55 protein-coding genes (2 of these 55 cut by a window edge) are annotated in these 57,671 nt (G+C 64.3%); 9 read left to right on the forward strand and 46 right to left on the reverse strand.

Going from position 1 to position 57,671, the window contains the following annotated elements:
- The 8 genes from tsaB to glmS form a co-directional block, all read right to left on the reverse strand.
- Positions 1-20 carry the 5' portion of a tRNA (adenosine(37)-N6)-threonylcarbamoyltransferase complex dimerization subunit type 1 TsaB gene (gene tsaB / locus JDV76_RS00305; RefSeq protein WP_198734893.1) on the reverse strand. Its footprint begins 715 nt before the window's first position, so only the first 20 of its 735 coding nucleotides appear in the window; the start codon lies at positions 18-20; its stop codon lies beyond the left edge, outside the window.
- 1,017 nt (positions 21-1,037) lie between these two features.
- Positions 1,038-1,529: a tRNA (adenosine(37)-N6)-threonylcarbamoyltransferase complex ATPase subunit type 1 TsaE gene (gene tsaE / locus JDV76_RS00310; RefSeq protein WP_198734894.1), complete on the reverse strand. Its 492-nt coding sequence runs from the start codon at positions 1,527-1,529 to the stop codon at positions 1,038-1,040.
- Positions 1,530-1,566: 37 nt separating this feature from the next.
- Positions 1,567-2,679 (reverse strand): alanine racemase, encoded by a 1,113-nt coding sequence (gene alr / locus JDV76_RS00315; protein ID WP_198734895.1) that lies wholly within the window; start codon positions 2,677-2,679, stop codon positions 1,567-1,569.
- An 86-nt stretch (positions 2,680-2,765) separates the two neighbouring features.
- Positions 2,766-4,226 carry a bifunctional ADP-dependent NAD(P)H-hydrate dehydratase/NAD(P)H-hydrate epimerase gene (locus JDV76_RS00320; protein WP_198734896.1) on the reverse strand — a complete coding sequence of 487 codons (1,461 nt, stop codon included), beginning with the start codon at positions 4,224-4,226 and terminating at the stop codon, positions 2,766-2,768.
- A 105-nt stretch (positions 4,227-4,331) separates the two neighbouring features.
- On the reverse strand, positions 4,332-5,159 hold the full coding sequence (locus JDV76_RS00325; protein WP_198734897.1) for a hypothetical protein: 828 nt from the start codon (positions 5,157-5,159) through the stop codon (positions 4,332-4,334).
- A 220-nt stretch (positions 5,160-5,379) separates the two neighbouring features.
- Positions 5,380-6,033, reverse strand: coding sequence for a hypothetical protein (locus tag JDV76_RS00330; RefSeq protein WP_198734898.1), 654 nt, complete (start codon positions 6,031-6,033; stop codon positions 5,380-5,382).
- A gap of 167 nt (positions 6,034-6,200) precedes the next feature.
- Positions 6,201-7,406 (reverse strand): MFS transporter, encoded by a 1,206-nt coding sequence (locus JDV76_RS00335; RefSeq protein ID WP_198734899.1) that lies wholly within the window; start codon positions 7,404-7,406, stop codon positions 6,201-6,203.
- Positions 7,407-7,531: 125 nt separating this feature from the next.
- Positions 7,532-9,397 carry a glutamine--fructose-6-phosphate transaminase (isomerizing) gene (gene glmS / locus JDV76_RS00340; protein WP_198734900.1) on the reverse strand — a complete coding sequence of 622 codons (1,866 nt, stop codon included), beginning with the start codon at positions 9,395-9,397 and terminating at the stop codon, positions 7,532-7,534.
- Between the two features lie 163 nt (positions 9,398-9,560).
- Between glmS and JDV76_RS00345 the strand changes: the two genes are divergently transcribed.
- A complete protein-coding gene (locus JDV76_RS00345; protein ID WP_198734901.1) occupies positions 9,561-10,397 on the forward strand; it encodes a dienelactone hydrolase family protein in 837 nt (278 codons plus the stop codon).
- A 119-nt stretch (positions 10,398-10,516) separates the two neighbouring features.
- Here the strand turns inward: JDV76_RS00345 and JDV76_RS00350 are convergent, their stop codons facing one another.
- The 11 genes from JDV76_RS00350 to eccCa all read right to left on the reverse strand — a co-directional run bounded on the left by JDV76_RS00350 (position 10,517) and on the right by eccCa (position 22,008).
- Positions 10,517-11,026 (reverse strand): hypothetical protein, encoded by a 510-nt coding sequence (locus JDV76_RS00350; RefSeq protein ID WP_198734902.1) that lies wholly within the window; start codon positions 11,024-11,026, stop codon positions 10,517-10,519.
- Between the two features lie 253 nt (positions 11,027-11,279).
- The gene (locus JDV76_RS00355) at positions 11,280-11,555 is read right to left on the reverse strand and encodes a hypothetical protein (protein ID WP_198734903.1); all 276 of its coding nucleotides are present in this window, start codon (positions 11,553-11,555) and stop codon (positions 11,280-11,282) included.
- The gene (locus tag JDV76_RS00360; protein ID WP_198734904.1) at positions 11,552-12,739 is read right to left on the reverse strand and encodes a hypothetical protein; all 1,188 of its coding nucleotides are present in this window, start codon (positions 12,737-12,739) and stop codon (positions 11,552-11,554) included. Before JDV76_RS00360 ends, JDV76_RS00355 begins: the two co-directional genes overlap by 4 nt.
- Positions 12,736-13,077, reverse strand: a complete 342-nt coding sequence (locus tag JDV76_RS00365; RefSeq protein WP_198734905.1) for a hypothetical protein — start codon at positions 13,075-13,077, stop codon at positions 12,736-12,738. Before JDV76_RS00365 ends, JDV76_RS00360 begins: the two co-directional genes overlap by 4 nt.
- Positions 13,078-13,329: 252 nt before the next feature.
- Complete coding sequence (glmM, locus tag JDV76_RS00370; protein WP_198734906.1) at positions 13,330-14,673, reverse strand: phosphoglucosamine mutase; 1,344 nt, start codon at positions 14,671-14,673, stop codon at positions 13,330-13,332.
- A 240-nt stretch (positions 14,674-14,913) separates the two neighbouring features.
- Positions 14,914-15,459, reverse strand: coding sequence for a 30S ribosomal protein S9 (rpsI, locus tag JDV76_RS00375; RefSeq protein ID WP_198734907.1), 546 nt, complete (start codon positions 15,457-15,459; stop codon positions 14,914-14,916).
- Positions 15,456-15,899, reverse strand: coding sequence for a 50S ribosomal protein L13 (rplM, locus tag JDV76_RS00380; protein ID WP_198734908.1), 444 nt, complete (start codon positions 15,897-15,899; stop codon positions 15,456-15,458). Before rplM ends, rpsI begins: the two co-directional genes overlap by 4 nt.
- A 784-nt stretch (positions 15,900-16,683) precedes the next feature.
- Positions 16,684-16,974, reverse strand: a complete 291-nt coding sequence (locus JDV76_RS00385) for a WXG100 family type VII secretion target (protein WP_198734909.1) — start codon at positions 16,972-16,974, stop codon at positions 16,684-16,686.
- Positions 16,975-17,012: 38 nt separating this feature from the next.
- Positions 17,013-17,330: a WXG100 family type VII secretion target gene (locus JDV76_RS00390; RefSeq protein WP_198734910.1), complete on the reverse strand. Its 318-nt coding sequence runs from the start codon at positions 17,328-17,330 to the stop codon at positions 17,013-17,015.
- A gap of 206 nt (positions 17,331-17,536) precedes the next feature.
- The gene (locus JDV76_RS00395) at positions 17,537-18,553 is read right to left on the reverse strand and encodes a type VII secretion-associated protein (protein WP_198734911.1); all 1,017 of its coding nucleotides are present in this window, start codon (positions 18,551-18,553) and stop codon (positions 17,537-17,539) included.
- Positions 18,554-18,591: 38 nt separating this feature from the next.
- Positions 18,592-22,008 carry a type VII secretion protein EccCa gene (eccCa, locus tag JDV76_RS00400; RefSeq protein ID WP_418884416.1) on the reverse strand — a complete coding sequence of 1,139 codons (3,417 nt, stop codon included), beginning with the start codon at positions 22,006-22,008 and terminating at the stop codon, positions 18,592-18,594.
- A gap of 509 nt (positions 22,009-22,517) precedes the next feature.
- Here eccCa and eccD point away from each other — a divergent pair.
- Together eccD and JDV76_RS00410 are read left to right on the forward strand one after the other, a co-directional pair.
- Entirely contained in the window at positions 22,518-23,948 is a 1,431-nt protein-coding gene (gene eccD, locus JDV76_RS00405; RefSeq protein ID WP_198734912.1) for a type VII secretion integral membrane protein EccD, read from the forward strand.
- Between the two features lie 29 nt (positions 23,949-23,977).
- Entirely contained in the window at positions 23,978-25,177 is a 1,200-nt protein-coding gene (locus tag JDV76_RS00410) for a S8 family serine peptidase (protein ID WP_198734913.1), read from the forward strand.
- Here the strand turns inward: JDV76_RS00410 and eccB are convergent.
- The 27 genes from eccB to JDV76_RS00545 all read right to left on the reverse strand — a co-directional run bounded on the left by eccB (position 25,171) and on the right by JDV76_RS00545 (position 49,528).
- Positions 25,171-26,430 (reverse strand): type VII secretion protein EccB, encoded by a 1,260-nt coding sequence (gene eccB, locus JDV76_RS00415; protein WP_198734914.1) that lies wholly within the window; start codon positions 26,428-26,430, stop codon positions 25,171-25,173. The two genes, JDV76_RS00410 and eccB, sit on opposite strands and share 7 nt — an antisense overlap.
- Positions 26,431-26,643: 213 nt before the next feature.
- Entirely contained in the window at positions 26,644-29,232 is a 2,589-nt protein-coding gene (locus JDV76_RS00420; RefSeq protein WP_198734915.1) for a DUF6541 family protein, read from the reverse strand.
- A gap of 116 nt (positions 29,233-29,348) precedes the next feature.
- Entirely contained in the window at positions 29,349-30,353 is a 1,005-nt protein-coding gene (gene truA / locus JDV76_RS00425; RefSeq protein ID WP_248140709.1) for a tRNA pseudouridine(38-40) synthase TruA, read from the reverse strand.
- A 171-nt stretch (positions 30,354-30,524) separates the two neighbouring features.
- Complete coding sequence (gene rplQ, locus JDV76_RS00430) at positions 30,525-31,076, reverse strand: 50S ribosomal protein L17 (protein ID WP_198734916.1); 552 nt, start codon at positions 31,074-31,076, stop codon at positions 30,525-30,527.
- A gap of 94 nt (positions 31,077-31,170) precedes the next feature.
- Positions 31,171-32,187: a DNA-directed RNA polymerase subunit alpha gene (locus JDV76_RS00435; protein WP_198734917.1), complete on the reverse strand. Its 1,017-nt coding sequence runs from the start codon at positions 32,185-32,187 to the stop codon at positions 31,171-31,173.
- Positions 32,188-32,339: 152 nt separating this feature from the next.
- Positions 32,340-32,945 (reverse strand): 30S ribosomal protein S4, encoded by a 606-nt coding sequence (rpsD, locus tag JDV76_RS00440; RefSeq protein WP_198734918.1) that lies wholly within the window; start codon positions 32,943-32,945, stop codon positions 32,340-32,342.
- Positions 32,946-32,968: 23 nt separating this feature from the next.
- Positions 32,969-33,373, reverse strand: coding sequence for a 30S ribosomal protein S11 (gene rpsK / locus JDV76_RS00445; protein ID WP_198734919.1), 405 nt, complete (start codon positions 33,371-33,373; stop codon positions 32,969-32,971).
- Between the two features lie 3 nt (positions 33,374-33,376).
- The gene (gene rpsM / locus JDV76_RS00450; protein WP_198734920.1) at positions 33,377-33,745 is read right to left on the reverse strand and encodes a 30S ribosomal protein S13; all 369 of its coding nucleotides are present in this window, start codon (positions 33,743-33,745) and stop codon (positions 33,377-33,379) included.
- 222 nt (positions 33,746-33,967) lie between these two features.
- Entirely contained in the window at positions 33,968-34,189 is a 222-nt protein-coding gene (infA, locus tag JDV76_RS00455; protein WP_075724780.1) for a translation initiation factor IF-1, read from the reverse strand.
- 221 nt (positions 34,190-34,410) lie between these two features.
- The gene (locus JDV76_RS00460; RefSeq protein ID WP_410171056.1) at positions 34,411-35,130 is read right to left on the reverse strand and encodes a L,D-transpeptidase; all 720 of its coding nucleotides are present in this window, start codon (positions 35,128-35,130) and stop codon (positions 34,411-34,413) included.
- A gap of 63 nt (positions 35,131-35,193) precedes the next feature.
- The gene (gene map / locus JDV76_RS00465) at positions 35,194-35,988 is read right to left on the reverse strand and encodes a type I methionyl aminopeptidase (protein WP_198734922.1); all 795 of its coding nucleotides are present in this window, start codon (positions 35,986-35,988) and stop codon (positions 35,194-35,196) included.
- 152 nt (positions 35,989-36,140) lie between these two features.
- Positions 36,141-36,686 (reverse strand): adenylate kinase, encoded by a 546-nt coding sequence (locus JDV76_RS00470; RefSeq protein ID WP_198734923.1) that lies wholly within the window; start codon positions 36,684-36,686, stop codon positions 36,141-36,143.
- The gene (gene secY, locus JDV76_RS00475) at positions 36,683-38,002 is read right to left on the reverse strand and encodes a preprotein translocase subunit SecY (RefSeq protein ID WP_198734924.1); all 1,320 of its coding nucleotides are present in this window, start codon (positions 38,000-38,002) and stop codon (positions 36,683-36,685) included. The genes JDV76_RS00470 and secY overlap by 4 nt, the downstream gene beginning before the upstream one ends.
- A 307-nt stretch (positions 38,003-38,309) precedes the next feature.
- Complete coding sequence (locus JDV76_RS00480; RefSeq protein ID WP_198734925.1) at positions 38,310-39,113, reverse strand: TSUP family transporter; 804 nt, start codon at positions 39,111-39,113, stop codon at positions 38,310-38,312.
- A 291-nt stretch (positions 39,114-39,404) separates the two neighbouring features.
- A complete protein-coding gene (gene rplO / locus JDV76_RS00485; protein ID WP_198734926.1) occupies positions 39,405-39,857 on the reverse strand; it encodes a 50S ribosomal protein L15 in 453 nt (150 codons plus the stop codon).
- A gap of 8 nt (positions 39,858-39,865) precedes the next feature.
- Positions 39,866-40,051 (reverse strand): 50S ribosomal protein L30, encoded by a 186-nt coding sequence (gene rpmD / locus JDV76_RS00490; RefSeq protein WP_198734927.1) that lies wholly within the window; start codon positions 40,049-40,051, stop codon positions 39,866-39,868.
- 3 nt (positions 40,052-40,054) lie between these two features.
- The gene (gene rpsE, locus JDV76_RS00495; protein ID WP_198734928.1) at positions 40,055-40,702 is read right to left on the reverse strand and encodes a 30S ribosomal protein S5; all 648 of its coding nucleotides are present in this window, start codon (positions 40,700-40,702) and stop codon (positions 40,055-40,057) included.
- 40 nt (positions 40,703-40,742) lie between these two features.
- Positions 40,743-41,144, reverse strand: a complete 402-nt coding sequence (rplR, locus tag JDV76_RS00500) for a 50S ribosomal protein L18 (RefSeq protein ID WP_198734929.1) — start codon at positions 41,142-41,144, stop codon at positions 40,743-40,745.
- Complete coding sequence (rplF, locus tag JDV76_RS00505; protein WP_198734930.1) at positions 41,144-41,680, reverse strand: 50S ribosomal protein L6; 537 nt, start codon at positions 41,678-41,680, stop codon at positions 41,144-41,146. The genes rplR and rplF overlap by 1 nt, the downstream gene beginning before the upstream one ends.
- A 17-nt stretch (positions 41,681-41,697) precedes the next feature.
- Positions 41,698-42,096 carry a 30S ribosomal protein S8 gene (rpsH, locus tag JDV76_RS00510; protein WP_198734931.1) on the reverse strand — a complete coding sequence of 133 codons (399 nt, stop codon included), beginning with the start codon at positions 42,094-42,096 and terminating at the stop codon, positions 41,698-41,700.
- A gap of 363 nt (positions 42,097-42,459) precedes the next feature.
- Positions 42,460-43,686 (reverse strand): acid phosphatase, encoded by a 1,227-nt coding sequence (locus tag JDV76_RS00515; protein WP_198734932.1) that lies wholly within the window; start codon positions 43,684-43,686, stop codon positions 42,460-42,462.
- Positions 43,687-43,791: 105 nt separating this feature from the next.
- Entirely contained in the window at positions 43,792-44,616 is an 825-nt protein-coding gene (locus tag JDV76_RS00520; protein WP_198734933.1) for an ATP-binding cassette domain-containing protein, read from the reverse strand.
- The gene (locus JDV76_RS00525; protein WP_198734934.1) at positions 44,617-45,702 is read right to left on the reverse strand and encodes an ABC transporter permease; all 1,086 of its coding nucleotides are present in this window, start codon (positions 45,700-45,702) and stop codon (positions 44,617-44,619) included.
- Positions 45,699-46,640, reverse strand: a complete 942-nt coding sequence (locus JDV76_RS00530) for a sugar ABC transporter substrate-binding protein (RefSeq protein ID WP_232958739.1) — start codon at positions 46,638-46,640, stop codon at positions 45,699-45,701. The genes JDV76_RS00525 and JDV76_RS00530 overlap by 4 nt, the downstream gene beginning before the upstream one ends.
- Before the next feature lie 260 nt (positions 46,641-46,900).
- Entirely contained in the window at positions 46,901-47,413 is a 513-nt protein-coding gene (locus JDV76_RS00535; protein ID WP_198734935.1) for a helix-turn-helix domain-containing protein, read from the reverse strand.
- Complete coding sequence (locus JDV76_RS00540) at positions 47,410-48,537, reverse strand: serine hydrolase (protein WP_198734936.1); 1,128 nt, start codon at positions 48,535-48,537, stop codon at positions 47,410-47,412. The genes JDV76_RS00535 and JDV76_RS00540 overlap by 4 nt, the downstream gene beginning before the upstream one ends.
- Before the next feature lie 46 nt (positions 48,538-48,583).
- The gene (locus tag JDV76_RS00545; RefSeq protein WP_198734937.1) at positions 48,584-49,528 is read right to left on the reverse strand and encodes a methionyl-tRNA formyltransferase; all 945 of its coding nucleotides are present in this window, start codon (positions 49,526-49,528) and stop codon (positions 48,584-48,586) included.
- A 239-nt stretch (positions 49,529-49,767) separates the two neighbouring features.
- Here JDV76_RS00545 and JDV76_RS00550 point away from each other — a divergent pair, with 239 nt between their 5' ends.
- The 6 genes in view from JDV76_RS00550 to JDV76_RS00575 are tightly spaced (at most 54 nt apart) and all read left to right on the forward strand, a layout consistent with a single transcriptional unit that may run on beyond the window.
- Positions 49,768-50,508 (forward strand): SDR family oxidoreductase, encoded by a 741-nt coding sequence (locus tag JDV76_RS00550; protein WP_198734938.1) that lies wholly within the window; start codon positions 49,768-49,770, stop codon positions 50,506-50,508.
- A gap of 45 nt (positions 50,509-50,553) precedes the next feature.
- Positions 50,554-51,216, forward strand: coding sequence for an isochorismatase family protein (locus JDV76_RS00555; RefSeq protein WP_198734939.1), 663 nt, complete (start codon positions 50,554-50,556; stop codon positions 51,214-51,216).
- 2 nt (positions 51,217-51,218) lie between these two features.
- Positions 51,219-52,337, forward strand: coding sequence for an isochorismate synthase (locus JDV76_RS00560; protein ID WP_198734940.1), 1,119 nt, complete (start codon positions 51,219-51,221; stop codon positions 52,335-52,337).
- On the forward strand, positions 52,321-53,967 hold the full coding sequence (locus JDV76_RS00565; protein WP_198734941.1) for a (2,3-dihydroxybenzoyl)adenylate synthase: 1,647 nt from the start codon (positions 52,321-52,323) through the stop codon (positions 53,965-53,967). The genes JDV76_RS00560 and JDV76_RS00565 overlap by 17 nt, the downstream gene beginning before the upstream one ends.
- 3 nt (positions 53,968-53,970) lie before the next feature.
- Positions 53,971-54,201, forward strand: coding sequence for a phosphopantetheine-binding protein (locus JDV76_RS00570; protein WP_198734942.1), 231 nt, complete (start codon positions 53,971-53,973; stop codon positions 54,199-54,201).
- A 54-nt stretch (positions 54,202-54,255) separates the two neighbouring features.
- Positions 54,256-57,671: the 5' portion of a non-ribosomal peptide synthetase gene (locus JDV76_RS00575; protein ID WP_198734943.1), read on the forward strand. The gene runs 544 nt beyond the window's last position; only the first 3,416 of its 3,960 coding nucleotides appear in the window; it begins with the start codon at positions 54,256-54,258; the stop codon falls past the right edge of the window.

The raw sequence follows: 57,671 nt of genomic DNA on the forward strand, positions 1-57,671 counted from the left end.
TCGATGACGAGGATGCGCACGGGGGACACTGTAGTGGATGGATCGGCACAACCTATCGTGAGAAATCCGCGTGGTGGCCAGGTAGCTGGCACAACTTGCGGGCAATGACCGTGTTCACTAGATTGAGATACACAGAAGGTGAGGACAAGATCCCTCATCATGAGTGAAGAAAGTCCATGGAACCCAGAGCGTCCATGGGCTTTTTTCATCTTCCAGGGCGCCTACCGGCGACATCCTGAACTCGACTGATCCCGCTCACCCACTCTGCAACAGCAGGATCGATACTACGAACGAGTGCGAAGGCCTCTCGCATACGATCCCCCACGTCAATTCCCAGCAATGGTTCCATGTGGGAAACACGGTTCCGTAAATGATGAATGTGGACGACTCTCCAGTATGCCTTCTCCCCCTCTGGGTCAACCTCGTTGGGAAATGAGTTTTTCAGAGCGGCCTCCCACAGGAGTCGACGATTACTGTTATCCAGAGATGACCGGGAGGCTTGGGAATGGTGGTTGGGCAACAGGTCTTTCCACATTCCGAACATGACCTGCGCCAGGACATCATCGTGACTGACGGGAACTCCGTGACGGGGATGATCCACCGCCCGCCTACCAGCTTCTTTCTGCGCACGATTAAGCGCACTCTGCCGTTTACCAGCAGTTAGACCACGTAGCGGGGTGGCTGGCTCCTGAAGCAACCAACTCCCGCTCCTGCCGGTGCGCTTCACATTCCATGCCTGGAGTTCCCGATCCATAGCGTTGCGCAGGACCACTTCCGTGACACCGAGAACCTCGTGCACCGCCGCAGTCAGCTCCAGATTCCACCGGTAGAGACGCAACGCGTCTTTCTCGTTCCCACCGGTCTGAACAAGATACGGCTGCATGCGAGACCTATGCAGTGCATCAAAGATCTTCGCCCGGGTACGAGATTTCATGGCACTATATTTTCACGAATAGACTATTTGCTACCACCCTTTTCCGGAAATCCCACTTGCGTATCCGGATCCTCCCGGACTACTGCCACCGGTGGACCGGAAACTAACGTAGCCGCCACTCCACAATCCGTGCCTCCGACTCCGGGTCCTCCCGCACGGCCGTTTCCCGGTCGAAGGTGACCTCGAGCCAGGTGTCGGTGAGTTGTTCCACCAGCCCCCCGCCCCATTCGGCGACGATGACGGCGTCGTCGAGTTCGGTGTCCAGGTCGAGGGAGTCAAGAGCCCCGAGGGCATCGACCTCGGCGTCCGGGTCCTCCCCGAACAACCGGTAGGCGTCGACGTGGATGAGGTCGGGGCCTCCGGTGAGTGAGCGGTGCACGCGGGCGATGACGAACGTCGGGGACGTGACCCGGCCCTTTACCTTCATCCCCTCCGCCAGGCCCTGGGTGAAGGTCGTCTTGCCCGCGCCGAGCGGCCCGTCGAGAATCACCACATCCCCCGCTTCGAGCGCTGCGCCGAGTTCCGCAGCGAACGCGCGGGTGTCGGCGGCGGTCTCCAGCCGCGTGGTTCCGGTGGTCGGGAACGTGGACTTCATCGGTCTTCTCCCACTGTGTGCTGCATGAGGGATACGGTCACTGCCCCACGTACTCGCGGACCACGCGCCCGTGCGGGCGGCAGATGATCTCGTAGGGGATGGTGTCGAGGGCGCGTGCGAGATCGTAGGCGGTCATCTCACCCGAGGTACCGGGGCCGAAGATCACGGCTTCGTCTCCCATAGTGACCCCGTGCGGGTTCGATCCGAGATCGATAACGATCTGATCCATGCACACGACGCCGACCTGCGGGTACCGGTGTCCGTTGATGGTGACCTCTATTGTGCCGGCCAGACCGCGGGCGAGCCCATCCGCGTATCCCATGGACACGACGGCGAGTACGCCTTTGTGCCCGGCGCGCCAGGTGAGCCCGTAGGACACTCCTTCGCCTTTGTCGACCGGTTTCACGACGGTGACGGTCGCGGCGAGTGTCATCGCCGGGCGTAGTCCGTTGTCCCATCCCGCAACGGGTTCCAGGCCGTAGAGCGCCAGTCCCGGTCGTACCATGTCAAAACCGAGGTCATCCCGGGTCAGTACTGCCGGAGTGTTCGCCAGATGGTTGACGCTCGGATTGAGTCCGGTTTCCCGGGCGGCCGCGATGGCGTCTTTGAGGCGTTGTGCCTGGGCATTGTTCTCGGGGTTTCCGGGTTCGTCGGCGCACGCCAGGTGCGAGAATATCCCGGTGACGTTGACGGCATCGTGCGCGTCGGCGAGCAGCCCGAATACTCCGTTCCATTCGCATCGGGGTACTCCGGCGCGGTGGAGGCCGGTGTCGGCTTTGACGGTGACCCGGGCGGTACGCCCACACGCGCGGGCAGCGGCGACGACGGCGTGGGCTTGCTCCACGGAGCTGACGCCGAGGTCGATGCCGTCGGAGATCGCGGCCCGGAGGTCCTGCTCGGGCGTCCAGATCCAGGACAGTATCGGTTGCGTGATGCCTGCCGCCCGTAGTTCGTGTGCCTCGGCGAGGGTGGCCACACCAAATTGATCGGCGCCGTTAGCGGCGATGGTTTGTGCGACTTTCGCTGCGCCGTGGTTGTATCCGTCCGCTTTGACCACGGCCATCAACTGCGCCGCACCCGCACGCTTCTTGAGCAGTCTGGTGTTGTACGCGATGGCAGCGAGGTCGATACGGGCGGTGAGCAAGTTCATGGTTGTCCATTCTGCCACGCGGGAAACTGGCTCTCGCGTTCACGTAGCCCCACTTGTTGACGCCCGTCCGTGCCCGATGCTGCCCGTTATCTAATGGGATTCACTGCCATCCGGACAACACCCCGGACGGCGGCGGCGATACCGCTGGATGGGACGGGACCGCCGCAGGCCCGGGCCGCCTCTCCGTGGACCTTCGCCGCGAGCGCGACCATCTCTGGGTCGGCGCGGTGGGCGATGGCGGCACCAATGATACCGCTCAGTACGTCCCCGGAGCCGGGTGTGGCGGCCCAGGAGCATCCGGCGTCGACGAGGAAACACTTTTCGGCGGTGGCGACAACGGTGACCCGCCCTTTGAGCAGGACGCAGCAGTTCAGTTTCTCCGCTAGAGCTCGGGCGGCGGCGATTCGGTCGGACCCCGGGGCGGTACCGGTGAGGCGTTCGAACTCCCGATCGTGCGGGGTGAGCACGGTGAATACACCCCGGTGCCCGCGGGTGGTGATCATGTCGGCGAGCTCCGCGCGGGAGGAGACGAGGGTGAGTGCATCGGCGTCGAGAAGCACCGGTAGGTCGGTGGCGAGGAGGTCCGCGAGAATCGTGGCCTCATCCTCCCCGGTCCCGGTTCCGGGCCCCACCGCCCACGCCTGTACCCGGCCCGCTTCGGCGATCGTGGGTGTGCCGATGATCTCGGGGTGGGCGGTGATCACCGCGTCGTGGCAGCTTCCGGCGAAGCGAACCATCGGAGAGGTGGCGCGCAGGGCTCCGGTGGTGGCGAGCACCGCCGCCCCGGGGTACCTACCGGACCCGGCGTGGACGCCGACCACTCCCCCGGTGTACTTGTCCGAGGTACGACCGGGTCGCGGCCAGGCTGCGAGATCCCCGCGTTCGACGAGGCGGGCGTGCGGGGTGTGGTTCTCCAGTTCCCGGTCGATCCCGAGGCCGTGGCAGGTGACAGTTCCGCAGTGTTCCGCGCCGAACACGTGCACGGGTTTCAATGCCCCGAAGGTGACGGTGTGGGTGGCGGGGAGATGGTCGTCGTGGGCGTGCCCGGTCATCGGGTCGACACCGCTGGGGATGTCGACGGCGACGACGGTCGGACCAGTGTCGCAGCCGCGGATGATCCGGGCCGCGGCCGCACCGTGCCCCCGCAGACCACCGGATGCGCCGAGTCCGACGATCCCGTCAATGATGAGGTCGGCACCCCGAACGTCTCCGGCCGGTTGTTCCCCGGGGGCACGCCAGCGAGCGCAGGTTCCGAGAAATGCGGACGCCTCCCCGTGCAGTGTCGAGCCGACGGGCCACACGGTGACACCCGCACCACGGCGGGCGAGTTCGGCGGCGGCGAACAGCGCGTCACCGCCGTTTCCCCCGGAGCCTGCGAGGACCAGAACCTTCGCGCCGGCGGCACCTGGGCTTCGACGGCCGCGCAGGATACGGTCGCAGTCCACCGCCAGAGAGTGCGCCGCACGCCTCATGAGGCCCCCACCAAGTTTCTCCAGCAGCGGTCGCTCGGCGGCACGGACGGTGTCCGGGATGTGGACGGGGATCATGGTTTCATCTCCTGGAAGGTGACGGTGTGTACCAACGCATAAGAAATAGCTCCGTCAAAAGCCACCGGCGTCAATAGTAAGTCAAAGAAACTATCACCACGCAAATCACATCATAGAACAATCAACACCCCAAACACACTGAACAAGCAAGCCAAGTCCACCAACGCGATTGAAAGCATCACCATGACCGACCATATCCGGCCGCACAAAAGTCCTATCAGGAGGATTATCGAAACTCGGATAACCGACGGCGACAAACGGGTTACCATGGTCATCAACCACAATGGGATCGTCGTATCCTTCAAAGTGAAATTCAATATTGAATTTCACTTTCTTTCCAGATGGAACAATAACCAAAGCCTTATATGATGTTACCTCACTCGAACTAATTGAAGAACCATGGGAGCTCAAATATCTCTCCCCTGTAATCGAACCATTCTCTACTTCTAGAGCATTTCGATCGGGAGAGCCGAGATCAATTGCAAAATTAACCCTAGGAGAATCACCCTGTGGCGTAAAAAATGTCATAATTTTAGGAGAGAATTCCTCCGATTCGTTAATGACACTAGCCAGAATTTCTTTTACAACCACCGGATTTTTCGTTAACCCCTTCATTGAAAAATCTATCTCAATCATTGCGTCAACACCATCCCGCAAATCTGAGATTCGACCTGTTTGATTATATTTCCAGAATAAAGGACCGACTGGCTGTCCAATCGCGCTAGGAACATCATTGCCTGGCCACTCCATCAAAGAAGTATCCAAGTCACCGTCATTTTCTTGAATACCATCAAGCTGTTCTAGCGAAATAGAATCTTCACTATACCGAGAAAACCATTTATTTTGTTTTACGGCCACAACAGATGCAGGGCTAGTTGTTGAATCGACAATATCAACCACACGACGAGAGGTCGATTCCTGATAAGTCGCCATTAGTGGATGGAAAAAGAAGCTAAACAAGCCAATAATTGCAGCAACAATTACCCCAACAGCAATGCCTCCAAAATTTTCCCGAAACCAATTATTTGAGCTTTTAGAAAAAGAAATCTAGACCACCCCGTTTCTAACATAAGGACACCCTGACAAAAATGGCTAAATAAAGGCCAAACCAAGTTACGCGTGAAATAAACATAGATCTTCTGAAAGGCAGTTTTTAGTGCAGATTTTCTTCCTCCAATGCAGCCCTGTCGAGAGCAACATTCTCCAAACTTAGGACACCATCACGCACTTTAACCTCACCAACTAATGGAACACTTGGGCAGCAAGATGGATCTCCATCAAGATACCCATCCCAATAGACAGTTAACACTTCATCACTTATGTACATAGATTTAACCCCCCCCCGGCCGGCATCAATTTTGATCGCACTACCCGATCGGGAAATTCGATTTATACTCCTATCAATTTGTCCAATAAAATTATCCCTGTCAGTATATACCAAGATCGTCGAAGGCCACATGACAGTACCTGTCGCACAGGTGACATCTATTACGCCATCATCAATTCCATCACCATTCATATCACCAATGACCAAGTGTCCTCCTGTCTCTAAATTCTCGCCCGAATATGAGCCGACAATTCCCACATGGGCCCGCCCACCTAACATATGATCCAACTGCCCATCCACCATCTCGCCACCAGGATTCCCACAAAGAGGCGGAACCTCTGCACCTATTAAATCATCATAGCTAACAGGCCTAGCGGCACCTCTATCCTCAGAACCAATCCCCCCAGTCCTCAAATCAGAACAACCAGAAATAGAAAATAGCATAAAAAAGAATACGATTGCTAAATTTAGTTTCCGCAAACTTCCTCCTCAATATTTCCTGAATCGCTGATCAAAACGATCAATTTAAAATTGATCAAACAATAATCTATAGACCAGAGAGCTTCATGACGACACACTACTTTATCGACACTATACGACCATAGCAGCAGTGCTGTCACAGTTGGTGGATCATAAATACTCTTTCTTCAATTCCATCGCCGCTTCCGCGTAACGCGCGCCCCGGCGACGGCGAGTGCGCAGGCCGCGGCGACACCGACTCCGGCGACGAGCAGGATCGTTTCGCTCCCACCGGAGGTACCACCGGTGAACAAAGGCAGGGGGTGTTCGCCCACCTGTCCCCCGATGAATGCGCCGGAGGCGATGGCGATATTGAAGGCACCGGAGTTGAGGCCTGATCCGGCTTCGGCGTTATCTCCTGCGGCGCGGAGCACCCATGCCTGGGAGACCACGGAGATCGCGCCACCGAACAGCCCCCAGGCGAGCATCACCAGGCCTGCGGATAGCGACGAACCGACGAACAGAGCGAAGGCGAGCAGGGCAGCGACGACTCCGGCGGGGATGATGACGACGGTGGCGTTGAGGGAGCGTTTCATCAGGGGCCCGGCGAGGAAGTTTCCGGTGAGCCCGGCGATCCCGAAGATGAACAGTTGGGTGCTGATCCCGGTGACGGGTACCTCACCGAGGTCCTGGAGTAACGGTGAGGCGTAGGTGTAGGCGGTGAAGTGCGCGGTGACGAGGATGAGCGTGTAGGCCACTCCGAACTGGACGCCACGCAGGCGGGCGGTCGCCGCGATGTCTCCCAGGGCGACCGCAGTGGTGGTCGTGGCCGCTGGGACGAGCAGGATCAGGCCGACCGCGACAAGGAGGGCGGCACCCGCCACGACGAGGAATGCTTCTTGCCAGGAGGTCCTCTCCCCGAGCCAGGTCGCCAGGGGGACGCCGAGTACGATGGCGGCCGCCGCGCCGGAGAAAGCGACCGTGAGTGCTTTCGCGGCGTCCTCTTTCGCGGCAACGCGGACAACGGTGGCGCCGAGGAGCGCCCAGAACATGCCGAGCGCCACTCCGACGAGGATGCGGGAGGCGAGGAAGAGCGCTGGTGTGGGTGAGAGTGCCGAGAGCACTCCCGAGATCGCGTTCGCGGCCAGTGCCCCGGCGAGGATGAAGCGCCTATCAGTGCGCCCAACGAGTTTCGGGGCGAAGATCGCGACGATTCCCGCAAGGATCCCGGGGATGGTGACGCCCAGACCGATCGTGCCGTGGGAGGTGCCGAGGTCATCGGCGACGAGTGTGAGGACACCGATGGGCAGTTCTTCCATCGTGGTCATCACAAAGATTCCCAGACCCAGCATGACGATTCCCGCCCAGGGGGTGCGGTCGGCGGTGTCGGACAACGGTGTCGATTCCTTTCCTCGGTTGGGTCGCGCGCGAGTACGCCCCGCTACCACGAGGTGGCGCGGGGCGGGGTCGTGACGCCGGTGTGCGGAACCGTGGCGTCAACCGGTGACGAAGGGGGAGACTACTCCACGGTGACGGACTTCGCGAGGTTGCGGGGCTTGTCGATGTCGTCGTTGCCGCAGTGGCGGGCGATGTCGGCGGCGAGGAACTGGAGTGGCACGGTCGCGAGCAACGGCTGCATGATCGACGAGGACTCGGGAATGCGGATCAGCCAGTTCGCGAACGGCTCGACGGAGGTGTCCCCATCTTCGGCAATGACGATGGTCTTCGCCCCACGGGCACGGATCTCCTGGATGTTGGACACGATCTTGGAGTGCAGGACCTTCACACCGTTCGGGCTGGGGACGATCACCACCACGGGCAGGTCCTCCTCGATGAGCGCGATCGGGCCGTGCTTGAGTTCACCGGCTGGGAACCCTTCAGCGTGGATGTACGCCAGCTCCTTGAGCTTCAGGGCACCCTCGAGGGCGACGGGGAATCCGACGCCACGCCCGAGAAACAGCATGGTGCGGATCGCACCGAGGGTGTCAGCAATCTGCGCCACTTTCTCATCACAGCTCAGCAGTTTTTCAATCTTCGCGGGGATGGTCTCGAGGTCCTCCCAGATGTCCGTGATCTCGTCCGGGTACTTCGTGCCGCGAGCCTGGGCGAGGGCGAGGCCCACGATGTAGTTCGCGGCGACCTGCGCCAGGAAAGCCTTCGTGGAGGCGACACCGATCTCGGGCCCGGCGTGGGTGTAGAGCACGGCGTCGGATTCGCGGGGTATCTGCGCGCCGTTGGTGTTGCAGACGGCGAGGACCCTCGCGCCTTGCGCCTTGGCGTGACGCACGGCCTCGAGGGTGTCGGCGGTCTCCCCAGACTGGGATACCGCGATGACGAGGGTCCGCTTGTCCAGGATCGGGTCGCGGTAGCGGAACTCGCTGGCCACCTCGATCTCGACGGGGATGCGCACCCAGTGCTCGATGGCGTACTTGGCCAGCAGACCGGAGTGGTAGGCGGAACCGCAGGCGACGACGTACACCTTGTCCAGGTTGCGGAGGTCATCGTCGGTGAGGCCGTCCTCGTCGAGGCGGATACGCCCGTCGACGAAGTGCCCGGCGAGGGTGTCTCGCACGGCGGCGGGCTGCTCGTGGATCTCCTTGATCATGAAGGAGTCGTAGCCGCCCTTCTCCGCGGCGGCGAGGTCCCAGTCGATGGTGAAGGGGCGACCCTCGGCGGGGCTGCCGTCGAAGTTGAGGAGCTCGTAACCGTCGGAGTTGATCACGACGACGGTGTCCTGTCCGAGTTCCACCGCGTCGCGGGTGAATTCGATGAAGGCGGCGACGTCGGAGCCAAGGAAGGTCTCACCGTCACCGACACCGACGATTAGCGGGGTGGAGCGGCGTGCGGCGATGATCTCACCGGGGTGGTCGGCGTGGGTGAACAGCAGGGTGAACGCACCCTCGAGGCGGTTGAGCACGGCCAGCGCGCTGGCCCGGAAGTCCCCGGCGGTCTCCCCGTCGTTGTAGGCCCGGGCCAGCAGGTGTGCGGCGACTTCGGAGTCGGTGACCGATTTCATCTCGATGGCGTCACGTTCGAGCTCTTCACGGAGCGGGGCGAAGTTCTCGATGATTCCGTTGTGGACGATCGCTACCTTCCCATCGAAGGAGACGTGCGGGTGTGCGTTCTCGTCCGTGGGGCGACCGTGGGTGGCCCATCGGGTGTGACCGATGGCGGTGTGCCCGACGAGGTGATCACGCCCGGTCTCCGAGATCTTGTCCACCAAGTTCGCCAACTGTCCGGCACGCTTGACCGACTGGATGCCGCCATCATCACCGATGATCGCGATGCCCGAGGAATCGTAACCGCGGTACTCCATCCGACGCAGCGCTTCCAGGGCGATGTCGAGTCCCTGCTGTTTACCTACATATCCAACGATTCCACACATGTTGTCCACACTAGTGGACGACAGCATCCGGCAGGTTTCCCACACGCAACTGGAACAGCGTGTTCCTGACACGGTGCCACTGTCACGACGGGAGCGTCGACAGGAACGTTGTGGAGCAAATGGGGAGTGTGGTGATGCGCGACCGTGAACTATCCTGGGAGGCGTGGCTCAGAAACTGAAGAAGCAAATGTCCAAGCTGTCCCGGCGCGGTCCGCACCGGGTGATGGTCGGCGATCTCAATGTTGCGGGTCTTCCCGGCAAGCTCTACACCCCCGCAGAGGGGGACGGCGTGCCGGGTGTCGTGTTCGGCCATGACTGGCTGACCGGTGTGGACAAATACCACCGCACGCTCCGGCATCTCGCGAGCTGGGGCATCGCCGTGGCGGCACCTGCCACGGAATCCGGTGTTCTCCCGGACCACCGCGGGTTCGTCGCGGACATGGAGACCTGTCTTCAGATCCTCGCGGGTGTGAAACTGGGGGCCGGGAAGGTGACGGTCGCCCCAGGAAAACTCGGCCTGGCCGGGCACGGAATGGGGGCCGGCTGCGCGATCCTCGCGGCGGCGGACCGCTCAATCGTGCGTGCCGTCGGAGCGCTCTATCCCGCCGTGACGAGTCCGTCGTGTGTGGAGGCCGCGAAGGTGGTGTCAGCTCCCGGATTGGTCATCGGTTCCGGCCGTCCGTTCCTCATTGACGCCGGCAGCCCGGCGAAGGTCGCGGCGAGCTGGGGATGCGACGACGTGGTGTACCGCGTGATCGACAAGGGAACCCAGTTCGGTTTCCCGGAGCGTATTGCCACGAATCTCGCCATCGGTGTGGGATTACCGAGATTTTCCACCCAGGAGTCAGCCCGTGCGCTGCTGACCGGGTTCCTCCTCCACCAGCTGGGCCACGACAAGAACTACGCCGCGTTCTCCGATCCGGACGCCGACCCGGGTAAAGGTGTGACCGGCTATACCGCTGAGGAGCTAGCGGAGGACGCCGAGACCCCAGTCTCCTGATCGTCGAGCGATGCTCAGGGAAAGCCGTCGTCCCCTCCCGATACAGCACACAGCGTGGGCACGCCCAGCGTCCAACGGGAACAGCCACGTCCCGTCGACCTCGGTTCGGCGCGCTCCCGTCAGGAGGCGACAAAATAGAAGAAGAACATCACCATCGCCCCGAGCACCTTCAGTGCCTCGAGAATGAGTAGAGCGGCCATGACGATGGCGACCCCACGGACCCAGCTTCTGCGCCGCTCCCGTTTCAGATTCTCCCCCGGTGGAACTCCCCACTGCTTCACGACGACATCGTCCGCATTCACCCGGTACAAGGACGCAGCCGTCTCGCGGATCGCCCGCTCGTACACGTCAGGGTCGAGATACGTGCCCTCGCCCCTGGCGGCGAGCACCTCCTCCGCCAGGGGCGGAACCCCGTTCACTGTCGCGGCTTCCTGCGCGAGCTTGCCGAGGAGCTCGAGGAGCGAGCCCGCCCCTTTGACCGGCATCCTGGGGCCGTCCGGGTACTCCCTGTCCGGGATGCTGACCGTGTATTCGGAGAGCACACTGTCGAAGGTCTCGTCTAGCGGCATCGTCAGCCTTCCGTGGTAGTTGTGGTTGATCTGTCCGATGCACGGGGAGGTGGGCTGCACCCACCAGCATTGACAGCACTGCGTGTCTCCCGCAGCGTAGCAGTAGAGCTTCCTAGCACCAGGGCATGCCTTCCGGCACGCGGGCCACACGCACATTTCAGCCGGGTGGTTCGGGAACACGGCTCTTAGGGATCAACTCTCTCAAGAGCACCCGGCGCAGCCGCGACACCATCGTCGGGGGGGCATGCATCCACGGCTGCAGGCCCGAGCGCTCTGCAGGTTTCCCGGGCTCAAGCACCCGGTCACGGAGGTGTCAGTTCCATCCCCGGCGCAGCACGCCCTTTGTTGCAGCCCGTGGCCGGGGGGCAGCAACGGGAGCGGTCTTTTTCGCGGGATCCGGTCCTCGGGGGACACCGGTGCTCCGCATGCCGGGTGGCGGTTTCCCGTCCCGGTTCCTTTCCCGCGCTTTCTTCTCTGCGGCGTCACTCGCGGCTCTGTGCACTCGTTCGAGGGCTTTCTCGAACTCGGTGAGGCGTTGGATGGAGCGTTGTTCGAATCCAGCGATGAAGCGATCAAACTCGTCACTCACCACTGACCCGCCTTCCGCGCGGCTCCCGGTGTGCCTTTTCCTGATGGGTAACCGCCATCAAGTTTAGGTTCGGGGTCGGTCGCCGGTGCAGGTTCGGGAGACGAATCGAGACGTGGGGTCTCGTGCCCGGAAACCGATGCTTCAGGCTCGGGAAGCGGCTCACCGACGGGTGCTGTCGATTCGGGCGGCGGGGCAGGCTCCGGTAGCTTGTCGGCTTCGGTACTGGGGTCTCGGAAATCCGGCGGTTCCGTGACATCGGGACCCGCTTCACCGCAGGAGATGTGCTCCAGAGCGCCGTGGGCCACTCCGGCGATGAGTCCAGCACCGATCAGCGCGGTTCCAATACCGACCGCTCCGAGGATTCCGACGCACGGGAGTGGATCAATGCCAGATCCGGGAGCGTCGGACAGGACCGGTCCCGGCGATCCGGCGACCCCGTCCGGGCAGCTCCACCGGGGAACCCGGGCGGCGGAGTCGAATAGTTCTTCTGCCGCCGGGGTCAGGGGCGCCGGCGGTGCTTCCGCCACCGCAGCCTGACTTGTCATGAGGTGGTTGAGTCCCTCGCACATCGTTTCATCGCGGTCAACGCACAGTTCCCAGATCTCGCGGGCGCACTCGTCGACGAGTGTTGCCGCGGCACCGACGAGTTGGCGGAAGCAGTCCCAATCCTCATCGAGATACGCCTCATCGATCATGTGGGCCTGGGCCCTGATGGCCGACAGTGTCGCCCGGGCGGTCACTCCGGCGGCTTCTCCGGACATCCGGCACAGGGTCGCGTTCGCGGACATCGCCCGGGCGGCCTTGTATAGCACCTGTTCCTGCTGCATGCGGTGGTCACGACAATCCGCGACGACGGCCCCGAGCTGGTCTCCGATCAGCTTTCCGATTCCTTCGTCACCGAGTTCACTGATCACCTCAGCGAGTTGGTCGCCCACCGGGTCAGGCCCGGTGAGTCCACCGGCGGCTGCGGCAATGTTGAGGACTGCGGCGGGATCGAAGCTCCTGATGGTCCCGGTGGTCTCCGCAAGTTCCTCCGGCGTCACCTGCGGCCCGGTCCACGCTCCCCGGGCCGCTGAGCACAGCTCCTCCACCACAGTGCGGTAATCCTCCACCGCTCCGTCCAGCATGAGCAGGCCCGCATCAGCGTCATCTGCGTCCCTCGACCGCGACGGCGTGCCCTTCATCGCGCCAGCCTCCCCAGGTCCGAACTGAATTCCTCATCCTCTGATGTCAACTCGGAGATTTGTGCCAGCGCCGCAGCCACGGTGGCGCGAACCGACTCCAACCGGTGCGCCGTCGATGTGTGAAGGCGCACGAACTGACCGTCCAGTTCACCGGCGAAGTCCAGAAACCCGGTACCCAGGCTGTCCCCGACGGGTGCCGGAGCCATGGCGGCGTGTCGCTCCTGCTGCCGTTGGATCTCAGCAAGGAACCGTTCCAGGGCAGGCACGGCGTCGGAGCTGATACGGACGGATGCCGTGCCATCCGCTACCGGGTGACCGGGGTTGTGACCGTCATCCACGTTTGAACCTCTTCATCAGTGCCACGGGTGTCTCGCCGGGGTCGGCGATTACGGTGCCGGGTGTTTCCGGTCATCGTTCCTGTCCCTTGGACCGGGTCTCACATCGAAATGGTTCCACGTAGCGTTCACACGCGCCGGTCATTCGTCCGGCGGATCCGAAACCGCCGGATAACCTGCGTGAACATGCCAACCACCGGACTTTTCGGGGGTGTATCGGGGGGGCTGCGATGGGGTATCCGCGCGGCTATACCCTCAGATCTCAGCGACGACGGCGGCCAGTCTCCCGGCCACACGACGGGCGGTCTCGGCATCCGCGGCTTCTACCATGACCCGGTAAAGCTCCTCGGTGCCCGAAGGACGGAGCAACACCCGTCCGGTATCGCCGAGTTCCTTCTCCGCAACCTCGATTGCCTCGGTCACGCGGGGACTGGACGTGATCGCCCCTTTGTCCGACACCGGCACGTTGATGAGAACCTGAGGCAGGACCTTCATCGCGGCTGCGAGTTCCTTCAGGGACTTCCCGGTCTCCGCCATCCGGGCCATGAGAGCCAGCCCGGTGAGCGTACCGTCACCGGTCGTTCCGTTGTCGGGCAGGACGATGTGCCCGGATTGCTCTCCCCCGAGGGAGAAGCCACCCGAATTTAGATCGGCGAGAACATACCGGTCCCCCACCTTCGTCGTGCGGAGAATGATCCCTGCCTCCTCCATGGCGAGTTTGAGCCCGAGGTTGCTCATCACCGTGGCGACGAGCGTGTTTTTGCGCAGCTCGCCGTTCTCCTTCATCGCGATCGCAAGAATCGCCATGATCTGGTCGCCATCAACGACCGTGCCCTCGGCATCGACCGCGAGGCACCGGTCGGCGTCACCGTCGTGCGCGAGACCGATGTCCGCCCCGTGTTCGATGACCGCCTGCCGCACCTGGTCGATGTGGGTTGAACCGCATCCGTCATTGATGTTGTAGGAGTTCGGTGTGTCATGGATCGCAATGACCTCCGCGCCGGCGGCGCCGTAGGCTAGAGGTGTCACCTCGTGGGCGGCGCCGTTGGCGCAGTCGACGACGACCTTGATCCCGGACAGGTCGCGGGCCACGGCCTGGGACAGGTGCTGCAGATACCGTTCCTGCGCATCATGTGCCTCTTCGAGGACCCGACCAATGCCGTGGCCGGTCGGGCCACCCTCGGGTAGTTTCGCCATCACCGCCTCGATCTCATCCTCGACCTCATCGGCGAGTTTATGGCCACCCGCAGCAAAAAACTTGATCCCGTTGTCCGGCATCGGGTTGTGCGAGGCGGAGATCATCACGCCCATGTCGGCACCGTAGTCATCGGTGAGGAACGCGACCGCGGGGGTCGGCAGGACGCCGACACGCAGGACATCGACCCCCTGGCTGGCCATACCGGCGGCGAGAGCCGCGGCGAGCATCTCCCCAGAGACCCGGGGGTCCCGGCCGACGATGGCCATCGGACGGCGTTTGGATGTGCGATTCTCCTTGGTCAGGACGTGCGCCGCCGCAACCCCGAGGCGGAGAGCCAGGGGTGCTGTCAGAGCTTTGTTCGCCAATCCACGTACGCCGTCAGTTCCGAAGAGTCGAGTCATGTGTCCATTATGCCGGTATACCTCCCCGGGCGATGATCTGGGGTGATCGGCATCATCGGAGGCATCCGGACTCAGCACTGGACCAGTGCTGTCACCGTGTCCGAAGCAGCCGAGCACGGACCATCATCAGGGAATCAGTGGGTAAGTCCCGGAACGACGGAAACCGCCGACCCCACAGTGTGTAGGAACGGCGGCTTCTGCCTGTCCCGCAGGGTGTGCGGGTAACGGATCCGGAGTGGATCAGCGCTTCGAGTACTGCGGAGCGCGACGGGCCTTGTGCAGACCGGCCTTCTTACGCTCGACGGCACGGGCGTCACGGGTGAGGAATCCAGCCTTCTTCAGTGCATCCCGATCAGCCGGGTTGTAGTTGATGAGGGCACGGGCGATCGCCAGGCGGAAAGCACCAGCCTGGCCGGTGGGGCCGCCACCGCCGAGGTTGGCGTGGATGTCGAACTGACCCTCGCGGTCGATCAGGGCCAGGGGAGCCTTGATCAGCTGCTGGTGCAGCTTGTTCGGGAAGTAGTCCTCGAGCGAACGACCGTTGCAGAAGAACTGGCCGGAACCGGCGGTCATCCGGACGCGGACGATGGCGCGCTTACGACGACCGACGGTCTGGATCGGGTGATCCAGCTCAGCGGGTGCTACCGGGGTCTCCAGCTCGGATTCGGTCGCCTCGGGGGCGATCGCGTCACCGATCGTGGTGGTGAACTCCTCGGTCGCAGCCTGAGCGGCGGCGATGTCGGAGGCCTCGGCGGCCTGGGGCTCGTTGGTATTGTTCTCGGTCACTGGGCCACCTGCTTGATCTCGTAGGTCTCGGGCTTCTGGGCAGCGTACGGGTGCTCGGAGCCGGCGAAAACGCGCAGCTTCTTGACCGACGCACGGGTGAGCTTGGTGTGCGGCATCATGCCCTCGATCGCCTCGAAGACGACACGCTCGGGGTGCAGCTCCATGGAGCGACCCAGGGTCATGGTCTTCAGACCACCCGGGTAACCGGAGTGGCGGTAGCGGAACTCACGGTCACGCTTGTTAGAGGAGATGTGGACCTTGTCGGCGTTGATGACGATGACATAATCACCGCAGTCGACGTTCGGCGCGTAGAGCGGCTTGCCCTTGCCGCGCAGGAGATCGGCGACGTGCGTGGCCAGACGGCCGAGCACCACGTCGGTGGCGTCGACGACATACCACTTACGGGTGATGTCACCGCTTCTCGGGTGGTAAGTAGACAAAATAACTCCTTTGAAGAGCGTTGTGTCGAAATCTGCCGGCCACGAATCAACGTGCGGATGATCAGGTACGGCGGCCGGTGGAGACCCGCACTGATCCGCTGTCCCCCGAAGACCCTGGTCGCGTCCGTCCGGCGTGAACCGTTACGGATGTGGACGATGTCGGCGGGAGACTCCACACACAGACACATCAGCTTAGGGGATGGGCGGGAAAACTCCAACCCTGAGAAAACCGTGATCCACGGTGTCCGCACCATCCCCACCGACGGGAGACGGGGCACCGGGGCGCTGACGATGGACACCGACATCCGAAACCGGACGACGGCTAGGGATACGGTCATCGTCCACGGCCCCGACTCGTCACAGCCCACCGGGGACAAGCTCATGTTCCCGGCCGAACCAGAAACGGGCGAAGGGTCCATCCCAATTGTTGCCGTCATAGCGCTGGGGGACACTGACAGACGGGTGGGAAACGGACACCTCAACCCCGCGGCCGACCGGGAACGGAACTCCCTGCACACCGGACGGCCACAGGCAACGCGATACCGGTCCGGAGGTGTCCCCTCCGCCCCGATTCATCAGACGGGCGGATCAAGGAACGGGAACACCACCGGCGGCTATGATGGCCAACCGCGCAGCAGGGATGGAGCGGGATTGGGGATCCGGCGGACGGTGTGTGGTTGCACAGGAGTCACACCGGATCCGTTGGTCAGGTATTTAAAGTTTGAGTCTCAGTCTGTCTAACATCACCTCCACCGGTCGGATTGTTCTCACGGGAACACGGCCGTCAGCTCCAGCTGGCGGCCGCACGACGGTTGATGTCACTCATCCGGTCGTTCCCCTCACCCACCGTGCGCGCGATGGTGTCGAGAATGAGGTTGAGTTCGCTGGCCGCGTTATCCCATTTCTGCTGGGCGGCCCGGTACTCGACGGCCGAGTCACCCTCCCAGGTTTCCGCCATGGGGCGGATCTGGCGTTTGATTTCCTCCAGCTGCTGGCTAATTCGACCTGATGTCGCTCGGATATCTCCGACGACAGCGGCGATCTCACCGAACTGGTAACGGATGGTGGATTCCATACTGAGTTCCTTTACGTTGTGATTGTGGCGACACAGCCCTAAAGCTGCAGACCAGTGACGTCGGTACGGCGGAGGGCATCCGCGTTCTGCGCTTCGACGTTCTCAAAGGCACCGGCGTTACTCCGAAGATTCTCGGAGATGCTGCCCAGGGATTCTTGGAGCTTGACCGCGGCGGTGTTCCACCGACTCATGAGCTCATCGAACGACGCCTGTGCGGCGCCATCCCACGACCCACGGACCTGCTCAACCACTGAACGGAGTCGACCGAGTTCGTTTCGGATGTCATCGTTCGTGGCATCGACGTTGGCCGCGGCTTGTTTCATGACGGCTGCTTCGGTACGGAAGATCTGGCTCACTTCTAGCCTTTCTCGTTGCCTGAATGATCGGGATTGTGGACGATGCACTCCTATTGCAGGGACAGACACGTAACTGAGCGCCTGCGGGACATCTCCCGGATTCCGGACTCCGGGGAAAAAGCCCTCCGCTATCCGGTGCTCCGGTATGCGGATGCTGTTCTGCTCTTTCACTAAGGTGAGACCCGCTGCGGTAGCGGGAGGTTCCGTCATTCCTGGATTTTTTCCGGAGGAGCGTCTTTCCGCAGGACAACGCTGTTCACCGCCATCCGGCAGATTGCCCGCTGGGCGACGGTGGGAGCGGTACGGGTGTGACACCCGACGCTCAGCTGGTGATCCTCTTCGACCCAGGTGATCCAGTCGACGAACGATCCGTCCCCGGGGTCCTCCCGGTACGTCACCGCTTCCACTGCCGGTCTGAGCCCGGCGCGATCCGCTCGGTGCAGCACGGGGTCCGTTGCCACCCGCATCGCCACCTCCTCGAGAATCGTCTCCGGGGGAAGGCCCAGACCGGGATCCGCAGCCAGATGTATCCGGAGATCTGGATCCGGTCCCGTAGCCATGACATCACCCGTCGCCCCCGGGTTCAGGATGTATCCGTCGGGCATCGTCACGCTGATGTTTCCAGCATCCAGCACCACGCTCCCCGACGGTGTCTCTGGCGGTGTTTCCGGTGATTCAGATTCCTGCCGCGGGTGGGTCTCCTCCGTCAGGGTCGTGGAGGAGACCACTGCACTGGATTCAGGGGCCGTGGTCTCCTCCGGTCCGTCGCCTCCGTCGCCCAGACTCCACCAGGAGACGGCGACGACACCAAGCACAACGGCCACAACGGCGGCGTGAAAGAAGGTCGGGCGGAACGGCGCCCGATGACGGCTGCCGGACCGCGGTCTCCGAATCGTGAGCTCCCCTCTCAACTGTCCAGCGTGTCTCGTGTGTGCACCATCGGTGCCGCGGACGGATGGCTGCAGGTCCTCACGGTCGACCTCCGCTCCGTCAGCGAGCAGGACATCGGAGAGCAACTCGGCCGAATCCGGATCAGCCGCGACCACCGTGACCGGACACCTCACCCAATCTCCACCGATGAGTCCCTTTGCCTCGTCAACGACGGCATCGAGCCACTGGGGACTGTCATCCGGCACCAAGTCGTTCCGGAAGATCGTTTGTTGTCCGCCTTCGGTGTCCGTCAGTTCGAAAACGGTTGCGGTCGCCAGAATGGTGATGCGCATTGGGACATGGCCTTTCTGTCGGTTCGGTGGGCTCCGGGTCAGGGGTGGGCGATCTGGCAGATGCCGTGGATATTTCCGTGGGTCATCCAGGTTCCACGCCCCGGCGGCTGGGGGACCGGACGGATCCCGAGCAGCGGGCCCTCCTCACGGTCGGCGTCGAGCAGGAGCACAGCTGGAGACTGATCGCGAAGCTCCGCGATGAACGGGTCATACATCGCCCTAGACGCGCCTCCCGATTTCCGGACCAGGATCACGTGCAGTCCGATGTCCTGTGAGTGCGGGACCAGTGCCTTCAGGGGTGCCAGTACCCCATCGGGGAGAAGATCATGGTCATCGACGATCAGGAAGATGTCGGGCCCGGACCACCAGGATCTCGCCCTGAGTTGACTGGCGGTGACGTCACTTCCCGGAAGCCGTTCGTTGAGGGTGGCCACTGTGTCCGCCACGGCGGCCACAGTGGCGTCAGATGTGGCCGCGTACACCGCGAGCATCGATTCGTCGAGTGTCCCGAGATGTGTACGGCGGGGATCAACCACGACCATGCGGGCGGAATCCGGACCGAGGGCCGTGATCCCGGAGGCGATGGTCGACACCAGGGTGGATTTTCCGGATCCGCGTGAACCCAAGCACAGCAGGTGCCCGTCCGTGTCCGGATCCCACGCCAGGGGTTCCAGCCTCGGACCACCCACACCGAAAACGATTCCGTCAGCCGCGCCGTCCACGTGTCCCCCGGAGTGCAGCGCAGAAAGCGGAATGTCCCGCGGAAGCTCCCGGAGTCTCGGGACCGGCACAGATCCGGACTCCTGAGCCAGGCGGAGGACATGCGCGAGGTCCTGCGCACCGGAGTTGGCCGTGAGCATCGGCTCCCCTGTTCCAGTGATGCCGCGGCCGGGGAGCGCCGGAAGGTTCTCCTGGGCACGCCTGTCGATGAGGGAATCGAGGGGTTCGGTGAGTTTCAGCTCCATCCGGTGACTGATCAGGTCGCGGACCGCCGGACGAATTGAGGTCCATCGTTGCGTACTCACGACAAGGTGCACACGGCTTCCCGGACCTTCTGCGGCGATCCGGGCGAAACAGTCCCGGAGGTCCTCGGACACCTCGATGACCGACTGCCAACCATCGACGACCAGAAAGGTGTGGCGGTGTTCCCCACCATCGATCAGTCCGATCACCTCGTCGATGATGCGGCGCGTCTTCTCCGGCTCGCCTCTGCCCGCGCACCCGGCGACGTGTGGGAGCGCCCCCAGATCCCCGAGACTGCGCCCACCGTAGTCGAGAACGTAGAAACGAATATCCCCGGAATCATGCGTCGCCGCGAGGGAAAGCATGATACTGCGGAGCGTCGTCGATTTTCCCGTCTGAGGTCCGCCACAGACCGCCATATGGCTACCGGTTCCTGTGAACTCGACGAAGTAGGGGTCCTGACGTTGCTGGAACGGTCGATCAATGATCCCGATGGCGCAGCGTAGGAACCCCGGTTCACTCGGGCCGAGGTGTCTCCCCGGCAGTTCCGCGATCCGGTGGATCTCCCCCAGCCCGATTGACGTCGGCAGTGGGGGCAACCAGATCCGGTGGGCGGATGTTCCCTGCTCCTGCGCAGCGTCGACCGCTGCGGTGACCACGACGTCGAGAAGCGTCGGCCCGTTGTCCCGTGTCCCGGACAGCGCAACAGGCGCCTGAATGCCATTCCCGTTCACGTCCGACCAGGCGTCGAAGTGACAGACAACGGTTCCCATCCGCTGAGCCGGAAGCCCCGAGTGTGCCTCCACCGGAACCGGTGCAGAGACATAGGCTGCGCGGAACCGCGTCAACCGCTCCGCCTCCACCCGGAGATAGCCGGTACCGGGACGAGCTGGCAGAAAGTACGCATCCGGAACTCCCAGGACCTGCCGCGATTCAGCGGCGGAGAAGGTCTTCAACCCGATTCGGTACGACAGGTGAGATTCCAGCCCCCGGAGCCGTCCCTCATCCAATCGCTGACTGGCCAGAAGGAGGTGAACCTGCAGTGACCTGCCGAGGCGCCCAACCGCGGTGAACAAGTCCGCGAAATCGGGGTGCTGCCCGAGCAGCTCGGAGAACTCGTCGATGACGATGAGCAGCGCCGGAAGGGGATCCAGATCATCCCGATCCGCGACGGCGGCATTGTGGTCGGTAACATTGGCAAAACCCCCTGCACGACGCAGCAGTTCCTGCCGTCGATTCATCTCGCCGGAGATCGCATCGTGCATGCGCTCAACGAGGTGCGCCTCGTCCGAGAGGTTCGTGATCACCGCCGATGTGTGCGGCAGCCCCTCCAAGCCCAGGAATGTGGCCCCACCCTTGAAGTCCACGAGCACGAGGTTGAGTTCAGCTGGACTGTGGGTGGCCGCGAGCGCTACGACGAGCGTCCTGAGGAGCTCGGATTTACCGGATCCCGTCGCCCCGATGCACAGACCGTGCGGCCCCACTCCCCCGTGTGCCGGCTCCCGGATGTCCAGCACCACCGGCTTCCCGGTGTCGTCGACACCGATGGGCACCGCCAACGCGTCCGTTCCCCGCCTGTTCCAGAGTGCGTCACCGGTGAGCGCGGCCACTCCCCCGAACCCCAGAAGAGCAAGCAAGTCCGCACCGATCTCGGCACCGGCATCGGTCCGCGGTCGCCGGTATCCGGTCATGGACCGGGCCAGGGCCGTCATCTCTTCGGCGGTGAGAGTGTCAGCGATCCCCAGTTCCTCCCGACCGGCGTCGGAATCGACGCTGACGGAACCATCGACGTGCAGGAGCAGACCTTCTGCACGGGCGATCTCCCCCAGTTCCGTCCCGGGGACGGAACCGATGTCGATGACGGTGGCGACCTCGCCGCCGACAGTGACCCCGTCCCTGTGTCCCGGACCGGTGATCAACACGCGGAACGCTGCGTTTCCCGGGTGCCGGGAATGCGGGAGCCATTTCATCCATCCGTGCCCGGGAAGAGTCGACGTGATCCCCACCGCGTCGGGCCCGTGATGGAACACGAGCTGGGCGACAAGCGCGCGGACCAGTCCCTCCGCGCCCGGGCCGTGGATCCCGATCACCGGAAAAGCACCCAGGTGTACGGCGAACGGAACGCCACGGACAACACCGATGGTGTGCATCATCTGCCGTAACGCGACCATGCAGACCGGGTCAAGGTCCTCCGGGGCGCCGGTGTCGGCGACGACAACCGGGGTGCACAGCCGTACCGGCCCGATCCCGAGTCTGATCTCGAGGGCGTCGGGGTCGGTCGCGCGCCTCTCCCACATCCTCGGCGAACCGGCCCGGCTGTGGAGGCTCGCCGGATCGGGGTGCCGGTGGAACTCGTGCATCCGCTGTTCCGCGGCATTCTGGCGGGCGCGTTCGGTGACGGCGGACAGGTGCCGGAGGTACACCCTCCGTTGTTCGTCGGGATCATCCGCACCGGTGGGGTTGACCATCGCGAACATGCTCACCAGCATCATCAACGGGAAGATGAGCAGTCCCGGGTTCAGACCACGCCCACCCACCATCATTAGACCGATCATCGCGGCGAGGACCAGCACCATGACCAGGGGCATGAGCAGACGAACCAGTGGAATGGGACGGGGTCTGGCGGCGGGGGGAACCGGATCAACGTTCAGTTCCCCCACAGGAAGCGAGGGCGCGGGTTCGCGTTCACCTGTGTTCAGGGGGACGATGATCCCATCGTTGCGGGGAGAGGGCACGGCAGTTCCTCGTGCTTTCCGGAGTCGACTCCGACGAACCACCTGTCCCAGAACGCCCACCACCGCTGCCTGAGATGACTGAGATTACTGCGGTGACGGACACGGGAAACACGATGCAGTGTCCGGCGGAAAACCTGCCCGGATCCCCACATCCGGCTGGACTTAACGGGAAGTATAGGCCATCCTTAGTTTGGTTGCACAGGTTCTATCTCGCCACCCGGCCAGGTCACCGCATCGTCCGGAACAGGCCGCGGGGTGATCTGCCCATGCCGCCCGCAACCACCTCACAGGGGGAACCAGTGGCCGTCGACCACGCTCTCCGTATCACCGTCCGCATCGCTCCAGGCGCAGTGGATCTCCACCCGGATGCTCCCGATCTTCCACCGCCGGAGATAGACCTCGTGCTTCCCGTGCACGCCAGTCTCGCGGAGATCCTCCCAGACATACTGGATCTCGCAGGCCTTCCCGGACATCCCGGCCCCTGGGTCGCCTCCACCGCGGTAGGCGTTGCCGTTGAGACCGCTGTCCCACTGACCCACACCCCTCTCCGTCAGGGCGGAGTACTCGTGCTCTCGGCAGGCGATGTTCCCGAGGCCCCGGTGCTCCGGGATGCCGCGGAGATCCTCTCGGACGAAGATCCTCAGACCCCGCCGGAAGGCCTCGGAACGGCTGCCGCAGCAGCAGGGTTGATCACCTGTGCGCTACTGGCGTTCACCGGAACATTCCCGGGAAGCGACGTACTCCCCAGCCCTCTGCGCCTCGGGCTACTGAGCCTGCTCTACCTCGTGGTGGCGTCGCGTATCAGCGCGCGTACGGACGATCAGGACAGAGGCACGGCGGTCGCGGTGCTGGTGTCCGGGGTTGTCCTGTCTTCCGTCGCCGCAGTGGTGGTGGGGATTCTCAACGGCGCTCCGGTTGTCGGACGAGGACCGGACGCCGCCGTCGGGACAGCCCTTGTCGGTGGGTGTCTCACCGGAGCGGTCGTTCTCACACTCTGCTCGTTTTGTTGCCGGGTACAACGGGAAATCACTGCGGCGTTGACCACCTGCATCATCCTCGGCATCGCGGGCGCCGGAATGTTCCCCGTCGCCCCGGACTACGCGGGGGTAGCGGCAGCGGCGATCGGTTTCGCACTAATCACCGTCGCCGCTCTCCCCTCCCTCACCATCAGGGTGTCCGGCCTCACAGTTCCACGCCTCCCACCGGCCGGCGAAGACCTAGGAATTCCGGAAGACCCCAATCCGGACGTCGAGGAACACGCGTTATGTGCCCGGGAGCTGCTGTCGGGTGCTCTCGCGGGGACCGCCCTCGCAGGAGGTTGCTGCGCTCTGGTCGTTGGCTGGTCAGGCGGTGGTTTCCCGGCCGCGCTGTGCCTGGCGACGACCATCGCCACTGTCCTCCACGCCCTGCGGCACCGTAGTCCGCTGGCGGTGTGGGCGCTGTGGAGCTGGTCACTGTGTGCTGCGGGAGGAACCGTTCTCGCGGGGGTCCGATCCGACTCGGTGGTCGTCGCCACGGCCAGCTCGCTCATGGCCCTCGCCGTTCTCACAGTCGCATGGTGGGGGCAGGGGATAGCGGATCTCCGACCAGTCGCGGTCAACTGGATGGAGCGGATCGAGACACTCGCGGTCGCTGCGGCTCTCCCACTTTCTGCGCACATTCTCGGTATCTTCGCGCTGGTCCGGGGGCTCGGATGAGATGGATCCTCGCCGGGCTCACAACCTTGATGGGACTGAGCACCGCCGTGGCGGTGGCATCCGCCCAGCCTTCCACCGGGCATCCCCCGGATCCGGACTGTGCCGTCGTCATACCGGCGACACGGAATGATGTCCCCGGCGCGGAAGAAGTTCCCGAACCGCTGACGATGGCCCACCGGTTCGCCACCGGGGCGGGTATCCGTGTCGCGGTCATCGACACAGGTGTCGCTCCGCACCCCCGACTGCCTCCGGTAATTCCCGGTGGTGATCTCGTTGTCGCCCGGGACCGCCGTCCCGATGACCCTCCGCTCCCCGAGGGGGCCGTGGATGACTGCGACGGCCACGGCACGATCGTCGCGGGGATACTCGCGGCCCGCCCGTCAGCTGAGGACGGTGTCGTCGGAGTGGCCCCCGGAGTCGAGCTCATCAGTATCCGACAGACCAGCCGCCGCCGGGCAGCCGATTCCGTTGGGGCAGGCGGGAGCCTCGCTTCGCTCACCGACGCTATCAACCTGGCGGTCGATCAGTCGGCTCAGGTCATCAACGTCTCCCTGACCAGCTGTCTTCCCCCTGATGTCGCCGACAGTGTGAACACCACCGCCTTTGATGCAGCGCTCTCCCGTGCGGAGGACCGCGAGGTGGTGATCGTCGCCGCCGCGGGTAACGCGGATGAACAGTGTCCGCCCGGGAGCACCGTGCTTCCCGCACACCGACCCACCGTCGTTTCGGTTTCCGCTCTTGAGGACCCGCACACCATCGCCCGGTATTCGGTCCCGGGACCGGGCCCCCTGCTGTCCGCGCCGGGGCACGTCCCACTCGCGTTATCTCCCCGGGATCCGGGTTTCACCGTGGGTTTCGCGGATCCCCCGGGGTTGCGGGCATTCGAGGGGACCAGCTTCGCAGCACCGGTTGTCAGCGGTACCGTAGCCCTGCTGATGGAGCTTCATCCGGCTGATTCCGCCGCCGGGATCCGCGCTCGGCTCGCCGCTGCCGTCGATCCCGCGACCGGGGCCGTGGATCCTGCGTCCGTGGTGACCCACGTGCCCGCCGACTACCGGGTCGCCCCGCACCCGGTAGTGATCCCGGTGCCGGCCGAGGCATCCAGCGGGGTCCGCGAGCGATCGATAGTCACGGTCACCACTCTCTCGTGTTTCGTGGGGGTGGCGCTGACCATCCGGTCCGCGTCACACTCCCGACGTCGACGCGGGCGCAACCGAGAGCGTCAGTAGCGTGGTTCGAGCGCCCGTTCCCGGGTCAGGGAATCGCCCCCCGGCAGCAACCGGATGATCGACCAAGGGGCGGCGGACGGGGCCTCGACCCCGAGGATCCTGAGTTCTCCGGCGTCACCGACTCCATGTCTGAGACCGCTGTCGGATATGAGGTAGTAGCCGTGCCCGGTGTCCACGCCGATGCCATTGACGATGATCGAAGCGTACTTGGTGGCGGTGGAATCACCCGATAGAGCAACCCCCGCACCCGGCGCGTAGATCCCGGAGCCGGTTTCCGAGTCACCGACGATCCCCAGATGCCCGTCGTCACCGATCGCACAGATCGTCGCTTGTCCGGGGTCAACCCAATCGAGGGCCGTCGCGGGGAGTCTGATGTCTTCGGGCGTCGCGTCCGGCCGGGCGGCCGGTCCGTCCTGGGGAACTCCACGCTCCGATGCACCGAGATCAAGGAGTATCCCCCGTTGCAGTGGACTCAGCGGAAGAATCCCGTCCGCACGGAGCAACCAAGATTCCCTACCGTTGCCCAATAGAACGCCGGAATTTGAGGGGCGCTGATAGCGGGGCAGTTCGCGAATTGCGTTGAGGACCTCCGGTGGCGGCTCCCAGACCGGGGTCTCCGCCGTGATTCCGAGGCGCCGTCGCAGCACCCGGCCGAATCGTGTCGTTGGGTCTGGTAGCGCAATCCTGCCCTCGGTGGTGACCACGTGGTCAATCCCGTCGACCGTCGCGTACACCCCGGCGTCGGAGGTCGGTTGCGGTGGTGGTGGACCGGCGGTGACGGTGATGTCGGTGGTGGACTGGCACACACTCCACACCAGATCATCCGGGACCTTCTCCGCAACAACCCCGGGTGCCCCCGGGATCCCGAGGGGAACCCCGCGTTCCATCTCGGCGAGCACGGAATCAGCGGCATTCACGGGGTCCACGTCGGATCCCGCGATCAGCCGTGCGGACATGAGGTTGTCGACGGGATGGAGGCGCCCGTCTATCCGCGAGTAGAGCGCACCCGATTCCGCTCTGACAACGGCGGCATCCCCGGGGTCGGGTTCGGGGACGAAGATCGCCATCGCACCGGCCGCGAGCCCCGCGAACACGCATCCGACGATCCCGATGATAATTCCCCGCCGACGTCGGCCGAGCGGATCGTGGATCAGCCGGGTGTCGCCGGTGACGAGGCCGTGTTCCAGCCGGCGAAGGAGAAATCTGTGCCCGCTGACCTGGGCACGGGTTGTGGGAAGCAGGAACTGGTTCATCAAGGGCTCCAGGGTCCGGAGGACAAAACGATTCAGGACGCGTCAAACTATGTCCGCATGCCCTTGATCACGCGGACCGCTCACTGATCCGGGGCACCCCTTGCACCCCGGTCCAGGTCACCCGGCACCGGAATGCTCCCGGCACGGGCGTCTCGGCATCATGCTATCTGATCTGCAGCCTCGACGGTATCCCCGGTAGCCTGTTGCGGGTGATCATTGGACGGATTCAGCCGCATCAGCGGCTTCGCGCCGAGCCTTCTCCAGATCGGATTCGAAGTGTTCCACCGGGCCCCGTAGGAGCCTGCTCGGCCGGTGGTGATAGGGACGGAGTCCATCGCCCGAGTCCACCGGTGCGACTCCGGCTTCTGCGCGGGTTGGCAGCGGGGGCAGTGGTTCAGGTGAGTTGCCGGGACGACGCATCCGGTCCAGTTCTGAATCGGTGAACCACTCGTTGACGGCGTAGATCGAGACCTGGCGGTCCTTGTACACGGGTGTGACACCCGGGGTGTTCCAGAGCTCGACCTCCATCTCCGGGACCGGCTCCTGGAACGCCCAGAAATTCGGTGGCGACACATAGATGTAGTGCACATTCAGGCGCTGCGCGGCCTTGTCCACCTCGTTCTCCATGTTCGGATCATCGAAATTGCCGGTACCTAGCTGATTCGGGTTCCAGAACATCCGGTTCGTCGCACTGGTCACGGGAACCGTCGGCCACAGGTAGTGCCGGAACACATTAGGCAGTCCGTTGTACGGGTACATCCAGCCGGAGCCGTCCGCGGGATTGCTCATGATCGTGCCCTCGTACGCCAGTGGTTGCTTCGCCAGCCAGCGGTACGCCTTCAGATCGGTCGAATCGACCATCCGACCGTCCCGCGCAGCACCGATGGCAAAGTCCGAGACGAACTGCATCTCATCGTCGGCCTCCTGCACGAGAAACACCCCACCGACCAGGGCGGCGACGACGGAGAGCGGAACAGAAAAACGTGCGGCGCGACGGATCGGCCCCATGAGAACGAGCCGTCCCACTGCCGCAAGAGCCACCGCGGCGGCGGCCGCCGTGAACATCGCCACCGGCATCACCAGGCGGTGCGCCGTGTTGTAGTGCAGTGAACCGATCTGGGTCGCCAGGCCGCTCCACCACGTCTCCGTGAACGGCAGCAGGGAGTTGACGGTGACGACGACACTGATGAACCAGAACAACGGTGCCCATATGTTGCGCCGCCATACGACCAGAATCACGCCACCGACGGCTGCGGCCCAGAGGAGCGGTTCGTTGATGCCGAAGGCATCGGTATGTCTGGTCTGCATCTGGATCGCGGCCCACCACGATTCACTCCGGGTCAGATCCTCGTAGGCGACAAAGGACTTCACCTCCTCGCTCTGTCCGAGTCCAGTGAGTATCTGCGGCAACAGGACGAGCGTGGCGGCGAGGCCCGTCGCCGCGAGCAACAGGAAGTCCCGGATCCGGGAACAGATACGCTCGCGGAGGTTCGTCGACCGGTGCGTGGGGCGCCACACCAGATCCAGAAGCCACCACAGACCGAGAACGAGAACGACGATGGTGGCAGCGGACGGGTGCGTTTCCACCATTCCCACGAAGACCAGTGCAGCCGCGAAGGCCCGGACCGGAGCTGCGGGAACGGACATGAACAGTGCCAGGACGATGAACGCCATCCCGATCGCCGCGAGATAGGGCCATGCGCCGACATAGTAGCCGATCCAGTAGAGGACCGGGAGAGGAACGACGATGACCGCGGCGAATCCGGCCGCGATCTGTGCGGTTAGGCCCCGGTTGCCGACCAGCCGCCACGCCAGGACGGAAGCGGCCAGAGGGAGCAGCAGCGCAGGCAAAACGATCGAGGTCAGGTTGATCGCCGCGATCGAGGACGTTCCGGTCAGTTCCCGGACGATCGCGGCACCGGAGTGCCACGCCGTGGGGTAGAACAGAACCTCGCGGGATTCGATGTTCTGGAGCTCTCCCATCCTGGTCGGTGAAGCGACGCCGGTCTCCTGGATGAAACGCACGACACTCGCGTGCCAGTGCACGTCCCATCCCTGGAAGATGTTCTCCAGGCCGTACCGGGTATCCCGGAGAAGCGTCAGACTGCGGGACAACAGGAGAACGAAGGCGACGAGGACACCGGTCGCCGGCAATACCCAGACCGGATCGAACATCGAGCCGACGAGCCATCTTTCCTCACGTTGGCGCAATCGATCGCGTGCTTCGTCGGCGTTCCCCGCGCCCGGTTCCGCGGGAATCTCCAGCGGGGTCCGCCGACGGATAGCGCCATCAGGACCGGTGGCCGTCTGCGGTTCCGCTCCGTCCCCCGGCATCGTCGAAGCCACCGTCTCTGCTTCAGAGTGCGCAGTGGTGTTCTCCAGCACGGACAACGCCACCGACGCCACGGGGGGAGCTTGCTCCTGTTTCGGTTCGGTCCCAGAATCCTCTTCCTGTGCAGTCTGATTGTCCATCGTGCCAGGTGCTCCGGCCCCGTTGTCACCGTCCTCCGGCACGCCGTCATCCGCGGCCCGGCCGCGGAACCTGCGGGTCACCGCGAGCGCACCCAGCCGCCAACATCCCGCGATCAGGAGGACAACCACGCTGAACACCGATACACTCCGGGCATCGTAGGCGTAGGGGGTCAAACCGTAGAACCATGCGGCGAGACCGTAGATCCCGAAGCTCGCGGGAATTGACGCGGCGGCGGCCCACGGGGCGCGGACACCCGAGACACGGCAGGTGAGGAATCCGGGCACCGTGAACACGAGTACGGCTACGAGTGCAGCCTGGTACATGTCCATGGGACGTCCCCACCTCCTGTTCGTCGTACGTTCTGCGCCCCGTCAGGGCTGCCCTGTCGTTCTCCGGAGGAATGGGAGCGGTGAGCTCCTTCCGGAAAAGGTTCAACCACCAGAGTCTAGCCTTCTGGATCTGGTCCGCCCGCAGGACGCGCACCGGTGTCGGGACCGACGGGTGGAGTTTCCTCGAAGTAGGGGTTTCGCTCGGGACATCCTTTGCCGCGTGCGCGGTGTTCTTCCCCGTCAAGGACGCGGACCCCGCGCGTCTGTTCCGCGCGTTCAGCGAGTTCCGTATCGTCTGGATAATCGACTCCCACGAGGGTCAAGCCGTTCGCCGGGGCAACAGGCACCAGCTGCGACCGACTCCTCTCGTCGAGGAGGCCGGCGGTGAATCCGCTGGGCCGGCGTCCCTCTCCTACCGCGAGACACGCCCCCACCAGCGAACGGACCATCGACCAACAGAAGGCGTCCGCGGTCACCTCCGCGAGATAGAGCTGTGGTTCCGCCGGGCTCGAGATGTCACGCCAGGTGAACGCCTGGAGGTCACGGACAGTGGTCGCTCCGTCCTTCGCGCGGCAGAAGGCCGCGAAATCGTTGAGACCGGTGAGGACCTCCGCTGATTCCCGCATCGCCGCGAAATCAACGGGCTTCGGCCAGTGCGCCGTGTCTCTGGCTCTGGTGGGCAGTGCGCCCCGGGGATGCGTGGTGACCCGGTAGGCGTAGTGCCTCCGGAGGGCGGAGAACCGGGCGTCAAATCCCTCCGGAGCCCTGGTGCAGCGGTGGATCCGGACATCCGGCGGGAGGAGCCGAGCCAGTCTCCGCACGAGAGCCGCGGGATCGTTTCCGATGGACCGGGTGTCGAGACTCGCCGCAGGAATATCCACGTGCGCGACCTGGGCGGTGGCGTGGACACCCGCATCCGTTCGTCCTGCAACGGTGAGTTTCACTGGATGGCGGACGATCGTGGCCACCGCGTCTTCGACGACCCCCTGGACGGTACGAAGCTGTGTGCCGTCCACCGGATTCTGTCTGGCCCAGCCGTGGAAGTCGGTGCCATCGTACGCGAGATCGAGGCGCAGCCGGATCAAGTCGGGGCGATCAGGTTTGAGGTGCGGGTCGTTCACAGCGGACGAGTCTACCGGTACGGTTCCCCGCGCGAGTATCCGGGATGAACAACGTTTACCGACTGGCGGAACGCGAGAACCCACGCTCCGTGGATTTCCTTCTCAGGAGCCACGGGCCGTGGGTTCTCGATGGTGGCCGGTCCGAGGTATGGACCGTCCAGAGGGGGAGAGTTACTTCTCTTCCTCAGCCTTCTCGGGCTCAGCTTCAGCTTCTGCCGGGGTCGGGGCTTCGTCCTGCTCGGCCTCGGCGGCTTCTTCAGCCGCCTGGGCGTCGGTAGACTCGTCGGCTTCGACCTCGACGACCTCTTCCTCGGCCTTCTTGGAGGCGGCTGCGCGGGCGGCACGGGTGGCCTCCGCGGAGACGGTCTCCTCGAGGACGAGCGAGATCTGGCTCATCGGGGCGTTGTCGCCCTTGCGGTTCTCGAGCTTGATGATGCGGGTGTAGCCACCATCGCGGTTCGCGAACTTCGGGGCCAGTTCATTGAACAGGTAGGCGACGACGTCCTTCTGGTTGACCAGCTTGAGAACGTTGCGGCGGTCAGCGACGGTGCCGCTCTTGGCCTTGGTGATGATCTTCTCCGCGTAGGGACGCAGAAGCTTCGCCTTGGCATCGGTGGTCTTGATAGCGCCGTGCTCGAACAGCTGGGCAGCGAGATTCGCCAGGATCTTCTTCTGGTGCTGCGCCGAACCGCCGAGACGGGCGCCCTTCTTGGGCTTGGGCATTGGGGGTACTCCTCGTGTACGTGTGTGTGAGCGCGGCGAACGTTGTCCGCCGGCCTATCGACCGACGGCGCCGCCTGGGCGTGCTACCCGGGTTTTACTCGGAATCGTCACCGTCGATGTCGATGAAGTCACCGGTCTCGGCGTCGTATCCCTCGATGGTGGAGGGATCGAAGTCCTCGGGGGCGTCCTTCAGTGTCAGACCCAGGTTGGCCAACTTGATCTTCACTTCGTTGATCGACTTCTGGCCGAAGTTACGGATGTCGAGGAGATCAGATTCGGTGCACTCCGCGAGCTCACCGACAGTGTGGATCTCCTGACGCTTCAGGCAGTTGTAGGAACGAACGGAGAAGTTCAGGTCCTCGATGGCCATGCTGTAGTTGGCATTGGTCTCGGTCTCCTGGGTGGAGGGGCCGAGATCGATGCCCTCAGCGTTGGTGTTCAGCTCGCGGGCGAGACCGAACAGCTCAACCAGGGTCTTGCCTGCCGATGCGAGAGCGTCACGCGCGGTGATGGAGTTCTTCGTCTCAACATCGATGACCAGCTTGTCGAAGTCCGTGCGCTGTGCGACACGGGTGGCCTCGACCTTGTAGCTCACCTTGAGCACCGGGGAGTAGATCTGGTCCACGGGAATGCGGCCGATCTCACCGGTGTCGCCGGTTAGGCTGGCGGGAACGTAGCCGCGCCCACGCTCCACGACCAGCTCGATATCGATCTTGCCCTGCTCATTCAGCGTGGCGATGTGGAGGTCCGGGTTGTGGACCTCCACACCGGCCGGCGGCTCGATGTCGGCTGCGGTAACCTCACCGGGTCCCTCCTTGCGGAGGTACATGACGACCGGGTCAACTGAGTCCGAGGACAGCACGAGCCCCTTGATGTTGAGGATGATGTCACTGACATCCTCCTTCACACCGGAGATCGTGGTGAACTCGTGGAGGACACCCTCGATCTTTACGCTGGTCACTGCTGCGCCCGGGATGGACGACAGCAGGGTGCGGCGCAGTGAGTTGCCGAGGGTGTAGCCGAATCCGGGCTCCAGCGGCTCGATGGTGAACCGGGAGCGGGAGGAGTCGATGTACTCCTCGTGGAGCTCCGGACGCTTTGAGATGAGCATTGGTTGAAGATCTCCTTCTGTGACGCCCGCTATTTGACGTCAGTAGGCAGACAGTATGACGGTGTGGACGAATCCACGCGACGGCTCCCCGCAGTCCCTGTTCCCCACACATCCGGAGATGGCGTGGAACACGGGGCCGCGGGAAGAACCGCTTACTTCGAGTAGAACTCGACGATGAGCTGCTCCTGCAGCGGGACGTCGATCTGGGCACGCTCGGGCAGCTGGTGCACGAGGATGCGCAGGGTGTCGGGAACAACCTGGAGCCAGGCCGGGACGACGGAGTCGACGAGCCGGTCCTGAGCGTCCTCGAACCATTCCATCTTCCGGGACTTCGGACGGACATCGATGATGTCGTACTGGGAAACTTGGAAGGAAGGGACGTTAACCTTCTTGTTGTTCACGGTGAAGTGTCCGTGGGAAACCAGCTGGCGTGCCTGACGGCGGGTGCGGGCGAGGCCAGCGCGGTAAACCACGTTGTCCAGCCGGGACTCGAGCAGGATGACCAGGTTGTCGCCGGTCTTGCCGGGGCGACGGTTCGCCTCGGCGTAGTAGCGGCGGAACTGCTTCTCCATGACGCCGTAGGTGAAGCGGGCTTTCTGCTTCTCCTGGAGCTGGAGCAGGTACTCCGACTCCTTGATGCGTGCGCGTCCCGCCTGTCCCGGGGGGTACGGGCGGCGTTCGAACGCCATGTCTCCGCCGACGAGGTCGACGCGGAGGCGGCGGGATTTACGGGTGACTGGGCCGGTATAACGAGCCATAGTGTGTCTGTTTCCTTTCCCTGCTAGACGCGGCGACGCTTCGGCGGACGGCAGCCATTGTGGGGCTGCGGCGTCACGTCGGTGATCTGGCCAACCTCAAGGCCGGCGGCCGAGAGGGAACGGATAGCGGTTTCGCGGCCCGAGCCCGGGCCCTTGACGTAGACATCGACCTTCTTCATGCCGTGCTCCATCGCCTTACGGGCGGCGCTTTCGGCAGCCATCTGGGCGGCGAAGGGGGTCGACTTGCGCGATCCCTTGAAGCCCACGTGGCCGGAGGAGGCCCACGAGATGACGGCACCATTGGGGTCCGTGATGGACACGATGGTGTTGTTGAAGGTGGACTTGATGTGTGCGGCGCCGTGCGCCACGTTCTTCTTTACGACGCGGCGGCCAGTGCGGCGCGCGCCAGAGCGTGCTTTGGGAGGCATGGATTACTTCTTCTTTCCGGCGATCGTCTTCTTCGGACCCTTACGCGTACGTGCGTTGGTCTTGGTGCGCTGGCCGCGGACGGGAAGCCCGCGACGGTGACGGAGACCCTGGTAGCAACCGATCTCGATCTTGCGGCGGATGTCCGCCTGGACCTGACGGCGGAGGTCACCCTCGACCTTCCAGGTAGCTTCGATCACGTCACGGAGGGCAGCGATCTGCTCGTCCGTGAGGTTGTCGGTACGCAGGTCCGGAGAGACGCCGGTCTCTTCCAGCAGCTTCTTGGCACGGGCGGGCCCGATACCGTAAATGTAGGTCAGAGCAACCTCCATGCGCTTGTTGCGCGGGAGGTCAACTCCAGCAAGGCGTGCCATATGGCAGTTTCCTTCCGGTTGGTCCGGTGGTTTTCCCCACACCCGTCCCCGTCTGCTGATGCTTCGTCCGGGCGGATGCCGGAAAGTGGATCAGGGATGCACGGGGCTTCGGCCACCGATGCCGAAGGTGCATGATGCACGTGCCACGGAGCGGTTTCAGGCTGGTTCCGAGGAACCCGCCCAGCGCAGGACACGTGCGGTGAGTGTGGAGGCTGATGGTCTTTACTTGTAGCGGTAGACGATGCGGCCACGGGTCAGGTCGTACGGGCTCAGAGCCACGACGACGCGATCCTCCGGCAGGATACGGATGTAGTGCTGGCGCATCTTGCCGCTGATGTGTGCAAGAACCTTGTGTCCGTTGTCGAGTTCGACACGGAACATCGCATTCGGCAGGGGCTCGACGACGCGGCCCTCAACCTCGATGGCGCCTTCCTTCTTAGCCATATCCTCCACGTTTCTCCGGTGCCGCACACGAGTTACGACGTCATCCGGTAGATAGTTGACTGCATTGTCTCTGTTGTCTTTTCCGACAAGCGGTGCGCATGATGGTGCACACCAACGGTTGACAATACGCGGAGCAGCCCCGGAGCGCAATTCCGGTAACAAAAGGCCCGCCCCACGCTCTGCGTGAAGGGGCGGGCCCAGCGACCGGTGGAACGTGACGGTCAGTAGACGTAGACCATGTCACCGGTCTGAAGCGTATCGAAGTACTTCACTGCGTCCGAGTGGTTCAGATGGATGCAGCCGTGAGACATGAGGTTGACGTTTCCCTCATGGAACGCAATGCCGTTGTTGGTAAAGTACACCGAATACGGCATCGGTGCGTTGTTGAACTCGCGGGAGATCTCATTCTTGACCTTCCGGTTGACATAGTGAACCCCCTTGGGGGTCTCCCAGCCGACAGCTCCAGACGAGATCGGAACGGCACCGTGGATAACCTGTCCGTTATCCTGGAGCCAGCTCCGTTGGTTCGTCAGGTCGATGCACGCACGGGCGGCCGGGGGACAAGATCCGCGGTCGAACTCGGGGGTGGGCGCCGGTGCGGGCGGCGGCGGAGGCGTCAGACGGGCCGCCGCTTCCGCGTTACGCTGCGCGATCAGTCCAGGAAAAAACGCGTCAACGGCGCTGTCTGTCGCCGCCCGGACACCGTCACCGATAACCGGGGGGAGACCGTTGCTCCGCTGGTGGATGTCATTCCTGATATTCCAGGCGTCCTCGTTGAGAGTGCTGGACCCGGCGGCCCCAACGGACGAACCCGGTACCGGTGCCGCGACGGCGGTGGCCGGGGACAGAACGAATCCGAAGGTGAGGACCACGATGCCAGTGGCGAGGAATCGACGGATGGCCGCCATCGCCACGGAAGAACTGGTGCGAGCTGAGTACATGGGCATGATCCTAGTCTGAAAACGGCGAAAGTCTGAAGTTCGGCGCCGGACCCCGCAGATCTGTCAGTACCTGGGGGTGAGGATCCTGGGGCCGGAGGCCGTGGCCGCGACCGTGTGCTCCCAGTGGCTTGCCCGGGATCCATCGAGAGTCACGACCGTCCAATCGTCGTCCAGGACTGCCGAGTCGGGGGTCCCCGTCGCCAGCATCGGCTCGATCGCGAGAACACTCCCCTCCCCGATCACGGGACCACGTCCGGGTCTCCCCTCGTTGGCGAGGAAAGGATCCTCGTGCATTTCGCGCCCGATGCCGTGACCACCGTATCCGTCGACGATGTGGAGCGTGACGGCGAACTTCTCGGCGGCACGCGCAGTGGCCTGACCGAGCGCGTGAGAGACGTCCGTGAGCCGATTTCCGGGGACCATGGCTTTCAGTCCCTCAGCGAGCACCCATTCGGTGGCGTTGTTGAGGCGCTCCGACTCGTCATCGAGGTCGCCGATACCAAAGGTCCACGCAGAGTCCCCGACCCACCCTTCAAGGGTTGCCCCGCAGTCGATGGATACCAGGTCACCGGGCTGCAGGACCGTCTCGGCGTTCGGAATCCCGTGGACGATGACGTCGTTGACGGAGGAGCAGATTGAGCCGGGGAAACCGTGGTAACCGAGGAACGTGGGGATTGCGCCGTTGTCCCGGATCGTGGCCTCTGCCACGGCATCGAGCTCCAAGGTACTGACCCCGGGTGTCGCGGCGGCCCGGACGGCCTGCAGGGCCTTGCCGACGATCTCGCCGGCCGCCTGCATGGCATCGAGTTCTCCCGCGGTCCGGACGGGAATGGTGCGGTGGCGTTTACGAAAAGCCATGGTCTGTCTACTCCTGGATGTGGTGCTGGGAACGGAAACCGACGACCGGAACGGCGACGGCGGCTAGGAATGCCGGAGGACCGGCCCGCTGGAGCGGGCCGGTCCTCCAGTCTTCCCTCTTGTCATCCGTGCGGGGAACACGGGAATGTCCGCTACTTATTGAGGGCGTCCATCGTGCGGTCGTTGATCTCCTCGACGGAGCCCTCCGCCTCGATCGGGATGATGATATCCGCGTAGTGATCGATAAGGGGTGCGGTCTCGTCACGGTAGACACCCAGCCGGGTTCGGATGGTCTCCTCATTGTCGTCGGCACGACCGCGGGCGAGCATCCGTTCGACGACGACGTCCTCGGCCACCTTGAACTGCACGACACCGTCCAGCTCGTGGCCCGACTTCTCGAGCATGCCGGCGAGCAGTTCCGCCTGCTCCACGGTACGGGGGAAACCATCGAGGAGAAACCCCTCGCGGGCGTCCTCTTCCGCCAGTCGGGACTCGACCATTCGCGCGGTGACGTCCGTTGGGACGAGCTTTCCGGCGTCGATGTAACCCTTGGCTTCCAGCCCCAGCGGAGTTCCTTCCCCGATGTTGGCGCGGAAGAGATCGCCGGTGGAAATGTGCGGTACTCCGAGCTTCTCGGACAGGATGGCCGCCTGAGTGCCCTTGCCTGCACCGGGGGGGCCGAGGAGAACGAGTCTCATTTGAGGAATCCTTCGTAGTTGGACTGCAGCAACTGGCTTTCGATCTGCTTCACCGTGGTCAGCGCGACTGACACGAGAATGAGGATCGCGGTACCACCGAACGGGGTGGAGCCGGATGAGGTACCGACACCGAGGTCGAGCATGAGGTTCGGGAGCACCGCGATGATACCCAAATAGAGGGCACCGACGAAGAGCAGGCGGTTCATAACATAACCGAGGTATTCAGCGGTGGGTCGCCCGGGACGGATCCCGGGGATGAAACCACCGTACTTCTTCATGTTCTCGGCCTGCTCGTTGGGGTCGTACTGAACCGACACATAGAAGTAGCTGAAGAAGATGATCATGGTGAAGTACAGGACGATGTACTGCCATGACGACGGTGTCTGCAGGTACTGGATGACGTTGTTCTGCCACCAGTTGTCCGGGGACACGGTACCGCCAGAGTTGATGATCTGAGTTATCAGGACCGGAACGTAGATGATCGAGGACGCGAAGATGACAGGGATAACGCCACCCTGGTTGACCTTCAACGGGAGATACGTCGATGTACCTCCGTACTGCCGTCGTCCGACCATCCGCTTCGCGTACTGGACCGGGATACGACGCTGCCCCTGCTCGATGAAGACCACGCCGACGACGAGGATCAGGACCGCGATGAGGACGAGCGAGAACACGATTCCACCGGAGCTGGCGAGAATGCCCGCGCCATCCGTGGGCAGGCGGGTCGCGATACCGGCGAAGATGAGCAGTGACATGCCGTTGCCGATACCGCGCTCGGTCATCAGCTCGCCGAGCCACATGAGTAGCACGGCACCGGAGGTCATCACAAAGACAAGGAGCACAAGATCGAAGATGGTGCGGTCCGGTATGAGCACCTCGAAGCCGGAGCCGAGAAGCTGCCCGCGGTCCGCCAGCGCGACGATGCCCGAGGACTGCAGCAGCGCCAGCGCGACGGTGAGGTAACGGGTGTACTGCGTCATCTTCGCCTGCCCGGACTGTCCCTCCTTCTTCAGCTCCTCGAAGTGGGGAATCACAACCGTGAGCAGCTGCGTGATGATGGACGCGGTGATGTAGGGCATGATGCCCACGGCGAAGATACTCAGCTGTAGCAGCGCACCGCCGGAGAACAGGTTGATCAGCGAGTAGACGCTGGACTGGTCCTGGGTGAGATCACGCAATCGGCCAGCGATCGCGCCGTAGTTGACGCCCGGGGACGGTATCTGGGCACCGATCCGGTACAAAATGATCATCGCAATGGTGAACAAGATCTTCTTGCGTAGATCAGCGTCCTTGAATGCCGAGACGATGGCGGACACATATCCTCCTGCTGGCTCCCCCGCCGCAGAACACCCGTTAAAGGGCTTCGGCCCGCCATTGGGCCCGCGGTTTCATGGAGAAGGTGACGGTAATTGGGACTCTTCTTCGGTGCGCCCCTCGGACCCGGCAACCGCTGGCGGGCGGGTCGGTCAGTGACACAGAAGTTGTACGACTACGTAACTCTACCAGCTGACAGGTTGGTGCACACATGTAGGGGTTCTTCTAGGTTCTAGTCCACTGGTCGCCGTGACTGTGCACCATCCGTACGGTGGATCAACCTCCGCGACGGGATGAGTGGGACCTAAGTCAGACGCCTGCAACGGTCCGCACCACGGTGATGATTCCGACAACTCCGATCAGGACACCGAAAGCTGCGGACAGCATCGCCGGGGGTACCCGCTGAGACAGGGGTCCAGCGAGCACCCCACCGACCATGGAGCCACTGGCGAAGAGGAGTACCAAGCCCCAATCCAGCACGAAGGTACCCCTGACGACGCCGGTGAGTATCGAGACACCCGCGGCGATGATCATCACGAGCAGCGATGTACCCGTCGCCTGCCGGACCCCAAAGCCCATGAAAACGACAAAGACGGGTACGACCGCGAATCCGCCACCGACCCCGAACAGTCCGGTCAGTAGTCCGGTCACCCCCGCGGCTCCGGCGACGGGGATGAGAGAGCGAACCGCCGTTTTCGTGACTCCACCCCGGGATTGTGGGTCGGGGTCAGCGGACCCCTCACCCGGGAGATCCCTGATCGAGCGGATGATCATCACCGCGGAGACCGTGAGCAGCAGCGCCGAGAAGGCGAGGAAGAGTGTTTCCGGGTCCAAGAGTTCATTGATGAACCGGCCGGGGACCGCACCAAGGAGGGTCATGGCGCCGAAGACCAGTCCGTCCCGCCACCTCACCTGGCCACGCCGTGCCTTGCCTGGTAGCGCGACGGCCGCCGTCAAGGCGACGATGACGAGGGAGCCGTTCGTCGCCGCATGTTCAGACTGTCCAAGGAGATATGTGAGAACGGGTACAGCGATGATTCCTCCACCTGCCCCGAGAGCGCCGACGACGGCACCGACGAATAGTCCGATCCCCGCAGCACCGAGCAGGCTCACGACGCGGTTTCCTTTCCAGGTTGCATAGTGGACCAACAGCCCCACACCAGCGTAGGTCAGGGTCTTCAGAATCACCCACTGAACGATCATCAGGGCGACGGGCTGAGCGTGCGCGGTCCTTTGACGTCGTGTGCATCGGGGTATTCCGCGGGCACGGCGGTGGCGTCGGTGCCGGGACCGAAGGAGCGCACAACGGGAGAAACCCCGTATCTCCGGTCAGGGAGATACGGGGTTTTCTGTGGTCCACGGCCCACGCCTCTACGGCTGGGGTGGAACCCCTGGCGGCGGGTGCTACTTGCCTTCGGCGGTCACGGAACCACCCGCGGCCTCGATCTTCTCCTTGGCGGAGTTCGAGAACTTGGTGGCGGTGACGTTGACCTTGACGCTGATCTCGCCGTTGCCGAGAACCTTGACGGGCTGCTTGGCGCGGACGAGGCCGGCTGCGACGAGATCGGCGACGGTGATGTCGCCGCCCTCGGGGAAGGCCTTCTCGAGATCGGAGACGTTAACCACCTGGAAGGTGACCTTCGCCGGGTTCTTGAAGCCCTTCAGCTTCGGCAGGCGCATGTGAAGCGGCATCTGACCGCCCTCGAACGCTGCCGAAACCTGCTTGCGGGCCTTGGTACCCTTGGTACCGCGACCAGCGGTTTTACCCTTGGAGGCTTCGCCTCGACCGAGACGGGTCTTCGCCTTGTTGGCGCCCTTGGCGGGACGCAGATCGTGAAGCTTGATGGGATCGCTCATTTAACTACCTACTCCCCCGCCACTTCTTCGACCTCGACCATGTGGCGCACCACGTTGACCAGTCCACGCACCTGAGGGGTGTCGGGCCGGACCACAGAGTGGCGGATGCGCTTGAGACCGAGAGTACGCAGCGAGTCCTTCTGGTTCTTCTTGGCACCGACGGTGCCCTTGAGCTGGGTTATCTTGAGGGCCATTGGTTAAGCCTCCTTGCCTGCGCGAGCGCGCAGCATCCGGGCCGGGGCGACCTCTTCGAGTGTCTTGCCACGGCGGGCTGCAACCTCTTCGGGGCGGACCAGCTGCTTCAGACCGGCGACGGTCGCATGCACGACGTTGATGGCGTTGTCGGTACCCAGGGACTTGCAGAGAATGTCCTGGACACCGGCGCACTCCAGCACGGGACGTGCTGCGCCACCGGCGATGACACCGGTACCGGGGGCGGCCGGGCGCATCATGACGATGCCTGCGGCGTCTTCGCCCTGAACCGGGTGGGTGATGGTGCCTGCGATCATCGGGACGCGGAAGAAGTTCTTGCGTGCTTCCTCTGCGCCCTTCTGGATGGCCGCGGGAACTTCCTTGGCCTTACCGTAGCCAACACCGACCATGCCCTGGCCGTCGCCCACGATCACGAGAGCGGTGAAGCTGAAGCGACGACCACCCTTGACGACCTTGGACACGCGGTTGATGGTGACGACGCGCTCGATGTACTGGTTGCGCTCGTCCTGCTGCTGGTTGCGACGATCGTCGCGGCGTCCTCCGCCGCGGCGCTCGTTGCGGTTGTTGTTGTCTTTGCTGTTGGTGGTGCTGTCGGCGGAGCGTCCGCCGTCACGCCGTTCACGTCCCGGCATTACGCGATCCTTCCGTTGTTGATCTTGGTGAAAGCGGTCATCAGAACTTCAGACCACCTTCGCGGGCGGCGTCGGCCAGAGAGGCGACACGACCGTGGTACTTGTAGCCGGCGCGGTCGAACTTGACCGCCTCGATGCCTGCGGCCTTCGCACGCTCGGCGATGAGGGTTCCGACCTTGGCGGCGCGGGCCTTCTTGTCGCCCTCGGAACCACGGACGTCCGGTTCCATCGTGGACGCGGCGACCAGGGTGTGACCGGCCAGGTCGTCGATGATCTGGACGTGCATGTGGCGCGAGGTGCGGTGCACCACGAGACGCGGGGTCTCCGGTGTTCCACGCATGTGCTTGCGCAGGCGCGCATGGCGACGCGTGCGGGCGACACGACGGCGGGTGGAGATATCCCGACCGATGGGGAGGCGCTTGTTCTGTGCAGTGTTGCTCATTACTTACCCGTCTTTCCGACCTTGCGGCGGATCTGCTCACCGGCGTAACGGATGCCCTTACCCTTGTAGGGGTCATCCTTGCGCAGGCGGCGGATGTTCGCGGCGATCTGGCCGACCTTCTGCTTGTCAATACCCGTGATGGAGAACTTCGTGTTGCCGTCGACGGCGAAGGTGATACCCTCCGGAGCTTCGATCAGGATCGGGTGGCTGTAGCCGAGAGCGAACTCGAGGTTGCTGCCCTTGGCCTGGACACGGTAACCGACACCGAAGATTTCCATCTTGATGGTGTAGCCCTCGGTGACGCCGACAACCATGTTGTTGACCAGCGAGCGGGACAGGCCGTGCAGGGCGCGGCTCTTGCGGTGATCGTCCGGGCGGGAAACGATGATCTCGTTTTCCTCCTGGGCGACGGTGATCGGGGCCGGGATGGTCTGGGTCAGGGATCCCTTGGGGCCCTTGACCTCGACATTCTGGCCGTCGATGGTGATGGTGACGCCGTTGGGGACGACGACCGGGTTCTTACCGATACGCGACATTGTTGCTCAATCCTCCCTTACCAGACGTAGGCGAGGACTTCTCCGCCTACACCCTTCTCGGTAGCCTGACGATCGGTCAACAGACCCTGGGACGTGGAGATGATGGCCACACCCAGGCCTCCGAGGACCTTCGGCAGGTTGGTGGACTTGGCGTAAACGCGCAGGCCCGGCTTGGACACGCGGCGAACACCCGCAATGGAGCGCTCGCGGGACGGGCCGTACTTCAGCGTCAGCGAGAGGGTCTTGCCCACCTTCGCATCTTCGACGCTGTAGTCGGCGATGTAGCCTTCCTGCTTCAGAATCTCGGCGATATTCGCCTTGAGAGTCGAGGACGGCATCGACACGGTGTCGTGGAACGCGTTGTTCGCGTTGCGCACGCGCGACAGCATGTCGGCGATAGGATCAGTCATGGTCATGGTAGACCAGTAGCCTTTCTCGTTGCGGTTCCCCTGATCACGCTAATGACCACCCGGCGTTATCATCTTCTCCCTGGCCACTTGTCGCCACAATCCACTTAGTAGTGGTGCAGCTCGCTGCCAGCAGTAACCGATGGACGCCATCGGGCGGGGGGCCTACAACAAAGTAGGAGTGGAACGTCTGTACGTTTTCGTGGCGGTATTGCCACAAGGACCTGCACGACGCCCGCTGAACGATGCGCAAAGCAGCGTAAAAGCGGACGGACGCAAGTCCAGCGGATGACGTTACCGCAGCTGGACGTCGATAGGCAACCTGCCTGCGACGTCTCGGTGCCGATCCCCTTTTTCCGATCCCGTATACCGCTAACCGCGGAGCCGCACCTGCCCGTCGGGGGTCACGGTGACCTCAGCCGCCATCGCGGCGGCAAGGTTGAGCCGCTGCCAGGACCCCTCCGGCCCGGTCCCGTCGAGCGGCATTCCCGCGGGGCCCGCGGTCAATCGGAGGATCTCCGCGCGCTGCGCATAGGACAGATCCGGGAACGCCCCGAGAAGCAGGTCCGGGGCAGCCTGCGGCACGATCATCGGCGCGGCGGTGTCGCCCACCGGGGCGAACCCGTAGTTCATCCGACGGGTGTAGTCCCCCACCGGATCAGCGGAGTATGCGGGCCCCACCGACGCACATTCGGCGAGGGACGCACCGCACCGCCATTCCAGCTCAGCCCGGATCTCAGCGGCGGCAGCGATGAGGTTAGCCCGCATCTTCGGGTCATTCCACCGATCCGCCGCTGCGGCGGTTCCGGTCATCCTGCCGCCGATGACGTCCAGCGGGTAGTGCACGCCCATCACCAGGCGGTGCTCCCCCGCCTCAGAGCCTCGGGCGAGTATCTGTGGACCGAACTCGGGGAGCATCACGGCCAGCAGCGTGGTTGTCCACGTGGCCTGGTTCGTGTGCCCGGAGGGGAAGGATTTCGAGGTGCTGTAGAAGTCCCGGTCCGTCGCGACGAACTTGGTGATGCGGTCGGGTGCGACGACGAAGGGACGCGGATTTGCGAAGATTTCCTTCTCCACGAACGTAGAGCTGGCCGGGCCACCGGCACGCGCGAACCATCCACCACCGAGCAGCATCCGGGTTTTGGGGAGCCGGTTCTCTGCGAGTGCGTCGCGGAAATGCTGCGCCAGGACGGGACCCAGGGCGTCAGCCACGGGATCAAGCACGCCGTCCCGGTCCGCCCTCGCGTCCACCTGGGCGCGGCGTATCCGGGCCGGGTCGTTCCTGGCGGCATTGTTTACCGCGATAACCTGCTCCAGGTTGGAACTCATCACCCCCGGGTTCTCCCGGATTGCTCCGAATGAGTCGATCACATCGAGATAGATGCCGTACCGATGGGAACTGATGTCGGAGATGTAACCCACATAGTCGTGCGGGCTGAAAGGAACGGGTACCGGTGCGCCGTCGTGGTGGACGGGAATCTCCTGTCCGGGGAGCTGCGCGGGGACGGGCGGCAGGTTGATTGCCTGGGCCGGTTGCGTGCAAAGGGTGATGAGTGCGATGGCTGTAGCTGTGGCAGCGGCGCGGCGGCGGTGAGACATGGACGTCAGTTTAGGGTGCGGTCCTGGAGCCGAGGGGTGGTCTCACCGGACGCTCACCGGATTGTCACCGCCCGTTCACGCCCGGTGGGGAGGAACTGGGGGTGCTCAGCTTCTCTTGAGTTCATGCTCGAGGGCGTCGAGTTCCCCGCCACCGGCCATCTGGAGGGCGAGTTCGTCGATGCTGGTGTCGGCACGGTTCACGGCGAGTATCTGCCGGCCGAGCCCGAGCACGATGAACTCGTCACCGACGAGGTACGCGTGGTGTGGGTTGTGGGTGATGAGGATAACCGCGATTCCACGGTCACGGGCATCGGCAACGAATTTCAGAACCATGCCGGACTGCTTGACACCCAGCGCCGCAGTGGGTTCGTCCAGGATGACCACTCGAGCGCCGAAGTAGATGGCCCGAGCGATGGCCACGACCTGTCTCTGACCACCAGAGAGCTGATTTACCTGGACGTTGACGTCGGGGAGGTCGATACCCATCTCCAACAGCTGATCGCGGGTGATCCTGCGCATCTCTTCGGCGCGCAGGTGCCCGAACGGGCCTACGGTCAGCTCCTGGCCGAGGAAGAAGTTCCGCCAGACGGGCATCGTTCCAACCACCGCGAGATCCTGGTAGACGGTGGCGATACCGGCGACGAGGGCGTCTTTCGGTCCACGGAAGTGCGCGAGCTTCCCGTCGATGACCACCTCACCGGAGGTCGCGGGGTGAAGCCCGGAGAGGATTTTGATCAGCGTGGATTTCCCGGCGCCGTTGTCACCGAGGATGCAGGTGACTTCCCCGGCACGGACCGTGAGGTTGACCCCGGACAACGCGTTGAACGCTCCGTACGACTTCGCAATATCGCGCAGTTCGACGATGGGGGTTCCGGGGTCCTGAGTGCGGGCGCTGTCGGCCTGGGGCAGGGTATCGGTGGTGGTGTCCATCTACCTGTTCTCCGTGTAGTTTGCTGTCGTCCTGTTGGCGATGACCGCGAAGAGCAGCATCGCGCCGAGGAAGAACTTGAACCAGTCGGGGTTCCATCCCGCGTAGACGATGCCCTGGTTGGTCATACCGAAGATGAGGGCGCCGATGGCGGTTCCGACCGCGGTTCCCTTACCTCCAGTGAGCGCGCAGCCACCGATGACGGCGGCGATGATGTAGAGAAACTCGTTGCCGACGCCCTGCCCCGCCTGGATGGAATCGAAGGCGAACAGGTTGTGCATACCGACGAACCAGGCAGCGAACCCCACGAACATGAACAGCACGATCTTGACCCTGCGTACGGGCACACCGACGGCCTCAGCCGCGGCCTTGTCGCCGCCCACGGCGAAGACCCAGTTCCCGAAGCGGGTCTTGTACAGGATGTAGCTCGCGATCGCGACGAACAGCAGCCACCAAAACACGGTCACTTTCACATTCACCCCGCCGATGCTGAAGGAACTCGCGAAGAGCACCTTGGCGGAGGTGAATCCGTCCATGTCCCCGATGGAGTGGGTGGCCACCTGTCCGGCGACGAGCTTCGTCAGCGCGAGGTTGAGCCCCTGCAGCATGAGGAACACCGAAAGGGTGATCAGGAATGAGGGGATCCCGGTGCGGGTCACGAGGAAGCCGTTGAGCGCCCCGATCGCCAGAGCCGTTCCGAGGGACAGGAACACGCCGACCCAGGAGTTCAGGTGCAGGTGATAGTTGAGCATCGCCGCGGCGAGCGCCGCGGAGGTGACCGCGACACCCGAGGAGAGGTCGAACTCATCTCCGATCATGAGCATGCCGACCGCGAGCGCCATGATGCCCATCGTCGACGAGGCATAGAGCACGGTAGCGAAGGCGTCAGGTGTACGGAACGGCGGGGCCACGATCATGAAGAGGGTGAAGATGATGACCGCACCGACGAGACTCGCCAGTTCCGGGCGACGGATGAACCGGTCGAAGACGGTCCGCTCCCGGAGCCGGTCGTCGGCCGCGCCGTTCGCCGGCGGGGCGGCGTCCGGGGTCACGGCCGCGTCACCGGCAGAGGTGTGCCCACGACTCATCGAAGACCTTCTGTTGCGGCGTCGGCGATCGAGTCGACGTTCGTCGAGTCGACGAAGGAGGGACCGGTGAGCACCGGCTTACCGCCCCCGAGGGTCGATCCGTTGCGGATCGCGAGCCAGATGGCGTCAACGGCGAGGTATCCCTGCACGTAGGGCTGCTGGTCGATGGCCCACTCGATGGTGCCGTTCTTGATGGCCTTGACCAGTTCGGCGTTGGTGTCGAACGTGGCGATCTTCGCCTCACTGCCCGCGTCCTTCGCGGCGTCGATGCTGGTGATCGCGACCGGTGCGACCAGCCCCATGATCCAGTCGATGGAGGGGTCCTGGGCGAGCTTCGCCTGGACGGTGGACGCGACGGAGGTCATGTCCATTCCGTTGACGTAGAGGATCTCCATGTCCCCGGAGTTCCCGAGGCCCTTCTTGATCCCACCGCAGCGGGCCTCTTGGGAGGAGTTGCCCTGTTCGTGGATGACGCAGAGGACCTTCTTGGCACCGTCGTCGGCGAGCCGCTCCCCTGCGAGTTCACCGGCGATGGACTCGTCCTGCCCGAAGAAGGCGGACAGGCCGTAGTCGGAGTAGTCGGTCATTCCGGCGTTGAGCCCGACAACGGGAATCCCCGCATCCACAGCCTTCTTCGCGGCCGGTCCGATGGCCTCGGCGTTGGGGAGCGTCACGGCGATACCGTCGACGTCGGCGTCGATCGCGGATTGCACGAGGTTCGCCTGGTTCGGTGCTTGCGGATCGGAGGAGTAGCGAAGTTCTATGTTGTCCTTCTTCGCGGCATCCTCTGCGCCCTTGCGCACGAGATCCCAGAAGGTGTCACCGGGGGCTCCGTGGCTCACCATCGCGACAACCGCGCGGGGTGTGTCGACGGTGCCGCCACCGGCGGCGCCACCGGAAGATTCCGGGGCTCCGCCGGTGGATGAGCACGCCGCCAGCGCGAGCGCTCCGGCGGTGAGGGTTGCGGCGACCGCGGTGACCCGGCGTGCGGGGCGGGCGTGGGTGACGCGGTCACGAGAGAACAGCGAGGACAGGTCTTTGAGTTTCACACTGAGCCATTGAACGCACCCCTCCAGCCAAAAACAAGCTGGCTGAACTGCGTATTTACCGATTCAGTGAAGATGACCAGCGGTATAACGGCAAAAGAAAAACACCCGGTGAAGCACCGGTGGCCCCGTTCGGGTTCCAGTGCATCGCGTTACTGGTCGGGTACCGTTCCGTCCCTGAACTCTCCGGCGACGTCACCGGCGGCCGCCAGCAGGATCAGCAGCGGCACGACTCGGGGGCCGGGTATCTGGTATTTTCCGTCCCCATCACGTGCCACGATTCCGGCGGACTGCAGGGGCTTGAGGTGATGGTAGAGCGGCCCGGGCGAGCTGTAGCCGAGGAGTTCCTGTAGTTGCCTGGCACTAGCTGGTTCGACGAGGAGTTCCCGGAGGATGATCAGCCGTACCGGACTGGACACTGCGGCCAAAACCTCCGCGATCCCGTCGCTCGGCACGGAACGCGCGGTCTCTGCGTCGAGGGTGATCGTCCAGCGGAGCTGACGTGGTGCGGTGAGTTCGCCGCTGTAGCGGACGGTTCCGGTGATCGCTCCGTCCCCGTCTGTGAGGGGCGGCTCCGGGGTTCCGGGATTCTCGAGTATCCGCACGCGCGACTCAAGGTCGGTGACGCGCTTCCGGAGGTCCGCGAGTTCCTGTGCTTCAGTCATTCTCCACAGGTTAGCTGTTCACGTATGTCGTGGGAGTCGACTGCCTGCAGCATCAGGTCCTGCCAGGCAAACGCAGCGAGTGCGTCCGTGTAGTCGGCTTCCGGGATCGCGGTGGAGATCAGGACCGCGACCGCCGGGGTTCCGTCCTCGCGGCGGATCTCCATGGCGTCGGCGAGAGCGCCGGGCAGGCTGCCGCCCTTGTGTCCGATCGCGGTATAGCCGGGTGCGGGGGTGTGTTCGAGGTGACGTCGTGCGATGTCCCCGGCTGGGCCGTGGTCGCCGGAGGCGAGTCGGGTGTAGACGGCCGCGAGGTCGCCGGCGGTGGCCATCGCGGTTCCGCGGAGGATGTCCCGCTGCTCGGAATATCCGGCCGGCGCGCGGTGGAGGATAGCGTCGGCCCATTCGGGGTCTTCGCGGTATCTGCGGGAGGCGGCGCCGGGGTCGTCGGCACCATCGGGGTCGAGGACGGCGAGCAGTGATCCGAGGTAGTTGGGGATGTGGGGGTTGTCCCATCCTGCTCTGGTGGCGGCGGTGGCGAGAGCGGGTGCTCCGAGTGTGTCAGTGAGCCAGTCCGCTGCGGCGTTGTCGGATTCGATGATGATCGCGCTGACGAGGTCGTCGAAGGTGACGGTGGCATCCGGGTCGGTGGCGACGGCGACTCCGGGAGCCGGTTCCCGCTTGTCGACGCCGAGTCGGGTCAGCGCTGCGGCGTGTGCCCCACCATCGAGTGGCAGGTAGAAGGACTCCCATTCGGAGACGGGAACCGGGGTGTCGGGGTCGATGGTGCCGTCGGTGACCGCGTCGGCGTAGGCGAGCAGGTGGATGATCTTCGCTGCGGATGCGATGTCGAGTGGGGTGTCGGTGTTCTTCCGCACGGTGTCCGGACCGTCGGGGGCGGTGGCGTCGGGGATGATGACGACTGCGGAGTCGTCCGGGTGGGCGGCGAGGTGTGCTACCCAGCCGGAGGATTCACTCAGGTCGGTGTCACCGTGGCGGCATGCGGTGGTGATGTGCCGGGCGGTGTCTCCCCCGTCTTCTGGTGGTGTCGGGGCGCAAGCCGCCAGGCCGAGGACACCGGACAGGATGGCTGCCGTGAGAGGTCGGGAGGCATGACGAAGTGACATAGATCTAGATTTCCAGAACTCTAGATCTATGTCAACGGCGGTATCGCTACCGTCCGGGAGTCAACCGCAGGTACATCCCCGGCCGAATGACCCTCCCGGGATTGTCGATGTCGGTTCCGTCCGCCAACCTGATGCGGTTGATCTGCACACCGTATTCACGCCCGGTATGAGCTGCGGGACCCGCGACGACGACGATGTGTTCACCATCGGTCACGACGCGCCCGGGCGTTCCACCGAACCGCATCGGACTGATCTCGACGTCGGTGAGGTAGATGAGCTGTTCACCCAGGTAGGCCCAGGCGTTGAAGAAGGGGTCGCAGCTCGCCCGGACCAGGTTGAACACCGCGCGAGCACCGAGGGAGAAGTCGATCCCGCAGTCGGCGGGGCGACGGCGGTGGAAGTAGGTCCACTGCTCCGGGTCCTGCGGGGTTGGGGCCTTTCCGGCGTCGAGGAAATCGAGGGAATCCTGCAGGACCGGGCCCACCAGGTCGAGGCACCGGTTGGTCAATGTCAGTGCATCGTCGGAATCCGTGACCCGGGTGGCGCGCTGCGCGACGACGGGGCCGGTGTCAAAGCCTTCCGCCATGAGGTGCCCGGTGACCCCGACCTCGGGCTCATCATTGATCAGCGCCCAGTTCGGGGCCCCGAAGCCCGCATACTTGGGGAGCAGGGAATCGTGGATGTTGAGGGTTCCCAGGCGCGGCGCGGCGTACACGTCCTCGGCGATCACCGACGTCCAGTTCGTCACCACCATCAAATCCGCCTCCGCTGCCCGGATGGCGTCGGCTGCCGCCCCGTCCAGACGTTTCGTCTCAACGACGGGAATGTCGCGTTCCCTGGCGAAGGCGGCGACATCCTCGTCCATTCCCGCATAGTAGGGGTCATCGATCGGCGGCTGGGTGCAGACGAGAACGATCTCGTGCCCACTGTCCGCGAGGGCCGTGATCGAACGATAGCCGAAGGTGGCAAAGCCGGTGAAAATAATGCGCATACCTGGGACGAACCCCTTTTTTCGAAGAAGTAGATGAGGAGAAGCTGAACGTCGGCAATAGTAACGGAGCCCAAACTTCGGGCACGACGGCGGGGTGTCCACCTCACTGTTGACAACACCGGCACGAAGCCTGTTAATTGTGTGGTGCCTAACCTAATTAACAGTGTTTCCCGGGTCACACCCCGAGACTCTCGGCACTACTGCACCACCCCTCTTCGCGAAAGGCGCCCCGCTCCGTCATGCCAGGGATCGAATGCCCGTCACAGTCATCATCCACCCTTCTCCATGTCCTGGTCACAGGTGCACGGGGTGGTGTCGGTTCCGCGGTGGTTGAGCACCTGCGGAACCTCGGACACCGGGTGAGCGCCTGGGACCTTCCGGAGTACGACGTGACCGACTCGGACTCCATCGTCGCTGCGATCACCGACCTCGATGACAGCGATCCACTCGATGCCCTCGTCCACACTCCCGGCGTCCTGCGACCGGATTCCGCCCTGAACCCCGACCCCGCTTCCCTGCGGTTCTCTCTGGAGGTCAACCTTCTCGGCACGGTCGCGGTCTGCGCTCCGGTCGCGCGCCGCTTCGTCGAACGTCGCGGCGGTTCCCTCGTAGTCGTCTCCTCGAACGCGGCAGCCGTGCCCCGAGCCGGGATGGCCGCCTACGGCGCGTCCAAAGCGGCCACGACCTCCTGGGTCCGCACTCTCGGCCTGGAGTGCGCCCCGCACGGGGTCCGGTGCAATGTCATCTCCCCCGGTTCCACCGACACGCCCATGCTGCGCGGTATGTGGCCTGAAGGCAGTGATCAGAGCGCGCAGGTGATAGCGGGAACTCCGGAGCAGTACCGTCTGGGGATCCCCCTGCAGCGGCTCGCCGATCCCTCCGACATCGCCGGAGCCTGCGCCTTCCTCATTTCTCCGGCCGCCCGGCACATCACGATGCACGACCTGCGTATCGACGGTGGCGCCACCCTCGACGCCTGATCCGAGCCCCTCTCCCCCACTCGCGGAAAGCAGAATCTCCCCCGTATGGCTATTCCCCTCATCGCGCCCTATCCTCTCTCGGCGGCCTGTCCCCCCGATGCTCCGGTTCCTGAACCCGTCGTCGACTGGAGTGTCGATCCCGGGCGCGCCGCCCTGCTTGTTCATGACATGCAGGCCTATTTCCTCGCTGCCTACGACCGTTCCCGGGAACCCGTCTCGACGATGATCCCGAACATCAGGGCGCTCATCGACGCCTTCGACGCGGCTGGGGCACCGGTGTTCTACTCGGTGCAGCCGCCCGTCCAGGCACCCGCCCGGCGCGGCCTGCTCACCGATTTCTGGGGCACCGGTATCGCGGACGCGGAAGAGGCTGCGGTGATTCCTGAGCTGGCTCCGCGAGCACACCACCATCTCATCACCAAATGGCGTTACTCCGCTTTCGAGCGGACGGATCTACGGCAGGCACTCTCCTTCGCCCGGCGCGATCAACTGGTGGTCACCGGGGTGTACGCGCACATGGGGTGCCAGGTGAGTGCGGCAGACGCATTCATGAATGACATTCAGCCTTTCCTCGTCGCCGATGCCGTCGCCGATTTCTCCGCGGAGGAGCACCGTTCTGCGGTGCAGTGGGTTGGCAGACGTGCCGGTGTCGCACTCCGGACGGGCGATGTTCTTGAGCAGTTCACCACACCGGGTAAAGGGGAGTGACCGTGCGCGAGTTTATTTTCTCCGATGGTGAATCGACCCTGACGGCGACCGGAATAGCACGGTTCTGGCCTAATCCGGGCGATGCGGTCGCAGCGTTGCGGACCGGGACGGTTCCGCTCATCGTCGGGGCACTCCCCTTCTATACGGCGGAGACTCCGGCGCTCTTCACCCCGGACCACTACCGGCATCATCTGGGCACCCCGGAGCTTCCCGACGGCCACATCCCCGCGCCGACGCGGATCGACGAGCACCCGAGCACCGAGCAACACGCCGAACGTGTCGCGTCCGCAGTCGCTGCGATCAAAGAGGGACAGGTCTCCAAGATCGTCCTGGCCCGACGGGAGACCTACCACTTCGACCGGGACGTCAACCCGGAGGTTCTGCTCTCACGGTTCATCGACGGGTCCGGAACCGGAACCGGGTATCTCGTGGATATCAGTGTCGCAGGACGTTCCCACCTCGGCGAAACCATCGTCGGTTCCAGCCCGGAACTGTTGATCCGGAAGCGCGGGAATCGCATCGAATCGCATCCGCTGGCGGGAACCGCACCGCGTTCCACGGACCCGGTGCAGGACGAGGCCCGGGCGACCGAGCTTCTGCTCTCCCCGAAGGATCTTGATGAGCACGCCTACGTGACCTCGGAGATCGACCGCGTCCTGCGCCCCTACTGCACCGAGCTCCACATTCCCCGCCGCCCCACGCTGACCCGCACCTCCCACACCTGGCACCTGGGCACCCCGATCACCGGCACGCTCGGCGACGGCCGGGTCTCGGTGCTGGAACTCGCCCTGGCGCTTCATCCGACGCCGGCTGTCGCCGGACACCCAACCAGCAGTGCCCTCGAACTCCTCCGGACCTACGAGCCGGAACGTGGGTTCTACGCCGGGACGGTCGGTTGGGCCGATGAACACGGCGACGGGGAATGGCGCGTCACGATCCGTAGCTGCGTCGTCGATTCCCGCGCCCACCAGATCCGCGCCCACGCAGGCGGCGGCATCGTCGCTACCTCCGTCCCGGACACCGAGGTCCGGGAGACGAGGACGAAGTTCGGCCCGCTCCGCGCGGCACTCGGAATCCACTCCACCCCTGAACCGAAGGCACGACATGTCCGAACACACTGACAGCACCGCGCTCTATCCCGCTGCGGACGTCGCCGCCTGGCGCGCCGCCGGGTACTGGAACGACGACACTTTCGCCACCTTCCTGCGGGAGGCGGCCGCACGCTTCGGTGACAACGAGGCCGTCGTCGGGCATGATCTGCACGGCGTCAACCACCGGCTGAGTTACCGTGAGCTGAGCACCGCCGCCGACGCCACCGCCCGCAGGCTCCGGGCTCTCGGCATCACCCGGGGAGACTTCGTCGTCGTTCAGCTTCCCAACACCACGGAGTTCCTGCCCACCATCTTCGCGCTCTTCCACCTCGGAGCGCGTCCCGTCTTCGCCCTGCCCGCTCATCGCGCCGCCGAACTCAGACATTTCCTGGCCAGCACGAACGCCGCGGCTTGGATCGCACCCGGCAGCCACAACGGCTTCGACTACCGGGACCTGGCCCGCGAGGTGCTACCGGCGCTGCCGAACCCGGTGCAGGTGATCATCGCCGGGCCCGACCCTGCGGAGTTTGCCTCCCTCGGCGGTGATCCGGTGGCCGATCTTCCGGCCCCCGCACCGGTGGCGCCGGAGGAACTGGCGTTCCTCCAGGTCTCCGGGGGAAGCACCGGCATCCCGAAACTGATCCCCCGCACCCACGCCGACTATCTCTATTCGGTGCGGGAGTCCGCCCGGATCTGTCAGCTCAGTACCGCTACCCGGATGCTCGTCGTCCTTCCGGTCTCGCACAACTTCACCATGAGTTCTCCCGGTGTGCTCGGTGTGCTGTGGGCCGGGGGCACCGTGATCCTCACCGAGGACCCGACACCAACCTCGGTGTTCCACCTCATCGACGCCGAGAAGGTCACCATGACCGCAGCGGTTCCGCCTCTGGCGATGACCTGGCTGGCTCTGCGCCCGAGGATTGACGCCCACCTCGACACACTGGAGGTACTGCAGGTCGGAGGGGCGAAGTTCCCCGCCGAAGCGGCCCGGAAGGTCACCCCGGTCCTCGGGTGTCGGCTCCAGCAGGTGTTCGGGATGGCGGAAGGGCTGGTTAACTACACCCGCGCCGACGATCCCGAAGACGTGGTCACGGGAACCCAGGGTCGGCCCATCTCCCCGGCCGATGAGATCCTCATTCTCGACGACGAGGGACACCCGGTCCCCGAGGGCGAATCCGGCCATCTGCTCACCCGTGGCCCGTACACGATCCGCAGCTACTTCAACGGTGCCGATCCCGGCGCGTTCACCGACGACGGCTTCTACCGCACCGGTGACATCGTCCGCCGACTCCCCACCGGGCATCTCATCGTCGAGGGCCGCGACAAGGACCACATCAACCGGGGTGGCGAGAAAATCTCCGCGGAGGAGGTGGAGAACCATCTCATCGCGCACCCCGACATCATCGATGCCGCCCTCGTCGCAATCCCCGACGACTACCTCGGGGAACGGTCCTGCGCCTGGATCATCAGCGACACGCCACCCACCGCCACGGAGATCCGGGAATTTCTCACCCGCCGTGGGCTCGCCGCCTACAAACTGCCGGACCGCTTCGAGTTCGAATCCTCCTTCCCACTGACAGGCGTGGGAAAGATCAGTCGGAAGGCACTCCGCCGCCGCCTCGCCGCCACCCTCACCACCGACACCAGCAAGGATGATTAATCCATGAGCGACACCCCCGCACTCACCGGAACCCGCATCATCGAGGACACCGCCGACATTCTCGGAATCACCCCGGACACCCTCGATCCGCACGCACCACTCGTGGAACAGGGACTCGATTCACTGCGCGCCGTGACCCTCGTCGAGACCTGGCGCGCCGACGGCGCCACGGTCGACTTCCACGAGATCATGTCCCTGCAGACCCTCGACGAATGGATCACCGCACTCACCTGAGACAGGCCGCGAACACGCCTTCCACGCCGCCATCCCCGCCGAGGAGCATCACCCATGACCACCAGCACAGCCGTCCATGACATGGGTCCGGGACAGGCCGCCATCTGGTTCGCCCAGGCCGCCGACCCCGGCGGGACGACATTTCAGTGCGCCGAACTCATCGAGTTTGACGCGGAGATCGACCTCGAACTTCTGGCGGACACCATCCGCGACTGCCTCTCCACACTCGAACCGTTCCGCTGCCGGTTCCTCCGCACCACCTCAGGAACACTGCGCGCCGAAACCGACCCGCGGTGGGAACCTGCGTCAATAAGCATCATCACCGGCACTCTCGACGCCGACACGGACATCGACGAGTGGGCCAGCCGTACCATCGCCGTACCCGCCATGACCCGCGGGGACGAGATCTCCGGCACCGAACTCACCGGACATCACCTGATGCAGCGAGCGAACGGCCGCCCGTTGTGGTTGGCCCGCTTCCACCACATCCTCGCCGACGGATACGCCATCGGCGCGCTCATCCGCTGGATCGCGGCCTGCTACACGGCACGCGCCACGGGCGGCGACGCCCCGCAACCGCCGTTCAGCGACCACTGGGCCACCACGCACCCGGGCCCCGGTGACGATGACCTCGCCTTCTGGCGGGATCCGGCGCGGGTAGCCGCCGAGAATCCGCCCACGATTCTCCCCGCGGACGGTCGGGGACCGGCACGCCCACTGCGTTCCCACGCCACCATCGACCATGACGCCCGCGTCGCGCTCCGCGCCCTCACCCGCACGATGCGCGTGACCGAGCTGGACGCCCTCGCCGCCGTCACCGCGCACTACACGGCGGCCGTCACCGGATCCGCAGACATCACCCTCGGTATCCCCCTGATGAACCGTCCGATGGGCAGCCGCAGCATCGACTTCGTCCCCGCCGTCAATCTGCTCCCGCTCCGCCTCGACACCGCGGACCTGCGCGCGCGGTTCGTGGACACCGTCACCGCGACTGGCGCGGCGCTCGCGGAACTCCGGTCACACGGGACGCTGCGCGGCGAGGAACTCCGCAGACTACTGCGCATCAGCGACCCCGCACACCGGATGACCGGGCCGACCATCAACCTGCGCCCCTTCACCCCGACATTCCGGTTCAACGGGGTGCGCGGCGAGTTGACCACTCTCTCCGTCGGCCCGGTCGCCGATGTCGAGCTGATCTTCCAGTCCGAGGACGACGGCAGCATGACCCTGCACTCCCTCGCCCACGGCACTCCGGCACAACAACAGCAGCTCGACGCACACACCCGGCGGCTCGCGCTCCTGGTCAACCAATTGGCCCACGTCGATCCCGCCGACATCACCGCCGATGATGGCGCCTTCAGCCTCGGTGATCTGGACCTCATCGACGCCGACGAACGCCGAATCCTACTGGAGGAATTCAACGGAACAACACACCCGATCACGCTCCCCGACGGTGTCGACCCCACCCTCCACGCACTGATCCACGCACGGCGCACCGCCGACCTGACCACCAGGCCCACCGAACCGGCCCTGTGGTGGAACGGGCAGTGGATCACCCGGGAGGAATTCTGGGCCGACGTCGACGGCCTGGCCGCGGTCCTCCACGAGCACGGCGCCGCACCAGGAACAACCGTCGCGCTGCAGCTCACCCGTTCGCCCGCACTATGCACCGCAATTGCCGCGACCGCACTCACTGGGGCCGCGTGGCTGCCCCTCGATCCCGCACTTCCCGAACAACGACGCCGGGATATGCTCGCCACCGCAGACCCACACCTTCTCATCACCGGGCGCACGACCGGAACACCGACACCGGAACTGAGCCCGATCATCGAACTCGATGAAACGGTGCTGCGCCCCGCACCTGCCGCACCACCCCAGTGGGACCCCGCCCCGGCCCCGCACGCAACAGCCCGGGACACCGTCTACATTCTGTTCACCTCGGGCTCCACCGGAACCCCCAAAGGCGTCGCTGTGCCGCAGGAGGGAATCCTCAACCGCCTCGCGTGGATGGCGGATTACTACGGCATCGGGGAGAACGACACCCTGATCCAGAAGACCCCGGCCTCCTTCGACGTATCCGGGTGGGAATTCCTCCTTCCGCTCACCCACGGCCCGAGACTCGTGGTGCCCGCACCGGATGCCCACCGCGATCCCGGTGAGCTGCTTCCGGTCCTCCGGGAGACGGGAACCACGATCTGTCACTTCGTCCCCTCAGCTCTCGACGCGTTCCTCCGGTGGCACACCGGGAGCATCGACCTCCCAGCACTCCGAGCCATCATCACCTCCGGCGAGGCGCTGCCCGCTCGTACCGCATCGACCTGCCGCGAGCGCCTCGGGGTCGAGGTGCACAATCTCTACGGACCGACCGAAGCCTCCATCGATGTCACGGCGCACACGGTGCGCCCCGGTGAAACGACCATCCCGATCGGTGCCCCGGTGTGGAACACCCGAACCCATGTCCTCGACCCGATCGGCAGGCTACTCCCCATCGGCGCCCCCGGCAGGCTCTTCCTCGCCGGGGTCCAGGTCGCCACCGGGTACGTCGGCCGCCCGGATCTGAGCGCCGAGCGTTTCACCGAAGACCCGTTCCATCCCGGCGAACGGATGTACGATTCCGGGGACATCGCGCAGTGGCGTGACGACGGCGAGCTACTCTACCTCGGGCGCGCCGACAACCAGGTGAAACTCCGTGGGCAACGACTCGAACCGGGCGAGATCGAAGAGGTTCTCTCAGCACACCCCGACATCGCCGCGAGCGCGGTTCTGGTGCGGCCGCTCCCCGGCTCCGGGGAGGATGCGCTCATCGCGTGGATCGTTCCCCGCGACCACTCCGCACCACCGGACACCGACTCCGTCCTGGAGCACGCCCGCAGTCGGCTTCCCGCCTACATGATCCCGTCCGCCGTGGTCACCGTGGATGTTCTCCCGATGACCACCAACGGGAAACTCGATATCCGGGCGCTCCCCGATCCCCCTGCCGTGGACTCAGACGCCGACGACGATCCCGCCGTCGGCCCGCTGGAGGAATCCCTGCTCGACGCCTTCCGGGAGGTGCTGGGGATCCGGCCCGGAGCCCGGGCCAACTTCTTCGATCTGGGGGGAACCTCACTCAGCGCGGTCCGACTCGCCCAAGTGCTCCGGGAGCGGACCGGTCTGGACCTCAACGTGTCCGATGTGTTCGCGGCCCCGTCGATCCGCGCCCTGTCCGCCCACCTCACCGCCCGTGGCGATCACGACTCCGGATCAGCCGGGTTCCGGCCTCTGCTGGCGTTGCGCCCGCACCGCGCCGGGGTCCCCGTATTCTGCTTCCACCCTGCGGGCGGCATCGGCTGGTCCTACGCCCGTCTCATCCCCTTCCTCGACAGCGGCCGAGGCGTGTTCGCGGTCCAGTCCCCGGGCCTGGTTCCCGACGGTCCCCCGATGGTCGCATCCATCGTTGCGGCCGCTGAACGTGCCGCGACGGACATCCT

This window comes from Corynebacterium marambiense, from assembly GCF_016342275.1.
Classification (GTDB): Bacteria; Actinomycetota; Actinomycetes; order Mycobacteriales; family Mycobacteriaceae; genus Corynebacterium; species Corynebacterium marambiense.

Coding starts and splice junctions, on each gene's coding strand:
- eccCa (WP_418884416.1), bottom strand. CDS start 22,008: ATGATGCTGGTGAGCATGTTCGCGATGGTCAACCCCACCGGTGCGGAT.
- infA (WP_075724780.1), bottom strand. CDS start 34,189: ATGGCTAAGAAGGAAGGCGCCATCGAGGTTGAGGGCCGCGTCGTCGAG.
- JDV76_RS00565 (WP_198734941.1), top strand. CDS start 52,321: ATGTCCGAACACACTGACAGCACCGCGCTCTATCCCGCTGCGGACGTC.
- rplQ (WP_198734916.1), bottom strand. CDS start 31,076: ATGCCCAAGCCCAAGAAGGGCGCCCGTCTCGGCGGTTCGGCGCAGCAC.
- JDV76_RS00395 (WP_198734911.1), bottom strand. CDS start 18,553: ATGCGCATCACCATTCTGGCGACCGCAACCGTTTTCGAACTGACGGAC.
- JDV76_RS00550 (WP_198734938.1), top strand. CDS start 49,768: ATGCCAGGGATCGAATGCCCGTCACAGTCATCATCCACCCTTCTCCAT.
- JDV76_RS00470 (WP_198734923.1), bottom strand. CDS start 36,686: ATGAGACTCGTTCTCCTCGGCCCCCCCGGTGCAGGCAAGGGCACTCAG.
- JDV76_RS00555 (WP_198734939.1), top strand. CDS start 50,554: ATGGCTATTCCCCTCATCGCGCCCTATCCTCTCTCGGCGGCCTGTCCC.
- JDV76_RS00435 (WP_198734917.1), bottom strand. CDS start 32,187: ATGCTCATCTCAAAGCGTCCGGAGCTCCACGAGGAGTACATCGACTCC.
- JDV76_RS00420 (WP_198734915.1), bottom strand. CDS start 29,232: ATGGACATGTACCAGGCTGCACTCGTAGCCGTACTCGTGTTCACGGTG.
- rplR (WP_198734929.1), bottom strand. CDS start 41,144: ATGAGCAACACTGCACAGAACAAGCGCCTCCCCATCGGTCGGGATATC.
- JDV76_RS00360 (WP_198734904.1), bottom strand. CDS start 12,739: ATGAAGGGCACGCCGTCGCGGTCGAGGGACGCAGATGACGCTGATGCG.
- eccB (WP_198734914.1), bottom strand. CDS start 26,430: ATGAACCAGTTCCTGCTTCCCACAACCCGTGCCCAGGTCAGCGGGCAC.
- JDV76_RS00545 (WP_198734937.1), bottom strand. CDS start 49,528: ATGCGCATTATTTTCACCGGCTTTGCCACCTTCGGCTATCGTTCGATC.
- JDV76_RS00320 (WP_198734896.1), bottom strand. CDS start 4,226: ATGATCCCCGTCCACATCCCGGACACCGTCCGTGCCGCCGAGCGACCG.
- rpsE (WP_198734928.1), bottom strand. CDS start 40,702: ATGCCGGGACGTGAACGGCGTGACGGCGGACGCTCCGCCGACAGCACC.
- alr (WP_198734895.1), bottom strand. CDS start 2,679: ATGAACTTGCTCACCGCCCGTATCGACCTCGCTGCCATCGCGTACAAC.
- JDV76_RS00385 (WP_198734909.1), bottom strand. CDS start 16,974: ATGGAATCCACCATCCGTTACCAGTTCGGTGAGATCGCCGCTGTCGTC.
- tsaE (WP_198734894.1), bottom strand. CDS start 1,529: ATGAAGTCCACGTTCCCGACCACCGGAACCACGCGGCTGGAGACCGCC.
- JDV76_RS00570 (WP_198734942.1), top strand. CDS start 53,971: ATGAGCGACACCCCCGCACTCACCGGAACCCGCATCATCGAGGACACC.
- rpsM (WP_198734920.1), bottom strand. CDS start 33,745: ATGGCACGCCTTGCTGGAGTTGACCTCCCGCGCAACAAGCGCATGGAG.
- rpmD (WP_198734927.1), bottom strand. CDS start 40,051: ATGGCCCTCAAGATAACCCAGCTCAAGGGCACCGTCGGTGCCAAGAAG.
- JDV76_RS00535 (WP_198734935.1), bottom strand. CDS start 47,413: ATGACTGAAGCACAGGAACTCGCGGACCTCCGGAAGCGCGTCACCGAC.
- map (WP_198734922.1), bottom strand. CDS start 35,988: ATGGCTTTTCGTAAACGCCACCGCACCATTCCCGTCCGGACCGCGGGA.
- glmS (WP_198734900.1), bottom strand. CDS start 9,397: ATGTGTGGAATCGTTGGATATGTAGGTAAACAGCAGGGACTCGACATC.
- JDV76_RS00460 (WP_410171056.1), bottom strand. CDS start 35,130: ATGTACTCAGCTCGCACCAGTTCTTCCGTGGCGATGGCGGCCATCCGT.
- rplO (WP_198734926.1), bottom strand. CDS start 39,857: ATGAGCGATCCCATCAAGCTTCACGATCTGCGTCCCGCCAAGGGCGCC.
- rpsH (WP_198734931.1), bottom strand. CDS start 42,096: ATGACCATGACTGATCCTATCGCCGACATGCTGTCGCGCGTGCGCAAC.
- JDV76_RS00540 (WP_198734936.1), bottom strand. CDS start 48,537: ATGTCACTTCGTCATGCCTCCCGACCTCTCACGGCAGCCATCCTGTCC.
- rpsK (WP_198734919.1), bottom strand. CDS start 33,373: ATGCCTCCCAAAGCACGCTCTGGCGCGCGCCGCACTGGCCGCCGCGTC.
- glmM (WP_198734906.1), bottom strand. CDS start 14,673: ATGACTCGACTCTTCGGAACTGACGGCGTACGTGGATTGGCGAACAAA.
- rplF (WP_198734930.1), bottom strand. CDS start 41,680: ATGTCGCGTATCGGTAAGAACCCGGTCGTCGTCCCCAACGGCGTCACC.
- eccD (WP_198734912.1), top strand. CDS start 22,518: ATGCCGCCCGCAACCACCTCACAGGGGGAACCAGTGGCCGTCGACCAC.
- JDV76_RS00515 (WP_198734932.1), bottom strand. CDS start 43,686: ATGTCTCACCGCCGCCGCGCCGCTGCCACAGCTACAGCCATCGCACTC.
- JDV76_RS00325 (WP_198734897.1), bottom strand. CDS start 5,159: ATGGCGACTTATCAGGAATCGACCTCTCGTCGTGTGGTTGATATTGTC.
- JDV76_RS00520 (WP_198734933.1), bottom strand. CDS start 44,616: ATGGACACCACCACCGATACCCTGCCCCAGGCCGACAGCGCCCGCACT.
- JDV76_RS00525 (WP_198734934.1), bottom strand. CDS start 45,702: ATGAGTCGTGGGCACACCTCTGCCGGTGACGCGGCCGTGACCCCGGAC.
- JDV76_RS00410 (WP_198734913.1), top strand. CDS start 23,978: ATGGGACTGAGCACCGCCGTGGCGGTGGCATCCGCCCAGCCTTCCACC.
- rpsD (WP_198734918.1), bottom strand. CDS start 32,945: ATGGCTCGTTATACCGGCCCAGTCACCCGTAAATCCCGCCGCCTCCGC.